Origin of the sequence: Siminovitchia terrae (assembly GCF_003605405.2) — a bacterium.
GTDB classification, from domain to species: domain Bacteria; phylum Bacillota; class Bacilli; order Bacillales; family Bacillaceae_C; genus Siminovitchia; species Siminovitchia terrae.
Window position 1 is genome coordinate 1 of the sequence record NZ_QYTW02000028.1, and the last position, 57,671, is coordinate 57,671.

62 protein-coding genes, 3 pseudogenes and 1 riboswitch (1 of these 66 running past the window's edge) are annotated in these 57,671 nt (G+C 40.4%); of the genes and pseudogenes, 51 read left to right on the forward strand and 14 right to left on the reverse strand.

The window, feature by feature from the left end; genetic code table 11:
- The first annotated feature begins 50 nt into the window (after positions 1 to 50).
- Positions 51 to 215, forward strand: coding sequence for a hypothetical protein (locus D5F11_RS26845; protein ID WP_185830823.1), 165 nt, complete (start codon positions 51 to 53; stop codon positions 213 to 215).
- Positions 216 to 428: 213 nt separating this feature from the next.
- On the forward strand, positions 429 to 689 hold the full coding sequence (locus tag D5F11_RS20575) for a hypothetical protein (protein WP_120119230.1): 261 nt from the start codon (positions 429 to 431) through the stop codon (positions 687 to 689).
- Positions 690 to 1,235: 546 nt separating this feature from the next.
- On the opposite strand, the pseudogene D5F11_RS20585 reads toward D5F11_RS20575, so the two are convergent.
- A pseudogene (locus D5F11_RS20585) lies at positions 1,236 to 1,841 on the reverse strand (spore photoproduct lyase family protein); the annotation flags it as partial.
- A 21-nt stretch (positions 1,842 to 1,862) separates the two neighbouring features.
- On the opposite strand from D5F11_RS20585, the gene D5F11_RS20590 reads away from it, so the two are divergent.
- The 18 genes and pseudogenes from D5F11_RS20590 (at position 1,863) to glnA (ending at position 22,471) form a co-directional block, all read left to right on the forward strand.
- Positions 1,863 to 2,039: a transcriptional regulator SplA domain-containing protein gene (locus tag D5F11_RS20590; protein ID WP_120119232.1), complete on the forward strand. Its 177-nt coding sequence runs from the start codon at positions 1,863 to 1,865 to the stop codon at positions 2,037 to 2,039.
- Positions 2,032 to 2,454, forward strand: a pseudogene (locus D5F11_RS20595) (spore photoproduct lyase family protein); the annotation flags it as partial. The gene D5F11_RS20590 and the pseudogene D5F11_RS20595, both read left to right, overlap by 8 nt.
- Positions 2,455 to 3,252: 798 nt before the next feature.
- Entirely contained in the window at positions 3,253 to 4,749 is a 1,497-nt protein-coding gene (glpK, locus tag D5F11_RS20600; RefSeq protein WP_120119229.1) for a glycerol kinase GlpK, read from the forward strand.
- Positions 4,750 to 4,776: 27 nt separating this feature from the next.
- Positions 4,777 to 6,420, forward strand: a complete 1,644-nt coding sequence (locus tag D5F11_RS20605) for a glycerol-3-phosphate dehydrogenase/oxidase (protein WP_120119228.1) — start codon at positions 4,777 to 4,779, stop codon at positions 6,418 to 6,420.
- Between the two features lie 52 nt (positions 6,421 to 6,472).
- Entirely contained in the window at positions 6,473 to 7,444 is a 972-nt protein-coding gene (gene miaA, locus D5F11_RS20610; protein ID WP_120119231.1) for a tRNA (adenosine(37)-N6)-dimethylallyltransferase MiaA, read from the forward strand.
- Positions 7,445 to 7,473: 29 nt separating this feature from the next.
- The gene (gene hfq, locus D5F11_RS20615; RefSeq protein WP_018705022.1) at positions 7,474 to 7,704 is read left to right on the forward strand and encodes an RNA chaperone Hfq; all 231 of its coding nucleotides are present in this window, start codon (positions 7,474 to 7,476) and stop codon (positions 7,702 to 7,704) included.
- A gap of 275 nt (positions 7,705 to 7,979) precedes the next feature.
- Entirely contained in the window at positions 7,980 to 8,129 is a 150-nt protein-coding gene (locus D5F11_RS26850) for a hypothetical protein (protein WP_185830824.1), read from the forward strand.
- A gap of 1 nt (position 8,130) precedes the next feature.
- The gene (locus D5F11_RS20620; RefSeq protein WP_120119227.1) at positions 8,131 to 9,738 is read left to right on the forward strand and encodes a sodium:solute symporter family protein; all 1,608 of its coding nucleotides are present in this window, start codon (positions 8,131 to 8,133) and stop codon (positions 9,736 to 9,738) included.
- 13 nt (positions 9,739 to 9,751) lie between these two features.
- A complete protein-coding gene (locus D5F11_RS20625; RefSeq protein WP_126646647.1) occupies positions 9,752 to 10,756 on the forward strand; it encodes an electron transfer flavoprotein subunit alpha/FixB family protein in 1,005 nt (334 codons plus the stop codon).
- Positions 10,722 to 11,531 carry an adenine nucleotide alpha hydrolase family protein gene (locus D5F11_RS20630; RefSeq protein WP_120119225.1) on the forward strand — a complete coding sequence of 270 codons (810 nt, stop codon included), beginning with the start codon at positions 10,722 to 10,724 and terminating at the stop codon, positions 11,529 to 11,531. The genes D5F11_RS20625 and D5F11_RS20630 overlap by 35 nt, the downstream gene beginning before the upstream one ends.
- Positions 11,532 to 11,537: 6 nt before the next feature.
- Positions 11,538 to 12,782, forward strand: coding sequence for a 4Fe-4S dicluster domain-containing protein (locus D5F11_RS20635; RefSeq protein ID WP_120119224.1), 1,245 nt, complete (start codon positions 11,538 to 11,540; stop codon positions 12,780 to 12,782).
- Positions 12,783 to 12,786: 4 nt separating this feature from the next.
- Positions 12,787 to 13,524 carry a (Fe-S)-binding protein gene (locus D5F11_RS20640; RefSeq protein ID WP_120119223.1) on the forward strand — a complete coding sequence of 246 codons (738 nt, stop codon included), beginning with the start codon at positions 12,787 to 12,789 and terminating at the stop codon, positions 13,522 to 13,524.
- 6 nt (positions 13,525 to 13,530) lie between these two features.
- A complete protein-coding gene (locus D5F11_RS20645) occupies positions 13,531 to 15,480 on the forward strand; it encodes an oxidoreductase (RefSeq protein ID WP_120119222.1) in 1,950 nt (649 codons plus the stop codon).
- Positions 15,481 to 15,493: 13 nt separating this feature from the next.
- Positions 15,494 to 17,275, forward strand: a complete 1,782-nt coding sequence (locus tag D5F11_RS20650) for a sigma-54 interaction domain-containing protein (protein WP_185830825.1) — start codon at positions 15,494 to 15,496, stop codon at positions 17,273 to 17,275.
- A gap of 125 nt (positions 17,276 to 17,400) precedes the next feature.
- Positions 17,401 to 18,345, forward strand: a complete 945-nt coding sequence (gene spoVK / locus D5F11_RS20655) for a stage V sporulation protein K (RefSeq protein ID WP_120119220.1) — start codon at positions 17,401 to 17,403, stop codon at positions 18,343 to 18,345.
- Between the two features lie 90 nt (positions 18,346 to 18,435).
- Complete coding sequence (gene hflX / locus D5F11_RS20660) at positions 18,436 to 19,686, forward strand: GTPase HflX (RefSeq protein WP_120119219.1); 1,251 nt, start codon at positions 18,436 to 18,438, stop codon at positions 19,684 to 19,686.
- A gap of 18 nt (positions 19,687 to 19,704) precedes the next feature.
- Positions 19,705 to 20,976, forward strand: a complete 1,272-nt coding sequence (locus tag D5F11_RS20665) for a methionine gamma-lyase family protein (protein ID WP_120119218.1) — start codon at positions 19,705 to 19,707, stop codon at positions 20,974 to 20,976.
- Between the two features lie 160 nt (positions 20,977 to 21,136).
- Positions 21,137 to 22,471: a type I glutamate--ammonia ligase gene (gene glnA / locus D5F11_RS20670; protein ID WP_120119217.1), complete on the forward strand. Its 1,335-nt coding sequence runs from the start codon at positions 21,137 to 21,139 to the stop codon at positions 22,469 to 22,471.
- Here the strand turns inward: glnA and D5F11_RS27945 are convergent.
- Positions 22,468 to 22,674 carry a hypothetical protein gene (locus D5F11_RS27945; RefSeq protein ID WP_342776054.1) on the reverse strand — a complete coding sequence of 69 codons (207 nt, stop codon included), beginning with the start codon at positions 22,672 to 22,674 and terminating at the stop codon, positions 22,468 to 22,470. The genes glnA and D5F11_RS27945 overlap by 4 nt on opposite strands.
- Positions 22,675 to 23,417: 743 nt before the next feature.
- On the opposite strand from D5F11_RS27945, the gene D5F11_RS20680 reads away from it, so the two are divergent.
- The 3 genes from D5F11_RS20680 (at position 23,418) to D5F11_RS20690 (ending at position 26,576) form a co-directional block, all read left to right on the forward strand.
- Positions 23,418 to 23,978 (forward strand): DUF5052 family protein, encoded by a 561-nt coding sequence (locus D5F11_RS20680; RefSeq protein WP_120119215.1) that lies wholly within the window; start codon positions 23,418 to 23,420, stop codon positions 23,976 to 23,978.
- 146 nt (positions 23,979 to 24,124) lie between these two features.
- Positions 24,125 to 25,294 carry an RNA-guided endonuclease InsQ/TnpB family protein gene (locus D5F11_RS20685; RefSeq protein WP_126646648.1) on the forward strand — a complete coding sequence of 390 codons (1,170 nt, stop codon included), beginning with the start codon at positions 24,125 to 24,127 and terminating at the stop codon, positions 25,292 to 25,294.
- Positions 25,295 to 26,144: 850 nt separating this feature from the next.
- Complete coding sequence (locus D5F11_RS20690; RefSeq protein ID WP_120118788.1) at positions 26,145 to 26,576, forward strand: VOC family protein; 432 nt, start codon at positions 26,145 to 26,147, stop codon at positions 26,574 to 26,576.
- A gap of 105 nt (positions 26,577 to 26,681) precedes the next feature.
- Here D5F11_RS20690 and D5F11_RS20695 read toward each other — a convergent pair whose 3' ends face one another.
- The 5 genes and pseudogenes from D5F11_RS20695 to D5F11_RS20715 form a co-directional block, all read right to left on the reverse strand.
- Entirely contained in the window at positions 26,682 to 26,888 is a 207-nt protein-coding gene (locus tag D5F11_RS20695; RefSeq protein ID WP_120118787.1) for a transcription initiation factor TFIIIB, read from the reverse strand.
- Between the two features lie 474 nt (positions 26,889 to 27,362).
- A complete protein-coding gene (locus D5F11_RS20700; RefSeq protein WP_120118786.1) occupies positions 27,363 to 27,698 on the reverse strand; it encodes a YjgN family protein in 336 nt (111 codons plus the stop codon).
- A 798-nt stretch (positions 27,699 to 28,496) separates the two neighbouring features.
- Positions 28,497 to 28,868, reverse strand: coding sequence for a VOC family protein (locus D5F11_RS20705; protein ID WP_120118785.1), 372 nt, complete (start codon positions 28,866 to 28,868; stop codon positions 28,497 to 28,499).
- 170 nt (positions 28,869 to 29,038) lie between these two features.
- Positions 29,039 to 29,209, reverse strand: a pseudogene (locus D5F11_RS20710) (replication initiation protein); the annotation flags it as partial.
- 412 nt (positions 29,210 to 29,621) lie between these two features.
- Entirely contained in the window at positions 29,622 to 30,155 is a 534-nt protein-coding gene (locus tag D5F11_RS20715; RefSeq protein ID WP_120118784.1) for a GbsR/MarR family transcriptional regulator, read from the reverse strand.
- A gap of 241 nt (positions 30,156 to 30,396) precedes the next feature.
- On the opposite strand from D5F11_RS20715, the gene D5F11_RS20720 reads away from it, so the two are divergent.
- From D5F11_RS20720 to D5F11_RS20730, 3 genes are read left to right on the forward strand one after another with little or no spacing between them, the layout of a single operon-like run.
- Positions 30,397 to 31,647 carry a quaternary amine ABC transporter ATP-binding protein gene (locus D5F11_RS20720; protein ID WP_120118783.1) on the forward strand — a complete coding sequence of 417 codons (1,251 nt, stop codon included), beginning with the start codon at positions 30,397 to 30,399 and terminating at the stop codon, positions 31,645 to 31,647.
- Between the two features lie 6 nt (positions 31,648 to 31,653).
- A complete protein-coding gene (locus D5F11_RS20725; RefSeq protein ID WP_120118796.1) occupies positions 31,654 to 32,511 on the forward strand; it encodes an ABC transporter permease in 858 nt (285 codons plus the stop codon).
- 2 nt (positions 32,512 to 32,513) lie between these two features.
- Complete coding sequence (locus D5F11_RS20730; RefSeq protein WP_120118795.1) at positions 32,514 to 33,413, forward strand: glycine betaine ABC transporter substrate-binding protein; 900 nt, start codon at positions 32,514 to 32,516, stop codon at positions 33,411 to 33,413.
- Between the two features lie 375 nt (positions 33,414 to 33,788).
- On the opposite strand, the gene D5F11_RS20735 is transcribed toward D5F11_RS20730, so the two are convergent.
- Positions 33,789 to 34,583 (reverse strand): helix-turn-helix domain-containing protein, encoded by a 795-nt coding sequence (locus D5F11_RS20735; protein ID WP_120118782.1) that lies wholly within the window; start codon positions 34,581 to 34,583, stop codon positions 33,789 to 33,791.
- 172 nt (positions 34,584 to 34,755) lie between these two features.
- On the opposite strand from D5F11_RS20735, the gene D5F11_RS20740 reads away from it, so the two are divergent.
- The 3 genes from D5F11_RS20740 (at position 34,756) to D5F11_RS20750 (ending at position 36,606) form a co-directional block, all read left to right on the forward strand.
- On the forward strand, positions 34,756 to 35,205 hold the full coding sequence (locus D5F11_RS20740; RefSeq protein WP_120118781.1) for an SRPBCC domain-containing protein: 450 nt from the start codon (positions 34,756 to 34,758) through the stop codon (positions 35,203 to 35,205).
- Between the two features lie 286 nt (positions 35,206 to 35,491).
- Positions 35,492 to 35,863, forward strand: a complete 372-nt coding sequence (locus tag D5F11_RS20745; protein WP_185830830.1) for a hypothetical protein — start codon at positions 35,492 to 35,494, stop codon at positions 35,861 to 35,863.
- 512 nt (positions 35,864 to 36,375) lie between these two features.
- Positions 36,376 to 36,606, forward strand: coding sequence for a hypothetical protein (locus D5F11_RS20750; protein ID WP_120118779.1), 231 nt, complete (start codon positions 36,376 to 36,378; stop codon positions 36,604 to 36,606).
- A gap of 758 nt (positions 36,607 to 37,364) precedes the next feature.
- Here the strand turns inward: D5F11_RS20750 and D5F11_RS20755 are convergent.
- Both D5F11_RS20755 and D5F11_RS20760 read right to left on the reverse strand, forming a co-directional pair.
- Positions 37,365 to 37,853, reverse strand: a complete 489-nt coding sequence (locus D5F11_RS20755) for an erythromycin esterase family protein (RefSeq protein WP_120118778.1) — start codon at positions 37,851 to 37,853, stop codon at positions 37,365 to 37,367.
- 15 nt (positions 37,854 to 37,868) lie between these two features.
- The gene (locus D5F11_RS20760; protein WP_120118777.1) at positions 37,869 to 38,327 is read right to left on the reverse strand and encodes a TraB/GumN family protein; all 459 of its coding nucleotides are present in this window, start codon (positions 38,325 to 38,327) and stop codon (positions 37,869 to 37,871) included.
- Positions 38,328 to 39,022: 695 nt separating this feature from the next.
- Between D5F11_RS20760 and D5F11_RS20765 the strand changes: the two genes are divergently transcribed.
- From D5F11_RS20765 to D5F11_RS26855, 13 genes are all read left to right on the forward strand, one after another.
- Entirely contained in the window at positions 39,023 to 39,220 is a 198-nt protein-coding gene (locus tag D5F11_RS20765; protein WP_120118776.1) for a hypothetical protein, read from the forward strand.
- Between the two features lie 92 nt (positions 39,221 to 39,312).
- Complete coding sequence (gene panD, locus D5F11_RS20770; protein ID WP_120118775.1) at positions 39,313 to 39,696, forward strand: aspartate 1-decarboxylase; 384 nt, start codon at positions 39,313 to 39,315, stop codon at positions 39,694 to 39,696.
- A gap of 217 nt (positions 39,697 to 39,913) precedes the next feature.
- On the forward strand, positions 39,914 to 40,255 hold the full coding sequence (locus tag D5F11_RS20775) for a hypothetical protein (RefSeq protein WP_120118774.1): 342 nt from the start codon (positions 39,914 to 39,916) through the stop codon (positions 40,253 to 40,255).
- Between the two features lie 313 nt (positions 40,256 to 40,568).
- On the forward strand, positions 40,569 to 40,790 hold the full coding sequence (locus tag D5F11_RS20780) for a helix-turn-helix domain-containing protein (RefSeq protein ID WP_120118772.1): 222 nt from the start codon (positions 40,569 to 40,571) through the stop codon (positions 40,788 to 40,790).
- 63 nt (positions 40,791 to 40,853) lie between these two features.
- Entirely contained in the window at positions 40,854 to 41,465 is a 612-nt protein-coding gene (locus D5F11_RS20785) for a CPBP family intramembrane glutamic endopeptidase (protein ID WP_120118771.1), read from the forward strand.
- 150 nt (positions 41,466 to 41,615) lie between these two features.
- Positions 41,616 to 42,062, forward strand: a complete 447-nt coding sequence (locus D5F11_RS20790) for a universal stress protein (RefSeq protein ID WP_120118770.1) — start codon at positions 41,616 to 41,618, stop codon at positions 42,060 to 42,062.
- A 138-nt stretch (positions 42,063 to 42,200) separates the two neighbouring features.
- A riboswitch (purine riboswitch) is annotated at positions 42,201 to 42,298 on the forward strand.
- Between the two features lie 138 nt (positions 42,299 to 42,436).
- Positions 42,437 to 42,922 (forward strand): (2Fe-2S)-binding protein, encoded by a 486-nt coding sequence (locus D5F11_RS20795; protein WP_120118769.1) that lies wholly within the window; start codon positions 42,437 to 42,439, stop codon positions 42,920 to 42,922.
- Positions 42,919 to 43,533: a nucleotidyltransferase family protein gene (locus D5F11_RS20800; RefSeq protein WP_120118768.1), complete on the forward strand. Its 615-nt coding sequence runs from the start codon at positions 42,919 to 42,921 to the stop codon at positions 43,531 to 43,533. Before D5F11_RS20795 ends, D5F11_RS20800 begins: the two co-directional genes overlap by 4 nt.
- Positions 43,514 to 44,392: an FAD binding domain-containing protein gene (locus D5F11_RS20805; RefSeq protein WP_120118767.1), complete on the forward strand. Its 879-nt coding sequence runs from the start codon at positions 43,514 to 43,516 to the stop codon at positions 44,390 to 44,392. The genes D5F11_RS20800 and D5F11_RS20805 overlap by 20 nt, the downstream gene beginning before the upstream one ends.
- Positions 44,389 to 46,734, forward strand: coding sequence for a xanthine dehydrogenase family protein molybdopterin-binding subunit (locus D5F11_RS20810; protein WP_245998280.1), 2,346 nt, complete (start codon positions 44,389 to 44,391; stop codon positions 46,732 to 46,734). Before D5F11_RS20805 ends, D5F11_RS20810 begins: the two co-directional genes overlap by 4 nt.
- Complete coding sequence (locus D5F11_RS20815) at positions 46,734 to 47,576, forward strand: XdhC family protein (protein WP_120118766.1); 843 nt, start codon at positions 46,734 to 46,736, stop codon at positions 47,574 to 47,576. Before D5F11_RS20810 ends, D5F11_RS20815 begins: the two co-directional genes overlap by 1 nt.
- On the forward strand, positions 47,563 to 47,880 hold the full coding sequence (locus D5F11_RS20820; RefSeq protein WP_120118765.1) for an XdhC family protein: 318 nt from the start codon (positions 47,563 to 47,565) through the stop codon (positions 47,878 to 47,880). The genes D5F11_RS20815 and D5F11_RS20820 overlap by 14 nt, the downstream gene beginning before the upstream one ends.
- A gap of 115 nt (positions 47,881 to 47,995) precedes the next feature.
- A complete protein-coding gene (locus tag D5F11_RS26855) occupies positions 47,996 to 48,163 on the forward strand; it encodes a hypothetical protein (RefSeq protein ID WP_185830826.1) in 168 nt (55 codons plus the stop codon).
- Positions 48,164 to 48,234: 71 nt separating this feature from the next.
- On the opposite strand, the gene D5F11_RS20825 is transcribed toward D5F11_RS26855, so the two are convergent.
- Together D5F11_RS20825 and D5F11_RS26860 are read right to left on the reverse strand one after the other, a co-directional pair.
- Entirely contained in the window at positions 48,235 to 48,735 is a 501-nt protein-coding gene (locus D5F11_RS20825; protein WP_120118764.1) for a ferritin, read from the reverse strand.
- A 335-nt stretch (positions 48,736 to 49,070) separates the two neighbouring features.
- Positions 49,071 to 49,208 carry a hypothetical protein gene (locus D5F11_RS26860; protein ID WP_185830827.1) on the reverse strand — a complete coding sequence of 46 codons (138 nt, stop codon included), beginning with the start codon at positions 49,206 to 49,208 and terminating at the stop codon, positions 49,071 to 49,073.
- 283 nt (positions 49,209 to 49,491) lie between these two features.
- Between D5F11_RS26860 and D5F11_RS20830 the strand changes: the two genes are divergently transcribed.
- A complete protein-coding gene (locus D5F11_RS20830) occupies positions 49,492 to 49,986 on the forward strand; it encodes a GNAT family N-acetyltransferase (protein WP_120118763.1) in 495 nt (164 codons plus the stop codon).
- Between the two features lie 2 nt (positions 49,987 to 49,988).
- Here D5F11_RS20830 and D5F11_RS26865 read toward each other — a convergent pair whose 3' ends face one another.
- Positions 49,989 to 50,159 (reverse strand): hypothetical protein, encoded by a 171-nt coding sequence (locus tag D5F11_RS26865; protein WP_185830828.1) that lies wholly within the window; start codon positions 50,157 to 50,159, stop codon positions 49,989 to 49,991.
- A gap of 178 nt (positions 50,160 to 50,337) precedes the next feature.
- Between D5F11_RS26865 and spoIIP the strand changes: the two genes are divergently transcribed.
- Positions 50,338 to 51,420, forward strand: coding sequence for a stage II sporulation protein P (gene spoIIP / locus D5F11_RS20835; RefSeq protein ID WP_185830829.1), 1,083 nt, complete (start codon positions 50,338 to 50,340; stop codon positions 51,418 to 51,420).
- Positions 51,421 to 51,509: 89 nt separating this feature from the next.
- On the opposite strand, the gene lexA is transcribed toward spoIIP, so the two are convergent.
- Positions 51,510 to 52,133: a transcriptional repressor LexA gene (lexA, locus tag D5F11_RS20840; protein ID WP_120118761.1), complete on the reverse strand. Its 624-nt coding sequence runs from the start codon at positions 52,131 to 52,133 to the stop codon at positions 51,510 to 51,512.
- Positions 52,134 to 52,292: 159 nt separating this feature from the next.
- Here lexA and D5F11_RS20845 point away from each other — a divergent pair, with 159 nt between their 5' ends.
- From D5F11_RS20845 to D5F11_RS20875, 7 genes are all read left to right on the forward strand, one after another.
- Positions 52,293 to 52,493, forward strand: coding sequence for a hypothetical protein (locus D5F11_RS20845; protein ID WP_120118760.1), 201 nt, complete (start codon positions 52,293 to 52,295; stop codon positions 52,491 to 52,493).
- Between the two features lie 28 nt (positions 52,494 to 52,521).
- Positions 52,522 to 53,181 (forward strand): YneB family resolvase-like protein, encoded by a 660-nt coding sequence (locus D5F11_RS20850; protein ID WP_120118759.1) that lies wholly within the window; start codon positions 52,522 to 52,524, stop codon positions 53,179 to 53,181.
- Positions 53,182 to 53,256: 75 nt separating this feature from the next.
- Positions 53,257 to 53,490, forward strand: a complete 234-nt coding sequence (locus D5F11_RS20855; RefSeq protein ID WP_120118758.1) for a DUF896 domain-containing protein — start codon at positions 53,257 to 53,259, stop codon at positions 53,488 to 53,490.
- A 446-nt stretch (positions 53,491 to 53,936) separates the two neighbouring features.
- On the forward strand, positions 53,937 to 55,952 hold the full coding sequence (gene tkt / locus D5F11_RS20860) for a transketolase (RefSeq protein WP_120118793.1): 2,016 nt from the start codon (positions 53,937 to 53,939) through the stop codon (positions 55,950 to 55,952).
- Positions 55,953 to 56,268: 316 nt separating this feature from the next.
- Positions 56,269 to 56,706 (forward strand): sporulation inhibitor of replication protein SirA, encoded by a 438-nt coding sequence (gene sirA / locus D5F11_RS20865; protein ID WP_120118757.1) that lies wholly within the window; start codon positions 56,269 to 56,271, stop codon positions 56,704 to 56,706.
- A gap of 77 nt (positions 56,707 to 56,783) precedes the next feature.
- The gene (locus tag D5F11_RS20870) at positions 56,784 to 57,008 is read left to right on the forward strand and encodes a YneF family protein (protein WP_120118756.1); all 225 of its coding nucleotides are present in this window, start codon (positions 56,784 to 56,786) and stop codon (positions 57,006 to 57,008) included.
- A 184-nt stretch (positions 57,009 to 57,192) separates the two neighbouring features.
- Positions 57,193 to 57,671 carry the 5' portion of a tyrosine-type recombinase/integrase gene (locus D5F11_RS20875; protein WP_120118755.1) on the forward strand. 433 nt of this gene lie beyond the right edge of the window, so the window shows 479 of its 912 coding nt (coding positions 1-479); its start codon is at positions 57,193 to 57,195; its stop codon lies beyond the right edge, outside the window.

The following is a 57,671-nucleotide window of genomic DNA, read 5'->3' on the forward strand; positions in this document are numbered from 1 at the left end:
ACTTAAGTATTGCTTTCTAGCGGAAATAATTTTCATACAAAATTTATCGAGTGAAGATCGATAAAATCTGGGCGCAAATACGCCAAGGCGCATTTGATCGGAGTGTGCTTACACTTGAACTTTTTAGAGTGTCATTCAACCTTTTCAGATGCCTAATTGCTGTAAATGTAAAGCGCAGTATGACCAAAAAGCTATTAGGAACAATCCATATTTAAGGCCTTTGTAGAAGTACTCGAATCCATTTAATGAAACCATTTACTTGAACCTTTTCATACATCTTGCGAAAATGAACATTATCCATTTTTTAGCGTATGATGTAAATGGCAGACTAAAAAAACCATTAATTTGTAACAGATTTTGCTTTAAATCCATGAAATATTTTGGTAAAGCGGTATAATGATGGTATAGGATGTCAAGGAGTGAAATATATGACCGCTTATATGATCATTGGCGGGGTTATTGTGAGTGTGGCCGCCCTTATTGGAACATTTCTTGTGGGAAGAGATGTTTCAAGGCAAATGAAACAATATGAAGAGGAAGGGGATACGATCGCAAACGAATTGGCGCGTTCCCATGATTACGAAAAGACGTCATTAAAATATAACATTAAAAGGCTGTCATGGATGTACGCGGCACTGATGCTCGTTGTGTTCATTGTTTCCATCGCAATAGCCTATTATGGTAAATAAAGTAAAAACGATGAACAATCACAAGAGTATCAAAGGGTTGGGGGGCTAACTTTTATTATTTAGCCCCAGATGCAAGACTTTCACTGAAAGCAGCGACTGCTTTCTCTTCCAACCGAGCAAAACTAGCTGCAAAGCACGAGATTAAAAACTACAAAGGTACTGAAAAGTAAAACTTAGATTTGCTTTATAAGTTAAGAACCGACAAGCAGCTGCTGTTTCCAAACCAACGGGGAACATGCAGACCGGATCCATTGTCGATTATCTTAAATCAATCAACGTAGATTCTTCATCTGCTAATCGGAAAAAGTTGGCGGCCAAACACGGCATCAAGAATTACACTGGTACAGAAACGCCAAACACGCAGCTGCTGAAGAAATTGCGTGGTTAAGAGTATGTTTTAATTAACGCATTAGGGTATCGATTGCCTAAGAGAGCGACCTATCCAATTATGGACGGGTCGCTTTTTTTATTTGTCCAGCCAATTATAAAGACAGGGTGTTTAACCAAAATTCAAATCTTTACCTACAATAACAAATAAACAAAACTTTATGTAAAATACTCTAGTTTTGCTTCGGGGAAATACCGTTGGATATATCCTCCTAATGTGTCTTTAATTTCTTCTTGTTCCTTGTCTGTATAAACATATTTGCCGATACCATATCTACCCCATTTCCATTTTCGTTTCGCTTCATTTAGTTCAAGTTTTGTCATTGGATAATTTTCTTGTATAACACGCTTTGCTGGTTTAGTAAAACGGTGTTGGATCATTTCAAATGTAAGATTTTTTCTTGCAAATGCAGGTAATGCAGATCTTAATTTTTCAAACATTTCATGATAGCCATTTTTCCAATCATCATGAATGTAAATAGGGGCCACGATGAACCCTAATGGGTAACCAGCTTCAGCAACCTTAACAGCTGCATTAATTCGTTCATTTAACCTTGAGGTTCCGGGTTCAAAATATTTAATAATGTAATCGTCGTTTATACTGAATCGAAAGCGAGTTCTTCCATTATGCTCTGCATTAAGAAGATGGTCTACATGTTCAAATTTAGTTACAAACCGAAGCTTACCATATTTTGATTTTCCGAAAAACTCAATTGCTTTTTTGAGCGTATGTGTTAAGTGGTCTATACCAACGATATCTGAAGTGACGCACAAGATGTAGCTAATATACAACAAGCTGCTGTTGTACAAAATCCAGACAAGCCAAATGAATTAGCACTGTTTATACATGAAACTTACTTCCCTCTTACAGATGAATTAGCTGTATTTAAGTCAGAAATGGAGGCGGAACAATTGTTTCATGAAGCATTTTCCCCATCGGAGGATGGAGACTATTATGGTTAAACCTTTTATTCCCAAGCTCATCTATGTCGAACCTCGTGCATTAGAATATCCACTTGGAAAAGAACTTATTGCCAAGTTTGAACATATGGGAATGGAAATAAGGGAAACAACCTCACATAACCAAATAAGGAACTTACCAGGGGAAAACCATTTTCAAAAATACCGTAATGCTAAATCTACGCTTGTGGTGGGGATTCGTAAAACATTAAAATTTGATACATCTAAGCCTTCAGCAAAATATGCGATCCCTTTTGCAACTGGCTGTATGGGGCATTGTCATTATTGTTATCTGCAAACAACGATGGGCAGCAAGCCATATATTCGTACTTATGTAAACGTGGATGAAATTTTTGATGCCGCTGAAGCATATATGAAAGAGCGCGCTCCAGAGTTAACTCGCTTTGAAGCTTCATGTGGGGATTACGAATTATAATATATACGATTTCCCCTGGAGTAAACGTTTGATTAGCATCCATTATTTCACCTGATTTCATTAATTTTCCCCTATTATTTCTCAAGTTCATTAGTTTATGTACGAACAATACCTTGTTCATCGAAAGGTTCTTTTTTTTCTCCGAATGTGGACATTAATCTCAAAGCCCACAGAATAGATTTTGATTCCATCGCCAGTGTTGAATTTACAGAATAGCACTTCACAAAGAGGGATTTAGAAATAAAACAAGCCCGGTTCCTAGACCGAGCTTGTTTACTTTTTAGCATCTACCCACGCATTATATTTAGTCAATTAGCCCCAAAAGCAGCACCAAATCCATGCTTTTTTATACATTATCCTGCAAAATCAGAAATATTACAGAAAACTGGTAAACATTGATACATCAACACTTTTGGAGATTTCGTACTGGTGTTTACGTCTAAATAATATTATGGTAAATAATCATTGTTTCAATGCTTGATTATTTATTTTATATTATTATAAAGGCTTTCATTCAATGAGGTCGATTAACTGGGAAGACCCGCGCTTTTTTCGGGAATGCAATCGCCTAAAAGAACAATATGATGCCTGAAAAAGGCGGTTAATGTGAAAAACTGTTACCAAAGCAGGACAGCAGTTATTCTCGAAAACGCTTGAATCGCGAAATGGATCATTATCGTCAAACGAAGTCCGAACTGGAACAGGCTCGTCATCAACTAATATTGTTCTAAGATTTCCATCGATATAATAAATAAACTATTAGAAAGGGGGAAGTGCCCAATGGAAAAATACATAATGGCTATAGATCAGGGGACAACAAGTACAAGGGCAATTCTTTTTAATAAAAATAGTGAAGTGGTCAATATTTCGCAAAGAGAATTTACGCAATATTTTCCGCATCCAGGCTGGGTCGAGCATGATGCAAATGAAATTTGGGGTTCGGTATTGGCTGTTATCGCTTCCTGTCTGACGGAAGCGAGAGTCAAACCCTCACAGGTTGCAGGAATAGGGATTACAAATCAGAGAGAAACAACCGTTGTATGGGACAAGGACACAGGACAACCGATTTATAATGCAATCGTATGGCAATCAAGACAAACCGAATCCATATGCAATGAACTGCGTGATCGACAGCTCGGAGACAAGTTCAGAGATAGGACGGGATTGTTAATCGATCCGTATTTTTCAGGAACGAAAGTAAAATGGATCCTCGATCATGTCGATGGGGCAAGAGAGAAAGCGCAAAACGGCCAATTGTTGTTTGGTACAATGGATACCTGGATTATTTGGATGCTTTCAGGTGGCAAGGCGCATGTAACGGATTATTCAAATGCATCTAGGACTTTAATGTTCAACATCCATACATTGGAGTGGGATAAGGAATTATTGGATATACTGGGAATTCCGGCTTCGATGCTGCCGGAAATCCGCCCTTCCTCTGAAATATACAGCAGGACAGTGCCGCAGCATTTTTTCCAGCAGGAAGTGCCGATTGCAGGGGCTGCTGGTGATCAACAGGCTGCGTTGTTTGGCCAGGCCTGTTTTGAAACGGGAATGGCGAAAAACACCTATGGAACAGGCTGCTTTATGTTAATGAATACAGGAGAAAAACCTGTAAAATCAAATAACGGCCTGTTGACGACTATAGCCTGGGGTTTGGAAGGAAAGGTGGAATATGCGCTTGAAGGCAGCATTTTTGTCGCAGGGTCTGCCATTCAATGGCTAAGGGACGGCTTAAGGATGATCGATGATTCTCCCTCGAGCGAAATGTATGCTATACAAGTGGACTCAACGGAGGGTGTGTATGTTGTCCCAGCATTTGTCGGCTTAGGGACCCCATATTGGGACAGTGAGGTACGCGGTGCGATTTTTGGACTGACACGAGGGACTTCCAAAGAACATTTTATCCGAGCGACCCTTGAGTCACTGGCATATCAGACAAAAGATGTATTGATGGCAATGGAGGCGGACTCTGGAATTGCCCTGAAAAAGCTGCGTGTTGACGGCGGTGCGGTAAAAAATAATTTCCTAATGCAATTTCAAAGTGATTTGCTGAGAGTGGCAGTTGAAAGGCCGCAAATCAATGAAACAACTGCTCTAGGTGCTGCCTATTTGGCTGGACTTGCCGTCGGCTATTGGAAAGATAAAGAAGAAATCGGAGTAAGGTGGTCTTTGGACCAGGAATTCCTGCCAAATATGCCTAATGAGGAAGCGGTAAAATTGTATAAAGGCTGGAAAACGGCAGTCAAAGCTGCCACAGAATTTAAACCGTCCTGATCTCCCTAAAAAGTGGGTGAATAACGAATGATTTTTTCTTCTTTGGCTAGACAACAAATTCTGAATGAAATGGCGTCCCGTGAATATGACCTTCTAATTATCGGTGGAGGCATCACGGGGGCTGGTATTGCGTTAGATGCTGCTTCCCGCGGCATACAAACGGCACTTGTGGAAATGAATGATTTTGCATCGGGTACATCCAGCCGTTCAACAAAATTAATCCACGGAGGGCTACGTTATTTAAAACAGGGCGAAATAAGAGAAGTGGCTGAACTAGGGAGAGAAAGAGCCATCGTATATAATAATGCACCGCATGTGACAACACCGATATGGATGCTCCTCCCTTTTCACAAAACCGGAACGTTCAGTAAATGGACAACTGCTTTGGGTCTAACACTCTATGATGCTTTGGCCAGCGTAAAAAAAGAAGAAAAAAAGAAAATGTTATCGCCCGCAGAAGCTGTAGAAAAAGAGCCACTATTAAACAAAGATCTGCTGGGAGCGGGTGAATATGTCGAATACCGCACAGATGACGCTCGCCTTACGATAGAAGTATTAAAAACAGCCGTCCAAAACGGAGCGGATATCGTAAATTATGTGAAAGCGGAATCGTTTATTTATCGTTCAGAGCAAAAAATAAACGGTGCCCATGTAAAAGATGTGCTGAGCCAAAAAACCTATAGCATCAGGGCAAAAATTGTTGTCAATGCTGCTGGCCCATGGGTGGACACTATGAGGTCAGCAGATTATGGTGGCAAAGACATCAAGAAACATTTGAAGCTTTCTAAGGGCGTTCATATCGTCTTTGACAAGCCCAAATTTCCTTTGCAACATGCTGTTTATTTTGATGCACCGGATGGTAGATTGATTTTTGCAATCCCCAGAGATGGAAAAACTTATGTGGGGACGACTGACACGTTTTACAACGGGGACCTGTCAATGGTTAAAGCGGATAAAGAAGATCGTGAATATTTGCTGACCTGCATTGATAACTATTTTCCGGATGTTCAATTAACGATGGCAGATATTGAATCAAGCTGGGCAGGAGTTCGTCCACTTATTTATGAAAAGGGGAAGGAGTCAACAAAGATTTCCAGAAAGGATGAAATCTGGGAATCTAAATCGGGCCTCATCACAATAGCTGGCGGTAAACTGACCGGTTACAGAAAAATGGCTGAAAGAGCAGTTTCGCTTGTTGTAAAAAGGCTACTTTTAGTGGGCAAAAGACCTTTTGGTGCATCCACAACAAAAAAGTGCGTCTTGTCAGGAGGGGCGGTTGGAGATGCCGAGCAATTTTTACAATTGATTAATAGTTATGCAAGGAAAGCGGTCACCTTTGGTTTAACAGAGCAGGAAATCCGCTACCTTGTTTCAAAATATGGTTCGAATGTTGACGTACTTTTAAATTGGTCGCTGGAAGCGCGCCCATCAGTAAACCGTCTCTTATATGCAGAGTTAATGTATGCGATTCATGATGAAATGACTGTATCTCCTGCCGATTTTTTTATCAGAAGGACGGGGGACCTATATTTTAATATCCAAAGGATCAATAGGTGTAAAAAAGAAGCGGTTCAATTAATGTCTGATATATTTAAATGGTCAACAGAACAAAAGAGGGCATATGAAGATGAGCTTGATTTGCAGGTAAGAAAAGCAATCGATTATAAGTAGCAGATATTTTAAATAAGATTGAGATTCTGTTAGAATGAATATAAGCATTCAAATGAAAGCAGTGAGACAATTGAATAGCAAAAAAAAGCTGATTGTTCTCGTAGGCCCTACGGCAGTTGGTAAAACAAAAACAAGCATTGAGATAGCAAAGGCTTTCAAAGGTGAAATCATCAGCGGTGATTCTATGCAAGTATACAAAGGCATGGACATTGGAACGGCAAAAATTCGCTCTGAAGAAATGGAAGGTATTCCCCATCATCTATTGGATATACGGGAGGCCGACGAGTCTTTTTCAGTCGCTGAGTTTCAATCCGTTGTCAGGCAGAAAATCAATGAGATAACTGCTCGAGGATCTGTCCCGCTCATTGTGGGGGGAACTGGGCTTTATGTACAATCGGTCCTTTATGACTATCGCTTTTCAGAAGTGGAAGGCGATCCTATATATAGGTCCGAATTGGAGAAAAGGGCTTCTGCAGGTGAAGGGCCGTATCTATACAAGGAATTGCAGGCTGTTGATCCATCCAGTGCCAAGGACATTCATCCGAATAATGTGAAAAGGGTTATCCGCGCTTTGGAAATCCATCATTTGACTGGGACAAGAAAGAGTGACCAGCCAAAAGCCCAAAATCACGAACTATTATATGATGCTGCATTAATCGGGTTAAGCATGGACCGGGAAGTCCTGTATAAACGCATCAATAAACGGGTAGATATGATGATGGAAGAGGGTCTTTTAGAAGAGGTGAGATATTTCTACGATAACGGCCTGCGTGATGCTCAATCTGTTCAGGCGATCGGGTATAAGGAATTATACGAATACTTTGCAGGCAACCTGACATTAGAGGCAGCAGTCGATTTGTTAAAGAAAAATACCCGGCGGTATGCCAAGCGGCAATTTACCTGGTTTCGCAATAAAATGGATGTCTCCTGGTTTGATATGACGGATGAAGGGGAACACTTGAACAAAATAAAACAAATTATTAATTTTATTGCAGGAAAGCTAGAATTAAAATCGAATACATAACTAATAGAGAAAAAGAGGAGGCCATAAGATTGAAACAACCTGTCAATATTCAAGATCAATTTTTAAATCAATTGCGCAAAGAAGGAATCCCTGTTACTGTTTTCCTCTTAAACGGTTTTCAGCTTCGCGGGCAGGTGAAGGGGTTCGACAACTTCACCGTATTATTCGAAACAGAAGGCAAACAGCAGTTAGTATTCAAACATGCGATTTCAACATTCTCCCCTCAGAGGAACGTTCAAATAAACTATGAGGAACAGTAAAATAAATAATCAAAGTAAAAAAAGCGCGCCAGAATGCATTTTGGTGCGCTTTTTTATTGGGGAAAAACTTAGCATATTCAAAAGACTAACACAACCGAACACAAAATGCATCTAGTGATGCGATTTGTGTTCGGTGTTTTTGTTTAAACGATGCAATATGTGTTCGATAGCGTCTAAAAAGTGTACACAAATGTTGTAAACGGTTCCATTGGTGCGTGGCACAGATTTTGCAATTGTATTGTAATGAAACGAATTACTGATCAGGAGGGCTATGAATGGGAGAACTGATTTTTACCTTTTGTTATGGCGGTGCATTGATTGCAGCAGGAATTCTCGTAAAAGTAATGACATCCAGGCAAGTAGCAGGGCATGTAAAAAGAGAAGAAGTAATGAGCAAAAGCAGGAAGCAAGGGAGTGTGATTTAAAATGGCTTTTTCAATCGGTATTTTAGTCTCTTTTATTATATTCATCGTCATTGGGATTGGTATTTCTAGAAAAGTATCGAGCGTTGAAGAGTACTATGTAAGCGGCAGGAACGCTGGTACGCTTTTAATTACAGGATCCCTTGTTGCTTCCTTTTTAAGTACTGTCGCTTTCATGGGGGAGGTTGGATTCTCTTATGACGGTTATCCGATTTTATTATTGATTTTAACTATTTTTAATGCAAGCGGGTATGTTTTTGGAGTGCTATTTTTCGGTAAATATTTACGTCGGAGCAAAGCGCTTACACTACCTGAATACTTTGGAAAAAGATATAATTCTTCAAAAGTAAGAACATTGACAGCTGCAACGACCATTATTGGCGTTTCTGCCTATTTGATTGCCGTTACCCAAGGAGGAGCAGTATTATTGGCGGAAATCCTCGGAGTGAAATATGGTGTTGCACTCATATTAATGTGGATTGTATACACCTCTTTTACCACTTTGTCAGGAGCGAAAGGAGTTTTAGTAACTGATACGTTTATGTTCCTGCTCTTTTCAATTGCAACATTCATTTCAATTCCGCTTATCATTAAAGCTGTTGGCGGCTGGCCAGGGGCGATGATGGATGGCGCTTCATTGGCTGCAAGGCCAGACTTGTTAAGCTGGCATGGCATCACAGGAGAAGGAGCCTATATGGGGACGCCTGGAGAAGCACTTGCCTGGGCAATTATTATGGGGCTTGTTTGGGGATTTGTGATAGCTGTTTCTCCATGGCAGACAAGTCGTTATCTGATGGCTAAAAATGAGCATGTTGCCATCCGTTCAGGCGTAATTGCAATGATTTCATTAATTACACTTTATTTGTTCTTGCAAATCGGTACATCACTAGTTTCTGTAGTTAATCCAGATATAGTTCCATCGGAAAAAGTGTTCATTTGGGCCGCGCAAAACCTGCTGCCTACAGGTGTTGGGGTTGTAGCTGTAAGCGGAATATTAGCTGCTGCGATTTCTTCCTGTTCCACTTTCCTTCAATTAATCGGAAACAGTGTGACACGTGACCTTCTTCCAAAAGCACAGGAGGGACAATTGCCCAATAAGCAAGCATTAAAGTTGAGCCGCATATCGATGTTCGGTGTAAGCGTCATTATCTTGCTGATTACATTCTGGCAGCCGCCATCTGTCATGTGGATTGGCTATTTTGCAGCAACACTATTTGCTGCATCATGGGGTCCAGCAGCCTTTTTCAGCATTTATTCAAAAAAGGTAACAAAAACAGCGGCGTTTTGGAGCATTATTTTTGGATTTATTGGTGTTGTTGGTGGTGAGGTGTTCAAATTGTTGGGAGTAACACTTCCAATTTATCTTCATCCGGCTATTATTGGATTTTCGCTGAGTACGATCACAATTATTGTTGTCTCCCAATTTACAGCAGTTACCAAAGAGGAACGCACTTTTCAGGCTCATTTAAGGAAAATCCCTGTCGAAGAATTGGACAGCAAAGAACAAAAGCTGACGGGAAGATATCCTTATCTTCTTATGGCGAGCGGTATCTTGATCATACTGATTACATTCATCTTTTATTATCTTCCAATTTCAAAGATTGCACTTTAAGGAGGGTTTTACATTGACGGTATGTTATGTACCCCTTTTGAATGGAAAACAAATTAAATCATCAGCATCAGGCCTTCTGGAACAGGCCAAGAAGCTGAATGACAAAGTGATTGCGTTAATCGTCCATAGTGGGATAAATGAAGTCAATCTCCAGTTGGATTGTGATGAAATTCATCTCATAGAACTGTCGGAAGAAATGTGGCCAATAGCATCTAATCATATTGCGGCATTTGAAAAATTTCAAAAAGACCGTACGGAGGAAGCCGTTTTATTTAGCGCTTCTCCTCTGGCCAATGAGATAGCGGCCGGACTGGGATTCAAATTGAACCGTCCGATTGTTAATCAAGTGATGGAAGCTGCTCGTAAGGACCAGTATTTGTCTATCAAGAAAGAAATCTATGGAGGAAAAGCTTGTTTATATGAAGAAACTGCACTTGGCAGCATCATCACATATGATCCAGTATTCCTGCCGCATATGAAAAATAGTGTGAACAGGAAAATTCCGAATTTCCATCCGATTATGAATATAATGCCGAGCAAAAATATCAAGTTTGTCGAAAGTAAGAAATTGAGCTGGGAAGAGATCGGTTTGACAGAGGCTACATGTGTGATTGGAGTGGGAAGGGGAGTATACAGCGCTGGTGGCGGCAGTCAGTTAAAGCAGATCGAAGAACTGGCAAAAATATTAAATGCCCCCATTGGGGGAAGCAAAGTGGCCGATGAACTGAAGCTCATCCCGAGAGAAAGACGCATTGGGTCAAGCGGCGTCTCTTTGGATCAGGCAGATATTTACATAGCTATTGGAATATCGGGTTCGTCACAGCATTTGGATGGAATTAAAAATGTCAAACATGTTCTGGCCATCAACAATGATGCAGCGGCCCCCATTTTCAAACGCTCCGATCTTGGAATCGTGAGTGATTTTGAAACAGCGATTCCTCTCTTGGTCGACATTATAAAGGACAAAAGTGGAGTGAAGTACAGTGAGAATACTAGTTATCGTGAGGCAAGTGTATGAGCAGAAATCTATTCACTGGGATTATGAAAATAATGAATTTAGGAACAGGAAGGCCACAATCAATCAGGCAGACTTGAGTGCTCTGCAATGGGCTAGCGACTATTCAAAAGAACACAATGCTTCTATTGATGTATACATTTTGGCAGAGGAAGAGTGCAATGAAACTTTAAAAGGCAAATTGGAAAAATTTCCGTTGGAAACATGTACCCATTTTCCAACAAGCGGAAATGAGCAGGAGGACGCCCGCTATCTTGCAACCTTTATCGACCAAAGCATGTATGACTTGGTTCTCTGCGGTGATGAAACCGAAGATGAACACAATTCATGTTTGCTTCCGCTGTTGGGATATTCTCTTGGCATGGATGTTTTGACCTCTGTACACCAAATTAAAGTGAAGGGGTCACAACGACTGCTTGCTCACCGTAAAGAGGAAAGAGGCGCGACGCAAATATTCAATATCAAACTTCCAGCTGCCTTGTCTCTTAAAACGCAAATCAGTAGGTTGAGATACAGTAGAAAACCAAAATATGAAATAAATATTGTTAAAGAGGAACGAGTTGAAGAAACAATCAGATCGAATAGAAGGATTGGCGCGCCTGAACCCATTATTACTCTCGGACATGTGCCTACGGATGAGAACCCTTTGAATCGTTTAATACATGTAATGGGATTTTCAAAAAACAGTGATGCCGGTTTGTCGCAGCAAACAAAGGCATTAACAGAGGAGCATCTTCATTTCACAGCAGAGCGACTGATGAAATGGCTAAAGGAGTAGGACGAAATGGAAATAAGAAGAGATACCTTTTGGAATATTTCATCAGATATGCAAATTTGGTTTTATATCCTTGCTGGTGTCGCAAGTGTCATTTTTTTCTACGGATTTTATCGTAGATACAGACTTTGGAATAGAGGGCGGAAAGAAAAGATTCAGTGGAAAAATATAAAAGAGAACTTTGGGTATTTTTCACATCTTGTCATCAGGCAAACAAAATTAAAAAAAGACAAAGTAGCCGGAGCGATGCATAAAATGATCGCCTACGGTTTTACGGCTCTATTTATCGGTACAGTCCTTGTTTTTATCGACGAAGACTTCAGAATTCCCATTTTGCAAGGGAAGTTTTATTTGATCTATGAACTGGTTCTGGATATTTTCGGCCTGGTATTCATGGTGGGGATTGTTGCTTTGCTTTTCATTAGGGGAGGAAAGTTCAGAAAGAGAATGCTGCAAAGTAAAATGGATTACCTGTTCCTCATTTTATTCATTTTGATTGGAATCGGCGGCTATATAGCGGAAGGAATCCGCTTGAGTGAGACGAATATCCATTACGCTCATTGGTCACCTGTTGGATATGTATTAAGCCATCTATTTTCAGGGAGCCGGTTGTTTAATGGAGATACGTATTTGTTCTGGTGGCTTTCTCATAGTTTATTTGCATTTGTTTTAATTGCCATTATTCCCTTTACAAAACTGCTGCATGTGATTACGGCGCCGTTGAATATTTTGATTTCACCTGTAAAGCGGACAGGTGATTTTGATGCGGTAGTGCTAATGAAGGATGATCAAAAGGACCGGATCGATGTTAGACATATTTATGATTTTACAAACTTGCAGCTTTTAAGCATAGATGCCTGTACGGAGTGCGGCAGGTGCGATCATGTATGTCCGGCCAAATTAAGCGGAAAGGATTTGGCACCAAGAAACATCATTATGAAAATTCGTGATAACATGCTTGAAAATAAGGTGATTTCCTCATTTATCTCAACAGAGGAATTAAAGCAATGCACAAACTGCAGCGCTTGTGTCGAAGCCTGTCCGGTATCGATTAATCACGTTGATTTGATACTTGCCATGCGCAGAGGAGCTTTGCCGGAAGAATTGTTAAACCCGCATGCGGAAGAGGCGCTTGTACATTTAGAACATGATGAAAATATCTGGGGATCCCCATGGTCTGAAAGGGAAGATTGGACGAAGGGTCTTAATATTCCAGTCTTAAGAAATGCTGAAAAAACATCAAGGGAGGCATAACAACATGGAAGTTTTATTTTGGGTAGGGTGTGCAGCTGCTTACGACTCGCGGCTCAAAAGAATTGCTGCCGCATTTGCAGATATTATGAATAAAGCAGGAGTCAGCTTCGCTATTTTGGGTAACGAAGAACGATGTACCGGAGATATTGCCAGAAGAATGGGCGATGAAGACCTGTATGAAAATCTCGCAAGAACAAATATAGAAACATTGAATAGACAAGGTGTGACATCCATCGTCACTACCTGTCCTCACTGTTTCAATATGTTCAAAAATGAATATCCAAAGCTGGGCGGAATCTTTGAAGTCGAACATTATACTACATTCATTTATAAGCTTATTGACACCGGAAGATTAAAAGTTCCTAAAATCGAAAAGAAAGAAATCATTACTTATCATGATCCGTGCTACCTCGGAAGACAAAACGGTATTTTTGAAGAGCCGAGAAGTATTCTAGAAATTCTTGGATATGAAATAAAAGAAATGGAACATACGAAAGAAAAGTCTTTTTGCTGCGGAGCAGGCGGCGGAATGATGTTCCAAGATGTGAACAAGGGTGAAAGAATTAATAATATCAGAGCAAAGGAAGCTGTATCGACTGGGGCATCGACGACTGCAACAGGCTGCCCGTTTTGCCTCGTCATGATGGAAGAAGCGATTGGCGCCATCAATCAAAAGGATGGGACAAATTATTTTACACGTGATATTGCGGAAATCGTTAATGAGTTAACAGAAGGGAGATAGCGTGAAATGTCGACGTTCAAATATTTGTTTACCCCCCAGAAAATAGGTGCCACCACGGTAAAAAACCGCATTTTCAGTACAGGGCATATGACAACATATGTAGAAAATGGACTGCCGACAAAGCAGTTAATTGCTTATCACCGGGAGCGCGCAAAAGGCGGTGCAGGGCTTGTGATCGTTGAGGCGAATGCGGTACACCCGTCCGCAGCTTTTACTTCAAATACTCTGAGTGCGTACACAGACGAAATTATTCCTCATTACAGAAGTATGGGAGAAGCAGTACATGAATTCGGCTGCAAGATGTTCGTCCAACTGTTCCATCCGGGCAGAGAGGTGTTCCCTTCCGGCACTTCCGTGGCAGTAGCACCCTCGATGGTTCCGACTGACCGTTTCGGGGTAATGCCGAAAGCTTTGGAAAAAGATGAAATCAAAGATATTGTCAAGGGTTATGCGGAAACAGCACTTCGTGTTAAAAAGGGAGGGCTTGATGGAGCCGAAATTGTTGCTTCTCACGGCTATTTAGCAAGTCAATTTTGGTCTCCTCGATTAAACCTGAGGGATGATGAGTATGGAGGATCGTTTGAGAATCGCCTTCGCTTCCTAACTGAAGTGATTGATGCAATTCGGAAGAAAGTAGGACCTGATTTTACTGTAGGACTTCGTCTGAGTGTGGATGATTTCGAAAGAGAAGGATCGACCTTCGATGAAGTTGTAGATATTCTAAAATATATTGACAATGATATCGGCGGGTTGGATTATTTCAATTTAATAGGCGGAAGCTCGGCTACTCTTGCAAGCTCTGTATTCATCGTTCCTCCTGCAACGATTCCTCCTGCACACTTTGCCCCTCATGCGGCAAAAATACGTGAGGCTGTTTCCATACCTGTTATGGTTGGTTCGAGAATCAATGATCCGGTGATTGGAGAAAAAATATTGGCAAGCGGTCAGGCGGATATGGTAGCGATGACAAGAGCCATGATTTGTGATCCACATATGCCGAATAAGGCTTTGCGTGAGGAGTTTGATCGGATCCGCGTTTGTATCGGGTGTAATCAGGCATGTATCGGCCATATGCATGACAACATCCCAATCAGTTGCCTGCAGAATCCTGTCACAGGGCGTGAAATTCAGTACTCGGTAATAGCTAAAGCAGATCAGAGGAAAAAAATAGTTGTGGTAGGTGGTGGTCCTGCTGGAATGAAAGCAGCTGTCATCGCGGCTGAGAGAGGGCATCATGTCTCCTTATACGAAAAGAGCGGTGAATTGGGAGGCCAAGTAAAGCTTGCCAGAAAAATTCCAACTAGAGAGGAGTTTGGCGAACTGGTACCTAATCTGAAACGAGAACTTGACTATTATCGGGTGAATGTGGTATTGAATAAAGAAGTGACTAGCGAACTTTTACAAGAGGAACAGCCTGATGAAATTATCTTAGCTGTAGGTGGAAAACCATTCTACCCGAATGCGGAAGGTCTAGAATCTTCGCATGTGCTCAATACATGGGAAGTTTTGGAAGGTACGGACCAAATCAGCCGAAAAGTTGTCATTGCTGACTGGAAAGGTGATATGCCTGGCATTGGTGTTGCCCTTTATCTGGCTGAAAAAGGGCACGAAGTCGAGTTGGTCACAAACTCAGTCCATGCAGGTTTTTCCTTGCAGCAGTATGTTAGAGATATGCTTCTTGGACGTTTGGCAATGAAAGGTGTAATGGTAACTCCTCAACATAAGCTTTTGAAAGCCGAACCGGGCAAGGCCATTTTCGAAAACATATATACGGCGCAAAAACTTGAGAGGGAAGCCGATACGCTGGTCCTTGCGTATGGACATATCCAGGAAGCAGACTTATACAACGATTTGAAAGAAAAATTTACAAATGTGAAAAGAATTGGCGATTGCATGGTTCCCCGCACAGTGGAAGAAGCGATACTGGAAGGGTTTGAATATGCGGCAAGCCTATAGAGGTGAGAGCTTTATGACAGATTATCCAGCTTCATTAATTCATAAAGAGATGCGGCTTGGAGAATTGAGAAAACTGGCTGATTCAGCCGGTTTTCCAGCTTTATTAATAAATCATGATAAAGAGAGCGTAGAGGGTGTCATTTCCGAGTTTGCTTATTGGCGGTCACTTGCCATATATGGAGAAGAGGCATTTGTGGATCTGAGTATCAATAAAAATTTTAAAATGGTCAATGAATTAGCTGAAATTCAAAATTCGGCTTTTTTTTCTGCCGAGTTTTTTATTGTCCCAGACTCTTCTGGAGGATTTTTTGTATACGAAAAAGACCAGTTAAAAAATGTCTGGTTGAAAGAACAGTTATATAGTACGGAAAGAATGAATGATCTATTAAAAGAAGAAATATATATTTTGCAGAAAAAGGTGGTAGAGCTTGAACAGGTTATCAATACATCATATGATGAGATATTTGTAACAGATGGTGAAGGCAAAGTTCTTTTGGTTTCTGATGCCTGTCAAAGGATGACAGGTGTTCCTAAGGAAAGATTCTTAGGGGAAAATATTTATAATCTTGCAAAAGCAGGTTTAATCAATAATAGTGTCACCATTGATGTTTTAAAGAAAAAGAAAATGGTGTCCGCCAAACAGAGCTATCCGAATGGTGTTCAAGTAGTTGCAACTGGAATCCCCATTTTTGATCATGAGGGGAACATCTATCGTGTGATTACAAATTCAAGAGATATTACAGAGTTGGTGCAGCTCAAAAATGAACTGGCAGAAGCAAAGTCCATTTTAAACGAAAGGTCAGCAGAGGATCTTGAGAGAGGGAAAGGTCCTTTGTTTACTCATAATGATGATATGCTGGCTTTGATTGATATGGCGAAGAAAGTAGCGGTGACAGAATCAACTATTCTTATTCAAGGTGAATCTGGAGTCGGAAAAGGCATACTTGCCAAAATAATCCATGAGGAAAGCTTAAGAAAGGATCGTTCTTTTGTATCAGTGAATTGCGGGGCCATCCCCTTGTCGCTGATAGAGTCAGAGCTGTTTGGATATGAATCAGGAGCATTTACAGGGGCGAAAACAAAAGGAAAGGCGGGGCTTGTGGAACTAGCGGATGGAGGGACGCTTTTTCTTGATGAAGTGGGTGAACTCCCCCTAGAAATACAAGTCAAGCTCCTACACCTTGTCCAAGAAAAGACATTCAGACGAGTAGGCAGCAATCAATTAAGAAAAGTCAATATTCGTATTATATCGGCAACGAATAAAGATTTAAAGTCCATGATGGAAAAAGGCCTGTTCAGGGAGGATCTTTATTACCGACTCCATGTTGTTCCATTAAACATATTGCCGCTTAGAAAGCGTGTTGAAGACATTCCTTTTCTTCTCCAATTATTCTTGGAAGAGTTCAATGAAAAATATGACCGCAATGTCATTATATCCGATGAATCGCTTGCTGCCCTCCGATCATATAGCTGGCCAGGGAATGTCAGGGAGCTTGAGAACATGGTGGAGCAGCTGGTCGTTACTGCCAGTACCGATATTGTTTTTTTGGATTGCCTGCCAGATCAAGTTAAAAGCGGGAACGGAAAGCCGCTTGTCGTCATGAAAGGAATCATTCCATTAAACGATGCAGTGGAAAGCGTTGAGAAACAATTATTAAACACCGCAATCGACAAATATAAAACTTCCAGAAAAATAGCAGCAGCTCTTAAAGTGAATCAGACTACTGTGATCAGGAAACTGAAAAAATACGGATTAAGTACTACAGGCATACATCCATTTAGTGATCTTAAATAGCCTACCATATTTCTCTGGTAATCAAGCACCCTTATGCCGAATATAATAAAGTGAGCCAGAGTGGGTTTAAGGAACACAATTACATAACTGGGCGTATACTGTGTCTGAATGAGAGGTGAGAAGCTGTGGATGAGCCAATCAAGATGAAGAATAACGGTCAGATCAGTATAATGCTCAATATGCAGAAACGCGATCAGTCAAGGCGATTGGAAGGAAGACCGACTGTTTCTACTCCTTTGTCGAGCCAGCATGCGATATTAAAAGAAATTGAAGAGGAAATGAATGCTCTTGTAGGGATGCAGGATGTGAAAAAAACACTTAAAGAAGTTTATGCATGGATTTATATCAATAAGAAACGGGAAGCTGCCGGGCTCAAGACGAGCCCACAAGCGCTGCATATGATGTTCAAGGGAAATCCGGGAACTGGTAAAACGACAGTTGCTCGTCTGATTGGAAAGCTTTTTCAAAAAATGGGCGTCTTGCCAAAGGGGCATTTAATAGAAGCGGAAAGAGCCGATCTTGTTGGAGAGTATATCGGTCACACAGCTCAAAAAACTCGTGATTTGGTAAAAAAAGCGGCAGGTGGAATTTTATTTATAGATGAGGCTTATTCCCTCGGGCGCGGGGGAGAAAAAGACTTTGGTAAAGAGGCGATCGACACTCTTGTAAAACATATGGAAGACAAACAACATACATTCATATTAATATTGGCAGGATATTCCAAGGAGATGGACTATTTTTTGAGTTTGAATCCCGGGCTCCAGTCTCGTTTTCCATTGGTGTTTGAGTTTCCGGATTACACGGTGAATGAACTGATGGAAATAGCCGCCCGAATGTTAAAAGAAAAGCAATATGAACTGAGCCGGGAAGCCGGATCAAAATTAAAGGATCATCTGATCTATGTGAAAGCGCAAAAAAAACCTTCATTTTCCAACGGAAGATATGTCCGGAATATGATTGAAAAAGCAGTGAGATCTCAGGCGATGAGGCTTTTGACGGAGCCCCATATTAACCGTAAAGATTTGATGATGCTGCTCAGCAATGATTTTAAACTTAGCAAAAATACTTAGCTTGAAACCGCCTTCGGGCGGCTTTTCTTTTTTGAAATCAAACAACATTTGCTATGATGAGAGAATAATGCAAAGAAAGCAGGGGATGTTGTGCCATCATCAGAGAAAGAAAAAGTGATCCTCGTTGGCTGTCAGTTGAATGACAACGATCAGAAATTCCAATATAGTATGGATGAGCTTTCTTCGTTAACATCTACCGCCCGCGGAGAGGTCATTGCCCAAATTCAGCAAAAGCGGGAACGCCTGCACCCGGCGACGTATATTGGCAAGGGTAAATTGGAAGAGCTGCATCAGCTTGAAAAAGAACTAGAGCCTGATTTGATCATTTTTAATGACGAACTAAGCCCGACTCAATTGCGAAATTTGCAAAGTGTACTGTCAAGCAGGGTAATAGACCGTACACATTTAATTCTTGATATTTTTGCACAGCGTGCAAAATCAAAAGAAGGGATTCTACAGGTCGAACTAGCCCAACTACAGTACTTACTGCCCCGGTTAGCGGGACAGGGGACGGCTCTTTCAAGACTTGGAGGCGGAATCGGTACAAGAGGGCCGGGGGAAACCCAGTTGGAAACGGACCGCCGCCATATCAGAAGACGGATCGATGATATCAAAAGCCAATTGCAGACGATTGTCAAACATCGCGAGAGGTATCGCAAAAGGCGAAAAAGGAATAACACTTTCCAAATTGCAATCGTCGGCTACACGAATGCTGGAAAATCCACATTGTTCAACCGGTTATCAATGGCAGAATCTTTTGAGGAAGATAAGCTATTTGCGACCCTTGATCCTATGACTAGAAGAGTCGTACTGCCAAGCGGTTATTCCGAATTGATAACAGATACCGTTGGATTTATTCAGGATCTGCCTACGACCCTTATTGCCGCTTTCCGTTCCACTCTGGAAGAGGTGAATGAAGCAAATCTTCTGATTCATGTCGTTGACAGCTCCAATCCAGATTATTTCAGCCATGAAAGGACAGTAAATGAGTTGCTAAAGGAGCTGGATATGGAGCATCTCCCGCAGTTGCTCGTGTATAATAAAGCGGACGAAGTACGTTCTGATTTCGTTCCAAGCTCTGGAGAAATAATGTTGATCAGTGCATTTGATGAAGAAGACAGAAACCGATTAAAGAAAAAAATCGAAGACATGTCTATTGCTTCCATGGAGTATTATCACGTAATTGTCCCTTCTGATGAAGGCCGTCTACTCTCGGTTTTAAAAAGCGAAACTATTTTACGTGAGCTCGTTTTTCTTGAAGAGAAGCAGGCCTACAGATGTAAGGGTTATGTTCTTCCAAATCACCCAATTATCGGGTCTTTAAAATTATTTGAAATTTGAAGGGGTATTGAAAGCAAAATGTATAATTATTTACAGCATGAAAAGACGTTAAGGCCTTTGATTGAACAAGCTGAAGAAAAAGTAGCCGACATACACCGAAAGATTGAGCGCATCATTGAAGAAAACCAGTATAAAGTGTTGCGAAGCTTTCAGAAGCATCAGGTGGCGGAATTCCATTTTACTCCGTCAACAGGTTATGGATACAATGATTTAGGTCGAGAAACTCTTGAAAAAATTTACGCTGATGTGTTTGGCGGGGAAGCAGCCCTTGTCCGGCAGCAAATTGTTTCAGGCACCCATGCAATTTCTATAGCTTTATTCGGCGTATTGCGTCCTGGCGACGAGCTATTGTATATTACGGGAAAACCGTACGATACACTGGAAGAAGTGGTAGGGATCCGCGGAAATGGGAGCGGGTCGCTGAAGGAATTTGGAATTAGTTATAACGCAGTACCGCTTATGGAGAACGGAAAGGTGGACTTTGAAGCCGTATCGCAAGCGATGAAGCCGAATACGAAAGTTATTGGCATTCAGCGTTCAAAAGGCTATGATGACCGCCCGTCATTTACAATCAAGGAAATTGAAGAAATGATCCGTTTTGTAAAGGAAATTGATCCAAAGGTCATCGTTTTCGTTGACAACTGCTACGGGGAATTCGTAGAAACATTAGAACCATGTAATATCGGGGCTGATTTGATGGCTGGTTCCCTCATTAAAAACCCCGGTGGCGGCTTGGTAAAAAGCGGCGGCTATATTATTGGAAAAGAAGAGCTGGTCGAAGCTTGTTCATACAGGATGACGTCTCCGGGACTGGGAGTCGAATCAGGAGCTTCCTTATATACTCTTCTGGAAATGTACCAAGGGTTCTTTTTGGCGCCTCATGTGACAGGCCAAGCCGTAAAGGGTGCAGTATTCACCTCAGCCTTATTGGAATTAATCGGACTTCAAACGACGCCTAAATGGGATGATTTCCGGACTGATTTGATTCAAGCGGTTCAATTTTCAAATGCTGACATGATGACAGAGTTTTGCCAGGCCATCCAGGCTGCATCGCCAGTTGATTCACACGTTACTCCTTTTCCAAGTGAAATGCCGGGCTATAATGACCAAGTCATTATGGCGGCTGGAGCATTTATCCAAGGAGCAAGCATTGAACTATCGGCTGACGGTCCCATCAGGCCTCCGTATTCTGCCTATGTTCAGGGCGGGCTGACATACGCCCATGTAAAGATTGCCATCGCCTCTGCGGTAGACCGTTTAATTGAAAAAGGTTTGATCAAGCTAAATTAAGTGTATATATATAAATGACAGCATTTTACTGCTGTCATTTTTTGAAAAAAAACTTGACAGATGAAAACGTGGGAATTATATTACTAAAGTAATATTTTTCTCCGCAGATCTTGTCATGGCTGCAGAGTGATTCTGCTTCACACGGGAGGAATTTTGTTCGATGGGAATATTTACGAAAGAAAGTATTGCACAGCTTGCTGAAGAGCAAAATGTAAAGTTTGTAAGACTCCAATTCACTGATATCGTTGGTACGGTCAAAAATGTGGAAATCCCGATCAGTCAATTGGAAAAGGCTCTCGATAATAAGATGATGTTTGATGGATCATCAATAGAAGGCTTTGTACGGATCGAAGAGTCTGATATGTACCTGGTGCCGGATCTTGATACGTGGGTTATTTTCCCATGGACTGCCGGAAAAGGCAAAGTGGCTAGAATGATTTGCGATGTCTATCATAAATCCGGCGAGCCATTCTTAGGTGACCCGAGAAGCAATTTGAAAAGAGTTTTAAAAGAAATGGAACAATACGGATTCACAGACTTCAATTTGGGTCCTGAGCCTGAGTTCTTTTTATTCAAGCTGGATGAAAAAGGCGCTCCAACTCTTGAGTTGAATGATAACGGTGGTTACTTTGACTTGGCCCCTACGGACCTTGGAGAAAATTGCCGCCGCGATATCGTGCTTGAACTTGAAGAGATGGGATTCGAAATTGAGGCATCCCACCATGAGGAAGCACCTGGCCAGCACGAAATTGACTTTAAATATGCGGACGCAGTTACTGCGTGTGACCATATTCAAACATTTAAGCTGGTTGTTAAAACAATTGCACGGAACCATGGTCTTCACGCCACATTTATGCCAAAACCATTATTTGGCGTCGCAGGCTCCGGAATGCATTTTAACATGTCCCTGTTCAGAAATGGGAAAAATGCTTTTTATGATACAAACGGAGAACTGGAATTAAGCGAGACGGCGTACCAGTTCATGGCAGGGGTTATCAAGCATGCTCCTGGCTTTACGGCCATCACCAACCCGACCATCAACTCCTATAAGCGTCTTGTGCCAGGTTATGAAGCACCTTGCTATATCGCTTGGTCTGCACAGAACCGCAGCCCGCTTGTCCGGGTGCCTTCATCAAGGGGACAAAGCACACGGATTGAGCTCAGAAGCGTGGATCCAACCGCTAACCCATATTTAGCGATGGCAGTCCTGTTACAGGCAGGTTTAAGCGGGATCAAGGATCAATTGACACCACCGCATCCTGTTGATCGGAATATCTATATCATGAATAAGCGTGAGCGTGAGGAAGAAGGCGTTGTAGATCTGCCGCATAACCTCGAAGAAGCACTCCAAGAATTGAAAAACGATGAAATCATCAAGGACGCTTTGGGTAAGCACATCTTTGAAAACTTCATCGAAACGAAAGAGATTGAATGGGAAATGTTCCGGACCCAGGTTCATCCTTGGGAGAGGGAACAATATATGACCCTTTATTAAGTTTGATATAACAGCATTTGTGTTTGGGGTGAGTGGTGGAAATGATTCGGATAAATACCTTCACCCCAAAAAATTAAAATATCACTTAAAAATACTGTCCATGGGGCAGTATTTTTTTTGTCCATTTTTTTTGAAACATGAGAATATATATCGTAAGTGATCTGCATGCTGCGATGACCTAATCTTTCTTGTATGAATTTCATATCTGTCCTAGCTTCCAGAAGCAGCACTGCATGGATGTGACGTAAACAGTGGATGGGAGCTTTGGCAAACCGGCCCGTTTTAAGATTCGCTCAAATGCGTTGAAAAGGGTAGACTTTTGGGTGTAGTTTCCGTGTTTTTACTTTAAGTAGGATTTTTTTACATCATTAGAATCATTTAAATGAAATTTTGTCATTCAGGAGGGAATGGGGGTTTTATTTAAACCAAATGTAGTAAGTAAAGGAAAAAATTCAGAGCTGACAATAAAATTTTCGGCTGAAAAAAAGGCATTGAACCAACCTGTCCATTTCTAGAAACGGTTGAAAGATCAACAGCATTCAGCTTTTAGGTTATAAGCTCTTTTTTGCTGTAGAGTTGGTGGCTATGGTTGTGCATCCACCAAATGCACAATTTTTCTCGCTTTATTATGCTGTTTTTTCGGAACTTCTATAAATTACTCCAGGAAAACTCAGGGTAAACAGGCTTGTTTCGTTGTATTCCAATTCTATTATAAAACATCACGGAGTGCCCGATCAGGAAGGTTGAAAAATACAGAAATGTATCGCCGATGTGGTATTTTTTTCAGCCAAGTCGTTATTGACTTTGTTTTTTGTAAGGAGTGTTTGGAGGTTCTCCTGCAACAAATCTAGAGTGAGAAAAAAGTAGAAAAAAAGTGGGACCAAAAGTAGTTTGATTCGTATTAGATATTAATGACAACTACGAAAAAGAGAAAAGAGGTTTTTGCATGAAAAGTAATAGTTTCAGAATATCATTAATTATTACTGCGATCTTAGGATTGCTTTTCCTTTCAGGATGTAATTTTTTCAGTAATGAGGTAGGGAAAATGAAGGAGGCCCTAAAGGGCCGCGAAGTAGTCATCCAAACATATGATGAAGACAGTAATATCATTGATCGTATTCAAGGTAAGTCTGTCAGTATTGGTGCTGATAAGAAGTTTGATTTAACCGATAGCGAAGGAAAGACCGTGGAAAAGTCCTCAGTTATTGGTTTTACGGTTGGCGGTGAATCGGTTGTCCATGTGGGCAGCAGCTTGATTATGTATGAAACAGGACTGGAAAATGTATTCGAAGAGTATTCAAAAAAGGTTGATATTGAAAATATTGACCGGTCAGTCCCGTTTGTTAATCGGCTTGTTAATGATATGAAGAATATCACTACAGGTAAAAGTAAAGTCATTTTAATTCGATCGCAATCAGGTAAACCATTAGCTACATTCGTGGGTGACAAAGTCTCATATTTTGCGACCGATATAGATAAATCAACAGGAATTTTAACGATCTTCTAAAAGAAGTCCCCTACTTCAATCGGCGATAGCCGGTAAGTGGGGGATGAATTTTAGTTTGGCGAAGCCAAAAAGGTAAGAACACTTGTTTTCTATCGAACCAAAAGATAAAATAAATATAATCGAAATATTTAGAAAGGAAGATCATTGTGTTCAGAACTCTAAAAGTCGGATTCAAAGCAAACAAGCAAATCATTGACCAATTGTTTGATATCCGTCGTACTTGCGGGCAGGTCTGGAATGACTGTGTGAGCCTTGCTAGATATTATCACCGCCTCGGCGGTAAATGGATCACTAAAACTCAACTACAAAAAGAATTGAAAGGTCTATATCCCATCCATAGTCAAACGATACAAGCAGTGGCTCACAAATTTTTGGATGCCCGTGAAGGAACGTTAGAAGCCAGGAAAAAGGGCCTGAATCCCCGTTACCCTTGGAAGTTCAAAAACCAATTCAACCCCAAATGGGTGGACGAATCTTTTTCCATCAAAGGTAAGAAACTGACGCTTAGCCTCGGTAATTGGAACGGCAAACGTCAGAAAGCTTTAGTGCTGACGCTGGCAAAGAGCATTCCGTTCGAGGTGAAAGAAGTCGAATTGGTATTTGACCAAAATCTCTACATTTGCCTCTCTTACGACGATGGAAAAGAAACAGAAGAAAACAGCAACACTCAAACAGCAGCTGTGGATCCAGGGGAAATCCACACCATTGCATCTGTTCACGAAAATGGAAACAGCATTATTATTACTGGAAGGAAACTGAGAAGCATTCACAGACTGCGAAACAAAAAACTAAGGGAACTACAAAAATTAATGTCTCGATGTAAGAAGCACAGCCGACAGTGGAAAAAATATAACAGAGCGAAGCAATATATCCTTTCAAAGAGCGAAAAGCAGCTAAAATATCACCTGCACAAAACAACGAAGCAATTTGTAGAGTGGTGCGTAGAAAATAATACAAAAACTATTTTGATAGGGGACACCGAAGGTGTCCAAAAGAATACCAAAAAGAAAAGAAAAACAAACAAAAACTTGCGCCAAAAACTATCCAACTGGAGTTTTGGAAAAATCAATCATTACATCAAATATAAAGCTGAAACTTATGGCATAGAAACCATCAAACGAAAAGAACATTATACGTCGCAAGAATGTCCTTCTTGCGGGAATCGCAAAAAAACAAAAGGCCGAGTTTATAAATGCCGCTGCGGTTATGAATGTCACCGTGATCTCCACGGTGCGGGGAACATCTTAACGGAGTACCTTTACGAAAACTTCCGGGTAATCAAACACAAAGATCACATATATCTACGGGCCTCCTAGAAAATCGCTGATTTTCCGGGAAGAAGTAGTAGACGGGCAGAACCGCCCTAGAAGGAGAAGCTTTCATCGTTCGTACTTCTGTTGCCGAAGGTGGGAGCCCGCTTTGCAGGTGCTCAACCACTATAATGTCTTACGGACATGATCTGGTATCGCAACACCATTTTTCTGCCCTTCGGGCAACGGCCGCTCCCTTGGAGTCGCTGGCGAAAACTGGATGTCGCGCAGGCCAGCGGAAACCCCCACTTCTAGACGATTTGTTTTTTAATCGGCTAAGTGAGGGAGGTTCATTAGATGGACAGTACTTATTCATTTATCGTTGTGACTATACAATCTATGATGCGAGCCTGTTGAACTAAAAACAAATATCACTAAATGGGTGCAGATTATGAAAAAACATTCAAGTCATTCCAGAGGTACCAAACTAATGATATGGATAATGTTAGTGTTAACGGTAGCAATGCTTATTTTTTTTATCAATAATATCGTGAATGATTTGTATTATCAACCAGTCAACTATACAAGTGCTTTGGGACTAGCTTTTGGAGTATACCTATGTGTATATGCTCTATTCGCCCTTAAATCAAAAAGGTAAAGATGCGATCTTTTTTCTGATGTGCCAAGATACACGAATAACTTCTTGATGGTTACTGGGACGATCCAGCTTTTTTTCCGAAGATATACTACGATTCTACCCTGATGAATGGAACGAAATGTACTTTATTGATTTTGCCGCCAGCCCTTCGAATCGCCCGTTTACAAGAAAAGGGCTTTTCTTTATGAGAATGGGTCGCTTTATTTGCTTAAAAGACTTAAAATTTGAGTAACTAAATAAAACAAGAGGATGAGTAATATGAACAGAATAAATTTGATAACACTTGGTGTAAAAGATATGGATGACTCTTTAAAATTCTATAGGGACGGTCTTGGTTTTGAAACGATGGTGGATGAAGATAATCCAGGAATTGTGTTCTTTAATAATGGGGGAAGTAAATTAGCATTATATCCTTTACATGAGTTGGCAAAAGATATCAATGAACAGGAAGCCCCGGTTAGAACAGGTTTACCAGGTATTACTCTTGCTTATAACGCAAAATCCGTTGAAGAAGTTGATCGGATTTTTGAAAAAGCCGAACGAGCTGGAGGGACAATTGTCAAAAAACCTCAAACTGTTTTTTGGGGCGGATATAGCGGATACTTTTCAGACCCTGATGGCTATTATTGGGAGGTTGCTTATGGGGAAGATTGGCAGTTTGATGAAAATGATATGTTAATTATTGAGTAAAAAAATTCCCTATCCACGAAAAAGCCCGGTGCTGACCCGACCGGGCTTAAAATGATCACCGTAATGTTTTTGCGACTGAAATATTAGCCTATGAATTATATCTCTTTAAAAAAGTGTACCTTTAAATTTCTCCGGTTTTTTTACATAGCTTTCAATTATAAATCCACAATCAGTACAAATAACATATTCAACATCTGAGCCCAGGCCCATCTTACCATCCGGGTACATAACTCCATACCCTGTATGCTTACCCTTGCCCAATTCTTTTCCACCACATTTTGGGCATTCTGCTACTTTTGTAGATTTTTCCATTTTGAAAACCTCCGTTTAAGGTTCGGGTTTGATTGTCCAAAGTTCTAATACAGGTTCGCGTGCTTAAGCAAGTAGGAATACGAAAAAATTTTTAATGACATAGATATTGAAACGATCTTCTTAGTCAAGGAAGATATAAAACAAATAATCCCAACTTGTATAAACAAGAGTTAACCAACAAATGACCAATCCAATAATGTTTGTTTTGATTTATTATCTCTATTTTATCATTTCCTGACAGACAGACCGTAAGTATGTTAAGTGGGAGTAGTTCAAAAAGAGTCATATTCCACATTTAGATCATTCATAGGAAGGGGGAAATTATAGGATATGTTATACATAATAGCATCTTTGCAGGTAAACGGTGAAAAATAAGCTCCGAACAGAGTTGATAACTTGAATCATCCTGAAAAACTCTAATATCTCTTCAACGTTCCTGCTTTGCTTGAAAGAAAAGCCCGAAAGGGCAGGGCATTAATTAACAAAAGTAGTATTACGAGCTTTCCAGTCTTCTAATTTTATAAATACCCAAAATCCATAAATACCCAATGTAATGACTGTAAAGAACCACCATTTAATCCAATGTCCGAATAATCCAATTGCAGAACCATGAAATTGCATTCGCTTACCTTCGATGACAGTGTGATTAATTTTCCATCCATAGATCATGGTGATAGACCATGGATAGCAAATACCGAAGGTGCAAATCGTTACAAGCGTACCAAGAATAGCCCAACCTATGTACTGTAATAGTCCTCCGTCAAAATAAGATGTTCCTCCTTTACGTGTTTCAAGCTTTTCCGTTTGCACGTATACCCCTCCATTTTTGGATTATGCAAGTTAGTTTTCCGCGAGGAATCAAGTCTTTCTACCAATTCATATTGGATGTACCTTTACTTTTTCTAACCCCAGCCATTCTATCTCCATTATAGGAATCGACAAGTTTTTATCTACACCCGATATCTTTTTCAGAAACGCTTCGTTGGAAATGTTTAACTTTAAGGTGCATACGAGGAGATAAAAATGAGCTGCTGCAAATTTTCAGCGGTTATTTATTCCGTTTCTTTTTTTCTAGGAAAATCCAACAATAGTATGTAATCCAAAAACCAAGAATCGCCAAGAATGCGTAAAATGTACGATGATCTGGGAGTATGATAATTAGGACAATCCCCAGAATAAGAAACGGGGGGAAAAGTATAAAGTATTTCTTTTTATCCATTTTCATCCTCCTTGAATAGGTAAATAAATCCTATCATTTTATTTCTTAGAAAGGAAGTAATTGCTGTATTTGCTTAATTAGAGAGATAACGGAGGGGGAACTCGTTGAAAGATTGTCAGCGGTTATTTTAGTGAAGGATGCACTAGGGATCTACATCCACTTAATGGTTACCTAATATTAAAATGATACATATTATTCGTAAGTTTAAAACGATGCGGGAGGTGCTTCAAGCAATGATTAAAAGGATCTTTAATTTATTTAAAGGTAGAAAATCAAATTCCGAAGAGCCCCAAAAGCTTGAATCAGTATCAGACCTGAAGACAGACATTATTTTTATAAAGCTTGGGGCTTAAATCAAACATATTGTAGTGCCCTAACTAACAGCGGGATTATTTAATCCATTGAAGGAATTCCAAGCGATTACCGAATGGGTCATTTACATAAAAACGTTTAGCGCCTTCGAGTGGTTCATCTTCAATGACTTTGATCCCTTTATTGATTATCTGCTCGCGCAGCCCTTCTAAATTTTCAACGTGGAAAGCTGGATGTGCCTTTTTGGCCGGTATAAAGTCTTCCTGAATTCCTATATGAAGTTGATGCGCTCCACATTTAAACCAAACACCGCCACGTTTCACCAAGTTTTCGGGCTTCGGGATTTCCTCCATGCCAAGAACACCATTGAAAAAACCACGTGCTATATTTTCGCTTCCTTTTGGTGCAACTAATTGAACATGATCAATTCCAGTGAATGAATACAACATAATAAAACACCATCCTTCTCCAATTCGTCTCCCAACTAAAAGTATAACTTGGACTATTAATACTTAAAATTATTCATTCCATATAAATGTCAATAAGCATTTCTTATCGTATTTTTAATAGATCCAATCTTATCCATGTTTAATGATCTTCAACAAAATGGCCCGATCCCGATGGGTAAAGTATATGTCTTAAAATCATCATCCGAAGGTTGAATATTGCTCGCCAGAACCAGTATGATCTTTTGCTCCACAACACCGAGCTTATAGTTGGCTTCAATCAGGACATTGGACTTAGTGACAATATTATCCTTACTCGGCTCAACCAATTCAATGGATGCCATGAACAATGACATTATGACAAACTTTTTACTATAACAAAAGAAAAATATTGTTATATTTCATTTCATAATGGCTAAACACACCAAAGATGTTATCTTTCAATGAGATGGGGAGCCTCAATACCGTTTCGCATCCGGTGATAATCCACACCATGTCTTGTAGGCGGAACCAAAAATGTTATAGTTCGCACCATTTTTGTTATAGTTAAGTGCTGAAAGGCTTGATATAACAACAAATTTCGACGCGGAAAACAATAGAACAAGGAAAACATCTAAAACAAAATAATAGTAAAACACAAAACAAAGCGTGAAGTTGTCTTTTTGTCAGAAAAAGTCTTATTCCACAGGTAAGTGATAGAAACAAATCGTCTTCTCTCCACCGGAAAAATTGTCCCTATTCTCAAGGCCTCGCCACCTATAAGTGTTTCGGCACAAGCTCAAAAATATCGTGGTTTTCAAATGCTTCGACCACTCGGTCAACCCATTCGTAATAATGATATGCATACTCCAATTTATCAATGTCTATCATGGCAAGTTCTTTGATTTCCGAGCTAATATTTTCATCTTCAACCAGCTTTTTCAATTCCGCCAGTGATTTTTTTATCGCAGTAAGATGCATGGAAACAGCGTTCCTCCACTTGATGGAAAATAAGTCTATGAAACCCTGGTACCAGTCTTCCTCTACTTGGTACAGGTCTTTTCTGACACCCTTTTTCCAGACCCGCTCCACCTGCTTGATATCGGACAGGGCTCTGACAGCTGTGCTCATACTTGTCTTGCTCATTCCCAATTCTTCTTTCATCTCATCCAGCGTCAACGGTTTACTATGGAAAAACATCGTTCCATATAATCTTCCAGCAGAATGTGTCATTCCGTACAAGTCAATATTTTTAGCGATAACTTCGATAATCCGCTCCCGAGCTTTTTCAAGTTGTTCTCTGCCCTCCAAAACACTCACATCCTCAAAATTTCTCACGCTAATTCTTAATTACATTATTACAGATTGTTTGTAAAGTAAAGAATTCAATGGGGTAGGATACAACAGGAAAGCAGAGCATTTGTAAGCATGCCATTCATTTTTCGTGTACAGTTTAAACTGTACACACTTTATAAACGTTATGTGCTGAATACCATGTTTGAGTCGATATGCTGTTTCCCCTACACTTGTAATATAGCTAAGGGGTGAAAAAATGAATGAGAAAAAGTCATATAAGAAAATAGAAGTTAAAGATGTGACTAAAATTTTTGGCAAACATCCAAAAAAAGCGTTGCAGCTTTTGGATGCCGGAAAAACCAAAGCAGACATCCTGGAGTCAACGGGTGCAACTGTCGGGGTCAAAAATGCAACATTCGATGTCTATGATGGTGAGATATTTGTCATCATGGGGCTTTCCGGCAGTGGAAAGTCGACTCTTGTCAGGATGCTGAATCGACTGATCGAACCGACGGCAGGACATGTATTCCTGGACGGCGCGGATATCGTATCCCTGAATAAGGAAGAACTGCGGAAAGTAAGAAGAGAAAAGATCGGCATGGTCTTTCAAAAATTCGCACTCTTCCCTCACCGAACCATACTGGAGAACACGGAATATGGGTTGGAGGTCCAAGGGGTGAGCAAAGAAGCACGGGATATAAAGGCAAGAGAGTCATTGAAACTCGTTGGACTCGAAGGTTATGAAAGCCAGTATCCAGATCAACTGAGCGGCGGAATGCAACAGAGAGTCGGACTTGCAAGAGCGCTTGCCAATGACCCGGATATTTTGCTCATGGACGAGGCATTCAGTGCACTCGACCCGCTGATTCGGAAAGATATGCAAAACGAATTGATTCAATTACACGATGAAATGGGCAAAACAATCATTTTCATCACACATGATCTGAATGAAGCGCTGCGGATTGGTGACAGGATCGCATTGATGAGAGACGGACAGATTGTCCAGATAGGCACACCAGAAGAGATATTGATGAATCCATCCAACAAATATGTTGAGCGGTTCGTCGAGGATGTGGACCTCTCCCGTGTATTGACAGCGAGCCACATCATGAAACAGGCGGAAAGTGTACAATTGGACAGAGGACCAAGGGTTGCTCTAAGACTAATGAAGCACCATGGCATTTCTTCCATCTATATAGTCGATAAACAAAATCGCTTGCTCGGAGCAGTGACCGCCCAGGATGCCAATAAAGCATTTGAACAGGGCAAGTCGCTGAAGGATGTCCTCATTGAAAACATTCCTGCCGTGAAGGTAGACACCCTCCTTTCTGATCTCTTCAATCTCGTTTCAACCGCATCAATTCCTGTTGCTGTAGTAGATGAGAAACATAGACTGCAAGGGATCATTATCCGCGGAGCCCTCATCGGCGCCATGTCTGGTGATAATGAGTTTATTAATGAACAATCCGAATCAATGGACAGCATTCATATGCGGGAGGTGCATTAGATGAGTATGAGTGATTTAATCCCGCAAATTCCACTTGCTGCGTGGGTGGATGAAATGGTGGATTGGCTCGTCACGACATTCGGTATTGTTTTCGACGGAATAACTACTGTTTTGGACGGTTTTGTCACAGGTTTGGTGGATCTGTTTAATATAGCGCCATCCATTCTGTTCGCACTGATTTTCGGATTGCTGGCATGGTGGATAGCAAATAAAAAAATAGCCCTATTTTCATTTATCGGGCTATTATTCATTGATTATTTAGGTTATTGGGGCCCGATGCTTCAAATGCTTGCATTGGTTCTGACATCGGTCATCATTTCAGTGGCCATAGGAATTCCAATCGGCATCTGGGCATCCCAGAATCATACCGTCAGAAGAATCGTTACACCGATTTTGGACTTTATGCAGACGATGCCTGCATTTGTTTACCTTTTGCCGGCCATTTTCTTTTTTAACATAGGAGTGGTGCCGGGAGTGATCTCTTCCGTCATTTTTTCAACACCTCCTACCATCCGGCTGACAACACTTGGTATCCGCCAGGTTCCGGAGGATTTAATTGAAGCGACAGAAGCGTTCGGTTCAACGACGATGCAAAAATTGGTAAAAGTGCAAATCCCACTCGCTATGCCTTCAATCATGGCCGGTGTGAACCAAAGTATCATGCTTGCCCTATCAATGGTCGTCATCGCCTCCATGGTAGGTGCACCGGGACTTGGGGAAGAAGTGTACCGCGCTGTGACACAACTGAAAGTAGGCGTCGGTTTTGAAGCGGGTCTGGCAATCGTGGTTATTGCCATCATTTTAGATAGAGTGACACAACAAGCAGGAAAAGGAAAAGGAAAAGAAAGGGGATCGATTTCATGAGTTTGAAAAAGAAATTTACAGGATTAGGAGCTGCGGCACTATTGGCTGTCGGCCTTGCAGCATGTGGAAGCGACGACGCAAAGTCAGGAGGAGATTCCTCCGGATCCGGCTCTGTCGGGGAAAGCGTCAATTACAAAATCACGGGGATTGACCCTGGTGCCGGAATCATGGAAGCAACAGAAAGAGCCATTGAAGACTATGACCTAGAAGACTGGGAACTAGTTTCCGGTTCTGGCGCTGCTATGACCGCCGCTTTGAAAAAAGCTTACGATAAAGAGGAGCCGATCATTATTACTGGTTGGAACCCGCACTGGATGTTCTCTAAATATGATCTAAAATATCTCGAAGATCCGGAAGGTTCCTATGGTGGAGAAGAAGAAATCCATACCATCGGCCGACTCGGTTTAAAAGAAGATAAACCGGAAGCATACAAAGTCCTTCAGCAGTTCCATTGGAAAGAAGAGGACATGGGAGCCGTCATGGTTGACATCCAAGAAGGCGCAAAACCGGAAGATGCCGCTAAGAAGTGGGTCGAAGAGAATCAGGATAAAGTGGATGAATGGACAAAAGGTGTAGACAAAGTCGACGGCGACAAATTTAAATTCATCTATGTCTCTTGGGACAGCGAAATAGCCAGCACAAACGTTGTAAAAACAGTCTTAGAAGATCTGGGATATGAAGTGGAATTATCACAGGTTGAAGCAGGTCCAATGTACACCGCTGTAGCGGACGGAAGCGCAGATGCTCTGCTTGCTGGCTGGCTTCCTGTCACACATAAAACATATCTCGAAAAATTTGGCGACAAGCTGGACGACATTGGAGTCAGCATGGAAGGCGTAAAAATCGGTCTGGCCGTCCCTGAATATATGAACATTGATTCTATTGAGGATTTAAAAGAGTAGTGATGAAAGGAGCTCCCTTTTAATATGGAACCTGTAGTTAGGACACTTGAAAAAGAGTGTTTTATCTACAGGTATTTTTTTATATACTTGAATTTCAAGATATGGGGAATAAGGGGACAACATGAGTAAGATAACATTTACACCTAGAGAGATAAAAACACTTCAAAATTCAAGATACAGTGAAGGAAGTCAAATATTTATTAATAAAATTGGCGAATTAACCGAAGCCAAAAGAAGAAGAAAGTCGGAAAGCCGTATTAGGAGAAACAGGACAAGGAATTGCCCTCTTGTCCGGCTTAGTAAGGTGGAACCCTGAAACACGAGGAAAAAAGGCAATATCCAACTCCTGTTTTTTACTCTTCGGGTAACTCTGAACTAATCGTTGTTTTTCGCATATTGCTTCGGAGATTTGCCGATTGCTGCTTTGAAATCTTTGCTAAAATGGGCTTGATCGAAATAGCCGAGATCCATCGCCAATTGAGTCATATCCGCTCCACGTTCTATTAACTCGATCGCCTCATGCATTCGATAACGCCGAATAACCCATTTAGGGCTCACACCTATATATTGATTGAACCAACGTTGTAATGTCCTCTTGGAAATGCCGAACTGATCGACTAAGTGTTCGACTTTAGTGATGTCAGCATTATAAACGATCTTATCAATCACTTCATTCAGTAAGTCAACCGTTTTATCATGTTCAGGCATACTTTGCTGTAATAACTGTTCAACGATCACAATCTTCTCTTCTTTATTCTTAAGTGCAAATAGTTGCTCTTCAAAAGTATTAATATCTAAGTTAAAGTAATCGGAAATATTGACGACTTGATCTGTAAGTGTAGAAACAGGCGCTTGGACATAGCAATGAAAAGCTCCAGGTCTAAAAAGAACGCCTACAATCTGTCCTTGATCTTGTAAAATATTTACAGATTTTCTGCTTTCTATTCCGCATATGTACGAATTGCCAGGCTGGAAAACCACGTTTACTCCCGGATGCTGTAAAACTTCTTGGGTATAGGGGGAATGTTCTCGTAAGTCCCACTCGACAAGCCAGTAATGTTGTATAAAAAATTTGAGACTGTCGGACGGAGCGTGACGGGTAATTGAAAACTTATTTTTGCCCGTTTCATAATTCAAAATCCCCATATTCGGATTGCGATTGTTTTTCACTTGATTCAGCCCCTGATACGAATTTTTTGCATTCATGGGTTGGCGCGATTTTACAATAATTAATGGCTGACACATGTTATGATTTCATTATAAACCACAATTGATCCTAACGGACGAAGCAAAAGTCATTAAATGAGCAGAAAATATTAGTTTATAGTGGGAGGAATTAAACGTGAAATTGGAGTATGTATTTTATATCGATACGAATCCTGAGCAAGTGTGGGATGTTTTGGTTAACCCGGAGAAATCAGTCAAAGCATTCATGGGTGGAGTTATCCAATCAACATATCAGGTGGGCGATGATATTCAATTTATAGGACCGGGTGCCGATGGAGATGAGACTGTTCACATTTATGGCAAACTACTTCAATATGAACCGAACCGAATTTTGAGCTACACGGATCACCCTGGTCCTTCTCACTACGCTGAACATGCCCAGATGGAAAGTCGAGTTACCTTATCTTTGGAATTAGTAGGCGCATGTACAAAACTCCATCTTATTAATGATCAATGGACAGAGAACAATCCTCTCTTCAGTAAAACAGATCAATACTGGTGGATGATACTAAGTAACATTAAAACTATTGCGGAAACTGGAAGATCTCTGGATTTAGTTTTCTAGCCAAAGAGCGTTATTGTGCACCTGTTTTAAGAAATATTTTGCATTATAAGTGAAAATAAAAAAAGCTATACTAGCTACTTTAATGGAGCAATAAAAAAGCATAGCCGCAGATTTGCAATAATTAAAGTATTCGTGTGGCGATTGCCAAAAAAAGGCGGCCTATCTATTTTAGATAGGCCGTATTACATAGACAAAATAATAAATGGATTGAATAGGTGATAAAATGAGAGTATTTCGTACCAGATTTCGGCGTATATTAAGGTTGCATAATATTGAATTCTTTCAAATTGTTCTAAGCGATGACGATAGAGGAGCATTTTTATTGGTTTATGATGAGGAACGTGTAGCACAGAAGCCAGACGATGGAAATCATATAAGATTGTTTTTGATTTCAAATTTTGAGCTGTCAGATTCATCCTGCCAAGATGTTTTAAGTTTTAATGATGATCTTTTGGGAATGAAGCCTAATTGTTCATATTTTATGGACATTTTGCGTGTAGAAGAGGAATTTGATTATGATTTTCCATTTCATATGCTTGCAGTACGTGACTATATTCAAGAAATATTATCTACTGTAGGTATTGATGAGAAGCTTCCAAACTTAAAAAATACTGATTTTAATTACTTATCTCAGGATAGATCATGCCATATCCAGTGATTTAAGCATGATGAACGAGACGCTTTTCTTGGCTCATCATTTAACACATCGATAAAACAAACCCGGCGTTTGTCCGGGTTTTATTTACGTTTAAAAGTAATTAGGGAAGCAAGCTGCGAATCAAGAATGGTGCTTCTTCTTTTGGCATAAGGGGTGGCGTGCCTGCCTCAGGTAGAAAATAGATACTTATGTAAATTATGATGAACGGAGTAACAAAGCATAACAAAAATAATACAGATATGAATCCTGCAATGGACATGTTTAAGAACTTCATATCCTATTACTTCCTTTCATAATAAATATAAAGTGAAGATATCTCGAACAAGGGAAGGTAGCAAGTCAGGCTGAATGAAATTTTTCAATATCACTGCTGTTGTGAACATTAAATTCATATTTCTTTTTTTAACATAAGTATACATGCTGATTAAATACAGATGAAAGTGAAATTTGGTCTACTCCCGGTTGTTATAATGGGTTTCTGAATAAATTCGGAACTTCGGGAGGTCAGAATATTGATTTCAATACGAAAGCAGGGACTGGTTGCTTTTTCTATTCTGCTGCTTGCAGCATGCAGTCCTGCTCAGGAAAATGCTTTAAACGAATTTCTCTCTGAAAATCAGAAAAAAACAACTGAATCTAATCAAAGTGTAGAAGAGCATCCAGCGTGGAACGACAGTCCGGCTGAGCCAGTGATTGGCGAAAGTACTGTCGAAGCGCCAATAAGCAATAAAAAAAGTGATTAACAATACTGGCTATGTAAGAGTTTTTTTAACTTCATTCAGCAGAAGTCTCCCACTTCTGTAAGTGGTGAGATGAATGCGTATTGGTATTCCATTCAGTGGGGGTTCAAACCCCGGATGAATAAAGTTAAGCCTCCGGCGGATGCCACAGATTTTCAGAGGTAATTTATCGAGCGGAGCTCGATAAAATCTGGGCACAAATACGCCAAGGCGCATTTGATAATGCCTGAAAGGCTGCTATTGGTTTCATTTTCTTTTACGGGTTAGGTTGCTTTAAGGTCTGAACAAAATAATAGGTCTATCATTTTGTTCATCCTTTGCTGTTCTTCGGGGGTTAGGATATCAAGTATAGATTTGATATTGAAATTATTGTCAAATATTTTTTGTCAACAATAGCTCTTACAACATCTCAAGTACCATTTATTTAATATATAATCGGAAAATAGTAAGAAATTTTCTTTTGGCAGACTTTGTTAAAACTAATGAACCCGTTCGTCAAATAATTTTTGTCCTATCATTCAGACCGTTTTAAATAATTGGGGGAGGTCACTTCACGTATAAAAATTATTGCGTCATAGTGGTCTTGTAGATAAATAAGGGTAAAGGCCTGAAAATCCGGATTCCAATAACCACCATCTTCTTTTGAACCACCTTTTTTTATCGATGATTTGTTTTTTTACATCCAATGGAAGAAATAAGTCTGATTCTAATGTCTCATAAAGTAATGACTCTAAATGACTTTTTTTTCTTAATATCTATTTCTAATTCAACCCGTAATTGCGTTGCAAATTCTCCACTACCAGCATAAAGCCCAATTGCATAAATGTCTTCAGGATACTTTTTTGCAACCAATACCCGACCGATCTAATTCCTAATAATTTTGCAATCAGGGCTCGTCTTTTTCGTATATGAAAATTATGAGCCCAAACAATAATCTTTTCATTTTTATAATAGTGATTCATCAACCACTCTAAATTTTGAAACATATTAAACTCTCGTTGGATCCCAGAAGACAGATAACTTTTTAAATTCACCTGTAACCATTGCAACCTATTTTGCATGCCCCGTTGGATTAATAGAAACATCCTTTGTACTTCAGGATTCGTGTAGTTTTTCCGTTTGATTTCTATAAATTTTAATACGTTTTCATATTCTTGAATGGCAACTTTCATTCTCTTTTTTAAAGATTTTGTTATCTTTATCAACATTTCATCTTGCAATTCAAAATAATGTTCTTCAACAGTTCTCATAGATTCATATAACTCTTAATCCGTATGATTTTTTATCCAATCTAACATAAGTTCAGATGTTAAAGGATAAGTAGGCTGGGGATCCATTCCACTAAGTGTTATAGTCTGAGCCCATTCCTCGGAAAACAGTGCCTTCATTTCTTCATTATGGTAAATATCTAATAAGCTATTTTGGATTTGTTTCTCAGGAGAGTCATTACTTAAAAACTGTTTGCACAAGGTCGCTTCCAAAAGACCGCTTTCAAGTACAACAACATGAAACTCGTGATATTGGTGTAAATAACGGATTAAGTCAGTTTTGATCGTGAAATAGTCTGCTATTCCGTGTGAATTTTCACCAAGAAGTATAATTCGCTTATCTTTTATAAAATGTTCGATAAATGAAAAGTCATTACCTTCTTTTATTTCAGAAGCAGTTCTTTTAATTTGTTCCTTCCAGCGATTTCTTGTTTTTTCTCTGACAAAATTCATCATTTCATCCCTCATTTAGCAATGACTGTATCGGTAGTTACACAAGAAAATTTAGCAAATGTCTTCCATAGAATAATCCGAATATCTCGATGCAGTACAAGTACCATAACGAGGAGTATCTTTTTTCATATTTCATAACACTTTTTCCATACATTTGGGAAGTATATGTATCCCATTTTTGTTCGTTAGACTATTTTAGTTTTTTTACAACGTAACAAATGTATTAGATTGATGATACCTCAATACTACTATTGTTTCATCTAATACTCCACTGAATAGTCAGATTTATACATTAATTATTATTTAACTATTAAAAAGGTAATTCCACATTTTTAATACACTAATCGCCTTGCAGGAATACTAGAATGTGTAAAGATTAAGTGAAGTACTTAGGACCGAAGAAACCCCTCGAGCATCTGTCGCCCTAACGTTACCTGCAAGAGTGAAGATTTATAGTCTGATACTCCAAGGTAAATCGGAAAGGTATTTCAATCGGCTACCAAAATATAAATCGAAAGTAAGAGAGAGGGATAGAAGGCTTTTACAGAAAAGTTAGAATTGGGTCAATCAACATTTAATTACCGGTGAAATGCCGTTTTTGTTATAATCTTGATGGGCGGTATCATTATTGAACTGCACCGTCGAGTGGCTGTTTTAACTTCATTCAGCAGAAGTCTCCCACTTCTGTAAGTGGTGAGATGAATGCGTATTGGTATTCCATTCAGTGGGGGTTCAAACCCCGGCTGAATAAAGTTAAGCCTCCGGCGGATGCCACAGATTTTCAGAGGAAATTTATCGAGCTTAAGCTCGATAAAATCTGGGCACAAATACGCCAAGGCGCATTTGATAAAGGGTTATCTGCCCGGATCCGTAATCGGACAGGGACAGAAGGATGAAAAGCATACGTGTAAAATCAGGATCCTTCTGCCTTCTTGCCGGGATTCTTTTTTGATTTATGAATCCATTTGGAGTAACAGGAGGAATGAATATGTACAGAACAATGATGAATGGAAAAATCCATCGTGCACAAGTGACTGAGGCCAATTTAAATTATGTAGGCAGTATAACGATTGACGCAAATATTTTGGATGCAGTCGGCATGACAGCAAATGAAAAAGTGCAGATTGTAAACAATAACAACGGTGCCCGCTTGGAGACGTATATCATTCCGGGCGAAAGGGGGAGCGGGATCATCTGCTTAAACGGAGCTGCCGCCCGCCTTGTACAAGAAGGTGATATCGTAATCATTATTTCCTATGTTCTTGTCCCAGAAGAAAAAGTAGCTTCACATCAGCCGAAAGTGGCCATTATGGATGAAAACAACCGTATTAAAGAAATTCTAACGGCTGAACCGGAAAATACAATATTGTAATCGAACACTTACGCCAACAGCTTGATATTCGTTGGGCGTAAGTGTTTTTGTATGGAATGAAACGCCAAATAACTTTTCTAAGGATGCTTTACTCATGAATTTTTTAGCGTATTATCGGTAGTCACGCGAGATAAAATTTGACAAATCAATAATAATTTAATGATAAACATTAAATTATTATTGATTTAAATTAGTACAATTATATTGTGAAAGGGGAATGTATAATGAGACAGCCACAACCAAACATTTTATGAAATTCGTCAAGTTATTGATTATTGTTTTAAACATCCTGTTATTTTCATGCCTTCTTGGGATGACGTTGATTGTTGTGTCGCTGTTTGCCATTGGCTTTTTCCCAATAGAAACGGTACAGAGTGTATTAGTAAAGGAAAGCATTCATTTATCCATTCATATAGAGGCCTTTAAAATAATCGTGGATCAAGATTTTGTGCGTCATTTTCTCCATGAAAAGCGTTATCTCGTTCAAATTTTGCTTATCGTGATGATATTGATAGGTATTGTTTTCATTATTCTTTGGCAACTGCGTACATTAGTTTAAAATATTCGAAACGGAATGATTTTCTCTGGGCGAAATAGTAAACAGATGAAATGAATTGCTTATATGATTATCTTTTTAAGTATTACGATTCGGCCGCTAAAGACGTATTTTCTCTATTCAGTTGGAAAAATGGTGTCTTTGGATATACTGCTGACACAAGTTGAGTGGATTCATAGCATTCAATATCAACTATTTGGCATTGATTGGTCCTTGTTACTATCTGGAGCCTTATTATGGATTTTTTCAAAAATCTTTAGTTACGGTGCTTTTTTGCAGGAAGAATATGACGCTACTGTGTAGGAAGTGATGAGTTGTGTCAATTATTGTTCGGTTAGACCGCGTCTTGGCGGATCGCAAAATGCAGTTGAATCAATTAGCGGAAAAGGTAGACATATCAATTGTGAATCTTTCCAACCTGAAGACTGGGAAAGTGAAAGCGATTCGCTTTTCAACATTAAATGCGATTTGTAAAGCATTGGACTGTCAACCTGGTGACATTTTGGAATATGTGGAAGATATTGAGGAAAGCAAATAGAAGAAAGTTGAGTCAGGGGATTGTCTCATCTAAAAAAATATAACCAATAAAGGAGGCAATTATATGGCTATACTTATTAGTGCTTTTATACAGTTATTCATTTTTACCTCCGTCCCATTCTTGTGGTGGTTGATTGTGAATAAACGACGCCAGCCATTTTTCGTCTGGATCGGGTTGAAAAAGCCAATGATTGATGACAAAAAACAATGGTGGATTACATTTACGGCAACATTGTTATTATTATGCGGCCCTTTATTTTTCATCCTAACCACGCGTGTGGATACAATGGCTGTAGCAGCATCTCAGTTTGCCGGTCTTGGGGCAAAAGCAATAATACCTGCATTCATCTTTTCCTATTTGCAAACCGGTTTGTCTGAGGAAATCCTTTTTCGTGGATTTTTAGGCAAACGTTGCATTCACGCATTTGGATTTGCCATAGGGAACTTCATTCAGGCGACATGCTTTGGACTTGTACACGGCTTGATGTTTTTGTTTCTAACGGATATAGCCGGGACGATTGTAATCATTTTCGTCACAGGTACTGCCGGTTGGCTTATGGGTTGGATAAATGAAAAATTATCAAAGGGATCCATTGTCTCTAGCTGGTTGCTCCATGGCAGTACGAATATGATTTCGTGCATCCTCATGATGTTCTCTCTTATCGGTTCAAATTAAAATCAGAAAATAAATTACGAGAAAATTAGAAATCTTTATGACAAATTATTAAAAGCTCCTGTCCTCAACCCGCTTAATTCCACATATTTCTAGCTTTATTACAAAAATAATAGTTTAATAGAGATAATAATTGAAAAAGGAGATGTACATATGGACCTTTCTTATCATGAAATTATTGTTGCTATTGATGGGTCGAAGCCTTCGGACTGGGCATTCAAAAAAGCGATTGAGGTAGCCAAAAGAAACGATGCAACCTTGAATCTAGTTCATGTAGTAGATACAAGTTATTACCGCGGTATTGAAATGTACGATATGAATTTTACTAAGAAGGCCCTTGGTCAAGCCCAGGAGCTTCTAGATCGCTATGCTCAACAGGCAAAGGAACAAGGCCTTGACAAAGTGGAAACTATCGTTGAAGAGGGTTCTCCAAAAACAGTTATTACAAAACACGCAGCAAAAAAAGTCAATGCAGATTTAATCATATGCGGGGCAACAGGAATCAATGCAGTGGAAAGAATGTTCCTTGGGAGTGTTTCCGAGCATATTACTCGCCATGCTAAGTGTGATGTTCTCGTCGTTAGAACTGAGAAAGAATAAACAGATCAGATAAACCGAGCCATTAGAGATCACCTAAAAAATAAGGTGGTCTCTTTTTGTTTTATATTTTGAAAATTTAGTATTGACAATAAATTTATCCCTGTATATAATGAAGGCGAAATCATCAAGTTCAGGCTGACTTTTTAAATAGGCCATTTTCGTATAACCCCGCTGTTTGGTGTGGGGGTTTCTACAGGGAACCGTAAACCTTGGCTACGAAAAGGCGCTTTCTTAATTTTGAAGGCTCCTTTTTGTAGCTTTTTTTATTTCCGGCTTCGGGTGTCAACCTTACTCGGTTCCTTCAGTAACTCCCCACATTACGACTTCATGTAACGTAAAGTAGCTCTATACAAAAATATATGGAGGTTGATCTCTTGAAAACGATCAAATTCAAGGTTAATGGCCAGGATGTCTCTGTAACCTGTCCGCCCAGCCAGCCGCTCCTTGACGTTCTGCGCAATGAATTGCAATTAACCGGAAGTAAGGAATGCTGCGGTAAAGGAGAGTGCGGTTCATGTACTGTGCTGGTCAATGATGTTGCCATCTGCTCTTGTCTTATGTTGATAGGACAAATTGAAAATGATAGCGTTGTCACGATTGAAGGAATCGGACAGACAGCAATCATGGATCCTATTCAACAGGCTTTCTGCGACGAGGGAGCTACCCAATGCGGTTACTGCACACCAGGGTTCATCGTCATGGCCAGATCGTTTTTAGACAGTATCGATCATGTACCGACCGCGGACGAAGTTATGAAGGCATTAAGCGGAAACCTTTGCCGGTGCACAGGGTATACAAAAATCATCAAAGCTGTACAGGCAGCGGCTAAAAAACAGTTATTTCAGGAGATTTCCAATTGAATTTTAAAACCGCAGGTCTACTGTTGGCAGCCGGGCTATCCAGCCGTATGGGGAAATTAAAAGCATTGCTTCCATGGGAAGGAATGCCTTTGATCCAATACCAGATTGAACAAATGAAACAGGCAGGTATTGATGAAATAATCGTAGTCCTTGGTTACAAGGCAGAATATCTGCAAAAAATAATTTCGACTTTTGAGATTAAAGCAGTAATAAATAAAAATTATGAATACGGAAAGAGTTCATCCATCCGAAAGGGGATTTCCAGCCTTCATAAAGAGGTGGATGGGATTTTTATCTCTGCAGTTGACCAGCCTGTACCTTCAGCCATTTTGAAAAAAATGAAGGCCCATCTGGAAGAAAACGAGGCAGCAGTTGTGATTCCGACATATGAAATGAAGAGGGGCCACCCTATTTTGTTACATGCATCTACCAAGAATGATCTGCTGTTGGTAAATGAAGAGACATTGGGACTCAGAAGCGTAATTCGCAAGTACCAACAACAAATTGCTTACTTGGAGGTCAATGACCCATCCATTCTTTTAAACTTCAATAAACAGGAAGACTACGATAAAAGCGATAGGGAGGCTTCAAATGAAAATTTCCGAGATTGATATGGTCACTCCGAAATCAGTAGAAGAATGCCTTTATTTTTTGAGTGATCAGGAAAAAGAGGTCCGACTGATAGCTGGCGGAACGGATGCTGTCGTGCGGATGAAAGACGGCATTGGCAGGCCTGAGACCTGGATCAGCATAAAGGGGATGGATTCACTTAGATATATTCGGGAAGAAAGCGATGGGATCCATATTGGGCCTTTGACGACACATACTGATATGATCCATTCACAGCTTTTATGGAAAAAAGCCGACGTACTGGCATCTGCTTCAAACGAAGTCGGCGCTATCCAGATTCAGAATATGGGGACAATCGGAGGTAATCTGGGGACAGCATCGCCGGCAGGTGATACGATTCCTCCTCTATTTGTACTCGATGCCCGAATCGAACTAAGCTCCATTAAGGGAAAGAGGATCGTTCCCATAACGGAATTTTTCAATGGACCCGGCCATACGATACAGAAGCCAAACGAGATGATCACTGATATCAATATCCGTCCTCAAGAGGAAAATGAAATGGGCACCTTTGAAAAGCTTGGCCCTAGAAAAGCGCAGTCCATTTCAATTGTCAATGTGGCCATGTCATTAAAAATGGGAGAAGGTCAGCGCGAGTGTCTCGAAGGGAGGATCGCTTTCGGTTCAGTAGGGCCTACAGTCATCCGAGCATCTAAATGTGAAAGAATGCTCACTCTCAGCTCTCTTACTGATGATACGATCAAAGATGTAGCTGATATTGCATGGAAGGAAGTCATGCCGATCACGGACGGAAGAGCAACGGCGAAATACAGAAGAAGCATGGCGAGCGCTCTATTAGCTCGGGGACTATACCGGCTAATGAAAAGGTGGGATGAAAAGTGAGACGACAAATAAAGGGGCTGAAAAAGTCGGGTACTGATGAAATGTTAAAATGGGTCGGAAAACCAGTCAATAGAATTGATGGTCCTGAAAAAGTAACTGGAGAGCAAAAATATATGACAGATTATCATTATCCTGACATGACGTTCGGAAAAGTCCTCCGTTCCAAATATCCATTTGCCAAAATAAAATCTATCGATACATCAAATGCTAAGGCACACCCTGAGGTAATCTGTGTTTTAACGCATGAGGATGTCCCTGGATTTAATGGATTTGGAATCGTCACACCCGATCAGCCTGTGTTATGTGAAGATATTGTCAGATGCACTGGAGATGCAATTGCTCTTGTTGCCGCGGAAACTCTTGAAGCTGCTGAAGAAGCGCTGGGCCTGATTGAGGTGGATTATGAGCCATTAGAAGCCGTGACTGACCCTGAAAACGCCATGGTTCAGGGGGCGCCGCAGCTGCACCCGGAAGGAAATATTCATAGCCATGTCGTCATAAAAAGCGGTGACATCGACAAAGGATTTGAAGAGGCTGACTTCATCTTTGAAAATACATTTTATTCCCCGAGGCAAATGCATGCCTTCCTGGAAACCGAAGGTGGATGGGGAAAGGTTGATGAAAATGGCTCTCTGACCATTCAATGCCCTAGCCAATATGGCCATCGCGATAAGCTTCAAATCGCACGAGCCCTAGCGTTGAACCCACAGCGCATTCATGTCCATTCCAGCCCGAATGGCGGGGGCTTCGGCGGAAAAGACGAAATTACCGTCCAAATCTATCTAGCATTGTTGGCTTTAAATACGAATGGAAGGCCGGTGAAGCTTCATCTGTCACGAGAAGAATCAGTAGTTGCCGGCATTAAACGCCACCCATTTAAAGTTACAGTGAAAACGGGGGCGAAAAAAGATGGAACCATCGTAGCCCACAAAGTCCGTGCAGTGGCTGATACCGGGGCTTACGCTTCATTGGGAGGGGCAGTGGTCGCATTGGCCATTGAACATGCAGCAGGTCCTTATAAAATAGAGAATGTCGACATGGAAGGCTTTTGTGTTTATACAAATAATGGTATCTCTGGTGCATTTCGCGGATTCGGTGTCAACCAGGTGTGCGTTGGAATTGAGACACATATTGATATGCTGGCGGAAAAAATAGGGCTGGATCCGATTGAAATTAGAATGAAAAATGCTTATCGTCAAGGCGATGTCTCTAGTCTGGGCCATGTTGTAAAATCAAGTGTCGGTACCATGGAGACCCTTGAAAGGGCGCAAGCAAGCGATCTTTGGGCAAATCGCGATCTTTATAAAGTGCAGGCAACGGAGCCTTGGAAAAAGCGCGGAGTGGCTCTTGCAACTTCGTTTCATGCTGTTGGAATGGGTCTCCGGACTCCGGATTATGGAGCATCCTCCATTGAACTATTGGAAGATGGGAGATTCAAAGTCGGTTTAGCCATTGAAGAAATCGGTACGGGAAACGGGACAGTGTATGCACAGGTGGCAGCCGAGTGCTTAAAGTGCGATATCGATCATATTGTGGTCATACAAGGAGATACGAAAGAAACTTTGGACAGCGGAACGATTTCGGCTTCAAGGTCAACGTATACTGGTGGCCGAGCCATCGCGACAGCCGCAATCAATATGGTCAGCTTGCTTTCTGAAACAGCGGCAGAAATATTGGGAGCATCGGTGGATCAAATTGTTGTTTCGCAGAATAAGCTGACTGCATCCTCAAGTGAAAGCCGTTCTGTTTCCTATAAAGAAATGTATCAGGCGCTGAAGGAAAAAAATCAATCCACCCGTGTTGAAGGGCATTTTTATTTTCCTCGTGAAAAAAAAGAATTGAAAAATTCCGGTGGAGCACCCCATCATTTATATGGCTATATGACCCATGTTGTAATGGTTGAAGTAGACACTTTAACGGGAGAAACGGACGTTTTGAAAGTAGTCGCCATTCCTGATGTGGGAAAGGTGTTGAATCCACAGGGACTGGAGGGACAGACGGAGGGGGGAGCCATTATGGGGATCGGCTACACTTTGTATGAAGATGTCATCATGAAAAATGGTTATCATCAAACGAGAAATCTCACAGATTACATCATCCCGACAATCAGGGAAACTCCGGTGATTGAAACAATTCCGGTTGAATCAATGGAAGCATCCGGACCATTTGGCGCAAAGGGGGTTGCCGAGGTTGTGATGATTCCGATCATTCCAGCGATTTTGAATGCCATCTATGATGCAGTAGGTGTCAGAATAAAGAAGCTTCCAGCCAAACCGGAGCAGATTTTCCAAGCAATTCAGGAGTCAAAGTCACATGAACTTATTTCGGGTGATGCATATTGATGAGCAAACAAATGTATGCGAAGCTTTTGAAGTCTATTAAGGACGGTCAAAAAGACATCGCTCTTGTTACCATTACGAAGCATTTTGACGAATCGTTGATTGGCTCAAAGATTCTATTTCAGGAAAACGGAGTCCTCCTTGCCGATCCGGGGCTGTCAAAAGGGTTCCAAGCTGTAATTCTTGAAAAAGTTTTGCCATTTTTTGAAAAAGGTGTTACAAAAGCTGTGCAGTTTGAATACGGGGATTGCCAATTTGAATGCTATATGGAAGTGTTTCCGGTACCGCCGCGTCTAATTGTGGCGGGAGCAGGTCATGTATCTGAGCCAGTGGTGAAAATCGGCAAAATGACAGGCTTCCATGTAACGGTCATAGATGATCGTCCTGATTTTGCAAACAAAGAGCGGTTTCCCACAGCAGACGAAGTTGTCTGTGCACCGTATGTCGAATTCTTTAAGGCGCTCCATGTCAGCCCAGGTACATTTATTGTATTGCTTACAAGAGGGCATAAATTTGATGTTGTCAGCCTGCAGGAACTATTAAGAAGGGAGGAGGCCATTCCTAAGGAAGATCGGACGGCCTATATCGGAATGATTGGAAGTAAGCGCCGGATTGCTGGAGTTTTCGAGCAATTGAAAAATGAATTTTCTGATCATAGTTTTACGAATATTTATTCTCCTGTAGGACTTGATATCGGAGGACAGACACCTGCTGAAATTGCTGTCAGCATCATGGCTGAAGTTTTAAAAGTGAAAAACGGAAAAAGCGGAAATTCATTAAAGGAGAAAATTTCGAGCTATTCGCAATTGAAGTTTAGGGAGAGAGTGAAAAATGAGCACTCTTGAATTTTTCGAAAAGGTTATGTCTATACGAGAAAGAGGCAGCTGTGCAGCTGTCGCGACGGTCATTCGAACTAAGGGATCCACGCCAAGAGAAACTGGTGCGAAGATGCTTATTTATCCGGACGGTCAAATATTCGGAACGATCGGGGGCGGCTGCGGTGAAGGTGAAGTGATTGAAAAAGCTTTAATCGTTATGGATAGAGGAATCCCGCTGCACCATCAAGTTGATTTGACAGAAGGTTTAATGTATGAGGACGGCGGCATTTGTGGAGGAATTATGGATGTGTTTATTGAGCCGGTGACATAAGCAAGCCCCTGCGAACGGTTTTTTCCGGGAGCAGGGGCTTTGCTGGTAGACTTGTCCTCTGTACAATTGATTTAACTTCATTCAGCAGAAGTCTCCCACTTCTGTAAGTGGTGAGATGAATGCATATTGGTATTCCATTCAGTGGGGGTTCAACCCCCGGCTGAATAAAGTTAAAGCCTCCGGCGGATGCCACAGATTTTATCGAGCAGAGCTCGATAAAATCTGGGCGCAAATACGCCAAGTCGCATTTGATAGCCCTGAGCAACTTGGAACGGTCACATAGAAGGGCTTTATACGCTTAAAAATACCAGTTATTACGGTTGGAATAGGAGTTCATTCACTCTCTATAACGGTTTATTCAGCAGGGGCACTCCTTTTTCCTAGTTCATTTTCATAGATGAACAGGGCATTTTGATCATTACCAATACGTTTCAGATATTCGATATGAGTTTCAAAGGAAGCTTCTTCTTCGACCTGCTCGTCCAAGAACCATCTTAGGAACGAAATCGTTGCATGTTCTTTATGCTCCCATGCCAAATCTGTCAAATCGTAAATATTTTTTGTTACTTCTTTTTCTTGCAGCAAAGCTTTTTCAAAAGTATCAAAAATGGAAGTATAGTCGGTTTCAGGTTCAGCCAAAGCGGAAAACTTCACATGCACCCCACGGTCATTTAAATACTTATATATCTTCATGCCATGAGCGCGTTCCTCTTCTGCCTGCTGAAGATAGAAATGGGCGAACCCAAGATAATTGTTATGCTCGGAGTATGCAGCCATCGCCATATAGCTATGTGCTGAATAAAATTCGTTGTTCATTTGTTTGTTTAATGCTTCCGCTAATTTCTCGTTGAACATGTCTATCCCTCCATCAGTTAGTATACAGACATCGTAACCGAAAAAACTTTAATAGTCACGAAAAATGGGCTGGACTGATTACCTTAGGTATCTTCTCTTAAAATATCCAATTTTCCCATCGGTCGACTCTTGTTTACCTTTCACTTAGCACGCTACTGGAAGAGATTTGAGTTCATTTACAAATCAGACAATTATAGCGTTAAAAAAAGATGGCTGTTACTTAAATATTTTTAGCTTGGCCCTGGTAAGACAAAGGAGGCGAGTCTAATAGAGATAAAAGGTCATCAATTATCAGGCTGAAAAATTATATGTAGAAGTGTCAGCAAGCGAATCTCTTATTCCCTAGTTAATAATTCGAGCTTTTGAGCAATATAAATTAGAACCATGGTACTTATTCCTTCCCACATTCCTCCGAAAAAGAAGCCAATAATTCCCCCAATCGCTATGTACAATGCAAGATATTTATCTACCAAATGATCACACCCTCCTATTATTTATTACCCATCACCAATCAGAAATTCCATCATATAAATACTTATATTACTAGATATTCAATGTATTAGGAAAAAAACAGAGAATATTTTCGTACTATGGATCAAGAAGTATCGATTTTGAAATCCTGATTATGATTTGCAGCAGTGGGGTTCAGATACAATGTCATTATAACTCTGACAGAATATACGTTCTGTTTTTCTTGTGCACAATAGTGTTATTGACTATACTTAAACCACTAAAATACATTGGAGGGTAAAGATCATGTTGGCTGATACCTTAAGACCTTCAGTTGCACTGGTTGAGTACACCGAAGAACACGATGAACAATTAACCAATTACCACCTGTCAGAAGAACAGCTTCAATTTACCAGTATGCCTTTGGATAAAATAAATGATCCTACTGTTTCTAACAGTGCTAAACATGTATTAATCCTTGCTAGTACTGTTCCCGTAGGTTACTTTGCATTAGAAGATGGTGAAAGACTTTTAAGGTATAGCAATAATTCTAGTGCTCGTTTGTTGACAGCTTTCTCAATTGATTCAAGAAATCAAGGAAAGGGATTAGCAAAGATAGGACTTCAGCTTTTACCAGAATTCGTTAGAAATAATCTTCCTGGAACTAACGAAATTGTCCTTGGTGTCAATAAGAGAAACGCACCTGCTTATAATCTTTATTTAAAAACAGGATTTAAAGACGAAAACGAGTTTTATGAAGGGACAAGAGGTCCTCAACATATTTTGCATTTGAGAATCTAATGTTAAGAATCGACATAGCTAAGGATCAAATGCGCCTTGGCGTATTTGCGCCCAGATTTTATCGAGCTCCACTCGATAAATTTCTTTGAAAATCTGTGGCATCCGCCGGAGGCTTTAACTTTATTCAGCCGAGGTTTGAACCCCCACTGAATGGAATACCAATACACATTCATCTCATCACTTACTGAAGTGGGAGATTTCTGCTGAATGAAGTTAAAGATTTCAATTGCAAAATAATTTTTACTTCCTAGATTCCATGGACTTATGAGAGTTCATGGAATTTTTATATTCATAGACTCTCATCATTTTCATATAAATGAATAAACATGTAAAAAATAAAGGATGAAAATGATGCTAAAACTTGCAGCTAAATTCTTTGTAACTGTCACTGCTCTATTTTGTCTAGTTTCCGCCATTGCTTTTTCAAGTGTAAAAATCAGTTTGCTGTCATTTATTTCCAGCGACCCTACAAGAACAGATTCCTTACTATACGTCATGTCTATGGAAAACCAGGCTTTAAAGAGCATTCTACCAGAAGGATATGAGAGATCGTTTGGGAGAGATGCATTGGAGTTGTTCACGAATATTAATCTAAGAAACATGAAATCTTTCTTGATTAGTGAGATACCTGGGTTGAATGCGGCCACTCCCAAAATCATAGTAGCAGGAAAAGGAACAGATTTTACAAACTTACCTATTGAATCCCCGCCACCTGCTAATTTTGATGTCTATGAAGGAGAGGAGTATACAGAAGAAAAGCCGGCCGAGGTGCCACAAACAAAGGATCAAGCCGTTTTTATCTATTCGACACATTCTACAGAATCCTATTTGCCAATGCTGCCAGGGGTGACTGATCCGAATCTTGCGTGGCATAAAGAAAAAAATGTGACTCTATTAGGAAAAAGGCTTGGGGAGAAGCTTGAGGAAAAAGGTATCAAAACGTTGGTGAATAATAAAGATATTCAAGGAATTCTTAAAAAAAGAGGGATCGGTTATGAACAATCTTATGTGGCATCAAGAGAGGTAGTAGTGGAAGCAATGAAACAAAACAAACAGATCCAATATTTTATTGATATCCACCGCGACTCCCTAAGGAAAGGAAAAACCACTACTACGATTAATGGTAAAAAGTACGCCAAGTGCTTGTTTGTTGTCGGTGAAGCTCATCCGAATTATGAAAAAAACTCTGAATTTGCGACGAATCTCCATCACGCCATTCAAAATAAATACCCGAGTCTTTCTCGAGGAGTATTTGGGAAATCGAAGGCAGGTGGCAATAATGGCATTTACAATCAGGATTTGGCTGAAAACTCAATATTAATTGAGATTGGCGGAGTGGATAACACAAAAGAAGAATTGGATAGGACAGTCGACGCACTTGCTGATGTAATCAGTGAATATTACTGGGGTGAAACAACGGAGGTAAATAAATGATAAGAGGACTTCTTCAAAGCAATCCCATCAAAGTACAGGCATTCCACATTAATCTTTAATCTAAAAAAGAGCCTGTTACAGGCCCGGGTTTAATGAATATCTCGTCTATAAAGACCCACGACTTTTCCGAGGATGGATACGTTTTGTACGATAATCGGCTCCATATTTGAGTTCTCCGGCTGGAGTCGAAAATATCCATTCTCTTTATAAAATCTTTTGACAGTTGCTTCATTCTCTTCCGTCATTGCTACAACGATATCTCCGTTGTTCGCTGTTTTTTGTTGTCTGACAATCACGTAATCTCCGTCGTGAATCCCGGCTTCGATCATACTTTCACCGACTATTTCAAGAATGAAAACCTGCTCATCGGAGGGGATCAACTGTTCAGGAAACGGGAAGTACTCCTCGATATTCTCTACAGCAGAGATAGGTACTCCGGCAGTAACCTTTCCAACAAGAGGAAGATTGACTGTGTTTTTGACTGCGATAGCTGTTTCTTCTTGATCAAGTATTTCTATCGCTCTTGGCTTGGTCGGGTCCCTTCTGATTAGACCTTTGCTTTCCAGCCTTTCCAAATGTCCATGTACAGTGGAGCTGGAAGCCAAACCTACGGCTTTCCCGATTTCACGTACAGATGGAGGGTAACCCTTTTTTTTCACTTCGTCCTTAATGAAGGTTAAAATATCTTCCTGCCTTTTCGAAAGCTTGGACATTGTTTCACACCCTTTAATCTCTATTATGAATTATCCATATTATAGCATGCTGTTTCTGTTAATACAAACGTAAGTTCGAATTTGCATTTGACACAAACCTATGTTCTGGTTATAATATTTTTACATAAACACGAACAAACATTCGGGAGGATGATATTTATGTTGGCAATCTTAAGGAATCATTCTTTTATAGTTATTTTCTTTATACTTTCAACTTTAATGGGCTTATTATTCATATTTAACTTAACGGAAGAGGAACAGTCCCCGGAGAATATGATGGGAAACAAACAAGATATTTTTTTGGAACAGACTCAGAACAGTCATGGGTTGATCGTAGAAGGCGACCAAGTGTTAGAATAGAGAAGAAAACGCCATTGGAGTGGTTTGAGTGAATGTCATCATTTATTGCAGGGTAAGCACTGAAAAACAAACGCAAGAAACCTCATTAGCCAGACAGGAAGAAGAGCTGGTTGCTGCCGCTGAAAAATGGGGCTTCCAGATAAAGGCGATCATCCAAGATCAATCCAGCGGCTATGACTTGGACAGGCCGGGATTGATGGAAATGCTTGATCAGATATCCGTTGGGAACATTGATGCTGTTCTTATTCAGGATGAAACGAGGCTTGGACGGGGAAATGCTAAAATAGCACTCATACATTTTTTATTCAAAGAGGATGTCAAATTATATACGCTTGCCCATGACGGTGAACTCCAAATATCCGAAACGGATTCAATGCTCCTTAATATAATAGGGATGATAGAAGAATATCAACGTAAACTGCATAACATTAAAATCCGGCGCGGAATGAAAAGAGCCGTGGCGAAAGGTTATCGTCCTGAGCAAAATTTAAAAAGACGCGGAAATGCAAACGGAAGAGAGCGTAAAGAAATCCCCGTGGAAGAGATCATTCGCCTGAGGAAAAACAACTTGACCTTTGAAGAGATCGCATCAGTCATCAGAGGCTTTGGTTATGATGTTTCAAAGGCTACCGTGCATAGAAGGTACCAGGAATATATGGATAGAAAAGCGAATAAAAACGATGTTTAACACTCCCTTATTGTTTTCAAACTGTTTTTTTAGTAGTATTGACTTGCGACAAAATGAAAACAAAGGAGTTTTTTTATGGTTTCAAAAGAAAAACTCGATAGGATCAATCAACTCGCAAAAAAAGCAAAAAGCACCGGTTTGACAAAAGAGGAAGCAAAAGAACAGTCGAAACTCAGAGGTGAATATCTACAGTCTTTCCGTGCTAAAATGAGAGAGACGATTGAAAATGTCCGAGTGTTCGATCCGAACGGAGATGAAGTGACACCTTTAAAGGTGCGAAAAATCCAAGAGAATAAGAAGTTACATTAGTCTTCGTAAGAAGAAGCGGGCGTCATTTAAGTTCTTTTCTGGAATAATGACTATCCAGAATGTATAGTATCTCGATAAAGCTGGCTTAAGAAGAACTTCGAAGTTGGAGGTTGAAGTCTCATCATCTGATTTGTGTGCCAACCATTCAACTTGAGTGTCGAAGAACAGGCGCCGCGCGTTTTTTTAACTTCATTCAGCAGAAGCCTCCCACTTTTGTAAGTGGTGAGATGAATGGATATTGGTATTCCATTTAGTGGGGGGTCAAACCCCGGCTAAATAAAGTTAAAGCCTCCGGCGGATGCCACAGATTTTCAAAGGAAATTTATCGAGTGGAGCTTGATAAAATCTGGGCGCAAATACGCCAAGGCGCATTTGATAAAAAGTTGTTTAATTTTATCAACCTCATTATGATAAGAATGATGAACATTTGGGAAGGGAAGAATAAGATGGCAAATCAACATTTAAAAGAACTCGATGCGCTTTCGATCAATACGATCAGAACGTTGTCGATAGATGCTATTGAAAAAGCAAATTCCGGGCATCCTGGCTTGCCAATGGGGGCAGCTGCCATGGCATATGCATTATGGACAAACCATATGGAGCATAATCCGAAAAATCCAGAGTGGTTCAACCGCGACCGTTTTATCTTATCAGCTGGTCATGGCTCCATGCTTTTATACAGCTTGCTTCATTTATCAGGCTACGACGTTACAATGGAAGATATTAAAAACTTCCGCCAATGGGGAAGCAGGACGCCGGGACATCCAGAATACGGCTATACTCCGGGTGTTGAGGCTACAACAGGACCGTTGGGACAAGGTGTCGGTATGGCTGTAGGAATGGCTATGGCAGAACGCCATTTGGCTGCAACATACAATACAGACGATTTCAACATCATTGATCATTATACATATGCATTATGCGGTGACGGAGACTTGATGGAAGGTATAGCTTCTGAAGCAGCGTCTCTTGCTGGCCATTTAAAACTCGGAAAATTGATCATGTTGTATGATTCCAATGATATTACACTTGATGGAGATCTTTCTCAATCGTTCTCCGAAAATGTGGGAGGACGCTTTGAAGCATACGGTTGGCAATATATCCGCGTAGAGGATGGAAATGATGTCGAAGAAATCGGAAAAGCGATAGAAGAAGCGAAAGCAGATCAATCGCGCCCAACTCTTATTGAAGTGAAGACAGTCATTGGATATGGCTCTCCAAATAAATCCGGAAAATCCGATGCGCATGGCAGCCCGCTAGGTGAAGCGGAAATGAAATTGGTAAAGGAATATTACAAGTGGACATACGAAGAAGACTTTCATGTACCTGAGGAAGTCTATGAACATTTTGAAAAAACAACGATCAGCCGGGGTGCAAACAAAGAGGCTGAATGGAACGAACTATTCAATGAATATAAAAAGTCTCATCCAGAGCTGGCCGAGCAGCTGGAGAACGCGGTAGAAGGCAAGCTTCCAGAGGGTTGGGATAAAGATATTCCTGTTTATGAAGAAGGAACAAGTTTTGCGACAAGGGCTTCAGGCAGTGAAATCATGAACAGCATTGCCAAGAATCTTCCTTCTTTATTCGGCGGTGCTGCAGACCTTGCCAGCTCAAACAAAACGATGATTAAAGGCGAGCAGGACTTCAGTGCGGAAAATTACGCTGGAAAAAATATTTGGTTTGGTGTCCGTGAATTTGGAATGGGCGCTGCTTTGAATGGAATGGCTCTTCATGGAGGATTAAAAGTATTCGGCGGAACATTCTTCGTCTTTTCCGATTATCTTCGTCCAGCTATCCGCCTTGCAGCATTGATGGAAGTACCTGTCACATACGTATTTACACATGACAGTATTGCTGTTGGAGAAGATGGACCGACGCATGAACCGATCGAACAGGTGGCTTCTTTAAGAGCAATGCCGGGCGTTTCAGTTATGAGGCCGGCTGATGCAAACGAGACTGCAGCAGCATGGAAACTGGCGATTGAAAGTGACAAACAGCCGACCGCTTTGATCTTAACAAGGCAGAATCTGCCGACGCTTTCCAAGTCATCAGAATTGGCGAAATCCGGGGTGGAAAAGGGTGCTTATGTCATTTCCCCGGCGAAAAAAGATCAGGCTGATGTGCTACTCCTTGCAACTGGTTCAGAAGTGAGCCTCGCGATTGAATCACAAAAAGCACTAAACGCGCAAGGCATTGATGCAGCAGTTATCAGTATGCCGTCATGGGATCGATTTGAAAAACAATCAAAAGAATATAAACAATCCGTTCTTCCTTCCTCAGTGAAAAAACGCTTGGCGATTGAAATGGGAGCTTCACTTGGCTGGAAAAGATACACTGGAGATGAAGGGGATGTATTGGCGATCGACCGCTTTGGAGCTTCGGCACCTGGCGGCAAGGTAATAGAAGAGTATGGATTTACTCCAGCAAATGTGGTGGAAAAAGTAAAAGCACTCTTGAAATAATGATGTAGAAAGAGGGGGATTTCCCCTCTTTTAAACATGTAAGAAAGAAAAAAATTGGCTATGTCCAGCTCCAGTGTCCATTTGACAAGCAGGTTTCGAGCCTTCTCCTGATAAGTCAAACATCGGCTTTGATGGTAGATATTGCGCTTTTCTTACTTTTTGTTTGCCTAATGATATAAAAATACTCATAATGGAACTATCAATCGTTGCAGCTTTCAGAAAGAGCAGAAAAAAAGCTGGTCATTACAGTAATTGACAAACTTTTCTTTTTTCTTTCACTATAATAAGGGAAAACTGGCAATGGAGTGAAGTTCCTATGAGAACATACTTTATTTATTTGATAAAAGCTGAATTCGCTGACTATTTTTATGGACGTGAAAGCCGATTTTTTCAATTATTTGCCGGCAGTCATTCCGCCAATGGAAATCTTCAGGAAATCATACACAAGCAAATAGATTATATTACTGAACCTTTGCCATATTTGGATTTACATAAATTGTTCTCTCAAGCTGTGCAGAACCAGCAAATTTATATAAAAGGAAAGGTATATTGCATGGGGCGCGGAAAAGATAAGGGTGGAGCGGAATTAGCCATTGAGGAAGATTGGCTGCAGTTGAACGCATGGGGCAGCTTTGAATCCGAAACAATCTTTTTTGAAGCGCTTAGAAAATTCCGTGGACATTTTTTTGCTGTTGATATAGAAAATGAAAGATATGGCTGGGTAAAACCGGTTAAAGAAAGAAAATACATATGAAATCGTGTCACAAGTATTGTATAATATTCGGGGATTCAGTAAACTGAAGTGAGACAACATGAAGGAGGAGTTTTTGGATGGTTTGGTGGCAATTGATTTTAACGGGTGCGATCGCTCTATTAGCTGGAGTGGCGCTTGGATTCTTCATCGCCCGTAAATATATGATGGATTACCTAAAGAAAAACCCGCCAATTAATGAACAAATGTTACGTATGATGATGATGCAAATGGGAATGAAACCTTCGCAAAAGAAAATCAACCAAATGATGGGTATGATGAAGAAAAACATGGACAGCAAGTAAGCGTTGGTATAACAACATTTATGGGAGGTTTCATCAAGCTTCAAGGGTTGATGGATTACATTAATTAGATTGATTTGTGAATCTTTCTCCATGATATTATGCAATTATATGGTGAATCTTTCTTTTTTCCGAAAAAGACCACTTAATTCGTTGGAAAATAAACCAATGAAGGGGTGGTCTTTTTGTGTTGCTTGAAGATGTGGTCAAAGAGTACGAATACGATTGTTTAGCAAAAGGATTCACAGAAAAAACGTTGATAAATAAACGGCAGGAACTTAAACAACTACTAAAATTTTTAGACGAAAAACGTGCCGTACATCGTTTAGAAGGTGTATCCTTCCATGACTTAAAGGCATATGCAAGGTTTAAACAACAGTCAGGATTGCAGCCACAAAGTATTGTTGCAATGTTAAAGGTAATTCGTGCCTTCTTTAATTGGTGTGTAAGGGAGGAATATCTTAAAGAAAATATTGCTCGTAAAGTTGATCTTCCTAAACAACCAAAGAAAGTATTAAAAGGATTTACCACCAAAGAAGTTGATAAGATGATCAATTCCTTTAGTTACAAAACGTATTTTGAAGCACGTAATAAAGCAATGGTTGCTATGCTTTCAGATTGTGGCTTGAGAGCAAAAGAATTGCGAGAATTGGAGGACAAAAATGT

Excerpts from the sequence above, each read along its gene's own strand:
- D5F11_RS20825 (WP_120118764.1), bottom strand. The coding sequence starts at position 48,735 with ATGTTCAACGAGAAATTAGCGGAAGCATTAAACAAACAAATGAACAAC.
- D5F11_RS26850 (WP_185830824.1), top strand. The coding sequence starts at position 7,980 with ATGGGAGAACTGATTTTTACCTTTTGTTATGGCGGTGCATTGATTGCA.
- miaA (WP_120119231.1), top strand. The coding sequence starts at position 6,473 with ATGAAAGCAGTGAGACAATTGAATAGCAAAAAAAAGCTGATTGTTCTC.
- D5F11_RS20845 (WP_120118760.1), top strand. The coding sequence starts at position 52,293 with ATGTTGGCAATCTTAAGGAATCATTCTTTTATAGTTATTTTCTTTATA.
- D5F11_RS20790 (WP_120118770.1), top strand. The coding sequence starts at position 41,616 with ATGGACCTTTCTTATCATGAAATTATTGTTGCTATTGATGGGTCGAAG.
- D5F11_RS26855 (WP_185830826.1), top strand. The coding sequence starts at position 47,996 with ATGAATGCATATTGGTATTCCATTCAGTGGGGGTTCAACCCCCGGCTG.
- D5F11_RS20680 (WP_120119215.1), top strand. The coding sequence starts at position 23,418 with ATGAAAAGTAATAGTTTCAGAATATCATTAATTATTACTGCGATCTTA.
- panD (WP_120118775.1), top strand. The coding sequence starts at position 39,313 with ATGTACAGAACAATGATGAATGGAAAAATCCATCGTGCACAAGTGACT.
- D5F11_RS20575 (WP_120119230.1), top strand. The coding sequence starts at position 429 with ATGACCGCTTATATGATCATTGGCGGGGTTATTGTGAGTGTGGCCGCC.
- sirA (WP_120118757.1), top strand. The coding sequence starts at position 56,269 with ATGAGAACATACTTTATTTATTTGATAAAAGCTGAATTCGCTGACTAT.
- D5F11_RS20805 (WP_120118767.1), top strand. The coding sequence starts at position 43,514 with ATGAAAATTTCCGAGATTGATATGGTCACTCCGAAATCAGTAGAAGAA.
- D5F11_RS20725 (WP_120118796.1), top strand. The coding sequence starts at position 31,654 with ATGAGTGATTTAATCCCGCAAATTCCACTTGCTGCGTGGGTGGATGAA.
- D5F11_RS20635 (WP_120119224.1), top strand. The coding sequence starts at position 11,538 with ATGGAAATAAGAAGAGATACCTTTTGGAATATTTCATCAGATATGCAA.
- lexA (WP_120118761.1), bottom strand. The coding sequence starts at position 52,133 with ATGTCCAAGCTTTCGAAAAGGCAGGAAGATATTTTAACCTTCATTAAG.
- D5F11_RS20760 (WP_120118777.1), bottom strand. The coding sequence starts at position 38,327 with ATGATGAATTTTGTCAGAGAAAAAACAAGAAATCGCTGGAAGGAACAA.
- D5F11_RS20720 (WP_120118783.1), top strand. The coding sequence starts at position 30,397 with ATGAATGAGAAAAAGTCATATAAGAAAATAGAAGTTAAAGATGTGACT.
- D5F11_RS20695 (WP_120118787.1), bottom strand. The coding sequence starts at position 26,888 with ATGGAAAAATCTACAAAAGTAGCAGAATGCCCAAAATGTGGTGGAAAA.
- D5F11_RS26865 (WP_185830828.1), bottom strand. The coding sequence starts at position 50,159 with ATGAATGTGTATTGGTATTCCATTCAGTGGGGGTTCAAACCTCGGCTG.
- glnA (WP_120119217.1), top strand. The coding sequence starts at position 21,137 with ATGGGAATATTTACGAAAGAAAGTATTGCACAGCTTGCTGAAGAGCAA.
- D5F11_RS20705 (WP_120118785.1), bottom strand. The coding sequence starts at position 28,868 with ATGTTGTATTCATTCACTGGAATTGATCATGTTCAATTAGTTGCACCA.
- spoIIP (WP_185830829.1), top strand. The coding sequence starts at position 50,338 with ATGCTAAAACTTGCAGCTAAATTCTTTGTAACTGTCACTGCTCTATTT.
- D5F11_RS20690 (WP_120118788.1), top strand. The coding sequence starts at position 26,145 with ATGAACAGAATAAATTTGATAACACTTGGTGTAAAAGATATGGATGAC.
- D5F11_RS20815 (WP_120118766.1), top strand. The coding sequence starts at position 46,734 with ATGAGCAAACAAATGTATGCGAAGCTTTTGAAGTCTATTAAGGACGGT.
- D5F11_RS20775 (WP_120118774.1), top strand. The coding sequence starts at position 39,914 with ATGTATAATGAGACAGCCACAACCAAACATTTTATGAAATTCGTCAAG.
- D5F11_RS20650 (WP_185830825.1), top strand. The coding sequence starts at position 15,494 with ATGACAGATTATCCAGCTTCATTAATTCATAAAGAGATGCGGCTTGGA.
- D5F11_RS20755 (WP_120118778.1), bottom strand. The coding sequence starts at position 37,853 with ATGAGAACTGTTGAAGAACATTATTTTGAATTGCAAGATGAAATGTTG.
- D5F11_RS20765 (WP_120118776.1), top strand. The coding sequence starts at position 39,023 with ATGAATGCGTATTGGTATTCCATTCAGTGGGGGTTCAAACCCCGGCTG.
- D5F11_RS20605 (WP_120119228.1), top strand. The coding sequence starts at position 4,777 with ATGATTTTTTCTTCTTTGGCTAGACAACAAATTCTGAATGAAATGGCG.
- D5F11_RS20820 (WP_120118765.1), top strand. The coding sequence starts at position 47,563 with ATGAGCACTCTTGAATTTTTCGAAAAGGTTATGTCTATACGAGAAAGA.
- D5F11_RS20870 (WP_120118756.1), top strand. The coding sequence starts at position 56,784 with ATGGTTTGGTGGCAATTGATTTTAACGGGTGCGATCGCTCTATTAGCT.
- tkt (WP_120118793.1), top strand. The coding sequence starts at position 53,937 with ATGGCAAATCAACATTTAAAAGAACTCGATGCGCTTTCGATCAATACG.
- D5F11_RS20830 (WP_120118763.1), top strand. The coding sequence starts at position 49,492 with ATGTTGGCTGATACCTTAAGACCTTCAGTTGCACTGGTTGAGTACACC.
- glpK (WP_120119229.1), top strand. The coding sequence starts at position 3,253 with ATGGAAAAATACATAATGGCTATAGATCAGGGGACAACAAGTACAAGG.
- D5F11_RS27945 (WP_342776054.1), bottom strand. The coding sequence starts at position 22,674 with ATGAAATTCATACAAGAAAGATTAGGTCATCGCAGCATGCAGATCACT.
- D5F11_RS20640 (WP_120119223.1), top strand. The coding sequence starts at position 12,787 with ATGGAAGTTTTATTTTGGGTAGGGTGTGCAGCTGCTTACGACTCGCGG.
- D5F11_RS20785 (WP_120118771.1), top strand. The coding sequence starts at position 40,854 with ATGGCTATACTTATTAGTGCTTTTATACAGTTATTCATTTTTACCTCC.
- D5F11_RS20620 (WP_120119227.1), top strand. The coding sequence starts at position 8,131 with ATGGCTTTTTCAATCGGTATTTTAGTCTCTTTTATTATATTCATCGTC.
- D5F11_RS20855 (WP_120118758.1), top strand. The coding sequence starts at position 53,257 with ATGGTTTCAAAAGAAAAACTCGATAGGATCAATCAACTCGCAAAAAAA.
- D5F11_RS20665 (WP_120119218.1), top strand. The coding sequence starts at position 19,705 with ATGTATAATTATTTACAGCATGAAAAGACGTTAAGGCCTTTGATTGAA.
- D5F11_RS20645 (WP_120119222.1), top strand. The coding sequence starts at position 13,531 with ATGTCGACGTTCAAATATTTGTTTACCCCCCAGAAAATAGGTGCCACC.